This window comes from Rothia sp. 11254D007BW (assembly GCF_053548195.1).
The window spans coordinates 400,280-457,950 of record NZ_JBPWPK010000001.1 but is presented as its reverse complement, the minus strand read 5'-3'; the positions used below and the strand labels follow the sequence as shown (position 1 = coordinate 457,950).

Sequence of the window (57,671 nt, the reverse complement as noted above, 5' to 3'; positions counted from 1 at the left end):
ACAGAAAAAGGGAAGAGCCCGGCGTGGAGCTCTTCCCTCTTTAATGTGGGTTGTAAAAATTGCCCTTAGGAAGTCTTAGTTGAAGGTGCAACGGTAGACGAGGTAGTGCTAGCTGCGCCGTTGACTGAGTAAGTCGCGATGTAGCCGGTGTAGAGACCAGTAATCTCGCTGGGAATCATAGCGTTACCTCCATCTGTGAATTGGCCAGCGATATTAGTCGAGATTGCAGTTCCATCAATCGGAGTTGAGTCTTTACCGGCAATTGAAATATCGCTCAAATCGGTGACGGTGCGGGTAGAGCTGTAAATCAGGTAGTTATCTGATGAGAGCGTAGTACCGTCAGCTAAAGTTACGGTAGATCCGCTATAGGAGCTGAAGGGGCTCCACTCTCGTGCAGATACCTGGTAGTTATGCTCCAGGCTGTCGATTCTATAAAGAGTATTTTTAGGAATCAGAACGACATAGGTCAGTGAAGCGATGCTGACGCTTGCAGTGCTTCCATCAGTGGTATAGAGGTCGAAACCACCCTGGCTGTCTCGGTTAGTAGTACCGGTAAAGGAGGCAGGGTCTGTACTGTTTGCAGGCTGGAACTCAAATACTTCGCCAAAGCCGGTAGCGTTCACCGTTGCAGTGGACGCAGCGTAGGCAGGGATAGCAGTAGTCGCAAGGACGGCGGGCACAGCCCAGGCAGTACCCTGTAGCAGGGTACGACGTGAGGTCGACATGTGGATTCCTCCAATGAATGTGTGCGGTGCGATGAATGAGATTAATAGTTTACCTAGAATTCGCGCACCGAGAGGGAAAAACAGGGGTGAGGTGCGCCCCCACATGCGCCTACAGTTCCCCTTCCAAAGATTTCTTGCATAAGAATAGGGGTCGGGCAGCAAAAAGCCCCACACCGAAGTGTGGGGCTTATCGGTGGGTCCTACCGGGATCGAACCGATGACATCCACGGTGTAAACGTGGCGCTCTACCAGCTGAGCTAAAGACCCTTACTGTCTCTTCCGCGTTATCTCTCGCGGCGACATGTAATACTCTACGCAGGTCAGAACAGCTGCGCAAATCGAAATACTCCCCCGAAGCGTAAAAAGACCCGATTTTCTGACCGTTTTTAACAGACAAATGTCAGAAAATCCCATCTTGACATGGGGTTATATTTTTTTAAAAAAATTATTAACTTTTTTCTACACAACCCCTTCTAGCGCCAAAATCTGCCAAAAAGGGCCCCTGTCTCACGAGACAGAAGGCCCTCATACCTATTTCCCTTGCTTCATCACCAGGCGGGAAGCAGCCCAGTCATGCGCCAGAGACTCAGATGTAGTCACATGCAAACCCGCTAATGGAGCAGCTTCTTGAATCTCCACCGGTGGGATATGCCCCTCACGACCGTTCTTTGGAGTCAGAAGCCACACGACTCCCCCCTCATCCAGGGTTGCCAGCACATCCATAAGCCCGTCAACCAGATCGCCATCTTCAGCACGCCACCACAGCAAGATACCGTCGACCACTTCTTGGTCGTCTTCATCGAGCAGTTCTGTACCCAGAAAATCCTCCAGGGCATCGCGCAGGTCGAAGTCGACGTCCTCATCGTAGCCAAACTCCTGCATCAGGCTGCCAGCAGGCAGTCCTAGCTTCTGACCAACAGTCTCTTTAGTAGCACCGGTGGCGCTCACGTATGTCCTCCAAGAATCAAAAGAAAGTAACGGGCTTGCCATTCCGCAGACCCCTGCGCACCCGCGTCCACTCCTTTGATGAGTGAGCACAGGCATGCTCATAGTTCCTACTGAACACGCTTCAAGGCCCCAAATCAACAGAACACGACCAAAACAGGTCACCTAATTTCACCCACAGAAAAAGAAGGGGCAAGTGACGGCTAATTCACACCCCTAAATCCCTGAAACCACGACCTTAAAACCGGCAAATTGTGACAACATAGAAGAGAAGTTGTCTTAGCGCCTGCCCACCGGCCGCGCAAGGCATACACCCAAGGCTCACCAGGCACATACGCTGCCACAGGTGAACACATACCCCTACAACAAAGAGAGGTTGACTAGTGGGACCCTCAGAAACGAACGATCACGTTTTGAGTGCACTGACCAACAGCTTCACCGACATTGATCCCGAAGAGACCAGCGAGTGGATTGAGTCTTTCGACGACCTGGTTGAAGCTCACGGCACCGAACGTGCACAGTTCATCGTGCGCTCACTCATGCAGCGCGCTGGCCAGAAGTCGATCACCGTACCCATGGTGACTACCACTGACTACGTCAACACCATTCCTGTCGATCAGGAACCCGAATACCCTGGCGACGAACAGATTGAACGCCGCTACCGCGCTATGCTGCGCTGGAACGCTGCCATGATGGTTCAGCGCGCCCAGAAGGCTACCATTGGCGTAGGCGGCCACATCTCATCCTACGCGGGTGTAGCTACCCTCTACGAAGTAGGTTTCAACCACTTCTTCCGCGGCCGCAACCACCCCGGTGGCGGCGACCAGATTTTCTTCCAGGGCCACTCATCCCCCGGTAACTACGCACGCGCCTTCCTCGAAGGCCGCATCACCGAAGAGCAGCTCGACGGCTTCCGCCAGGAAAAGACCAAGCAGGGCACCCACCTGCCCTCCTACCCCCACCCCCGTAACCTGCCTGATTTCTGGCAGTTCCCCACGGTTTCAATGGGCCTTGGCCCCTTGAACGCCATCCACCAGGCACAGTTCAACAAGTACCTGCACAACCGCGGCATCAAGGACACCTCAGACCAGCACGTCTGGGCCTTCCTAGGTGACGGCGAAATGGATGAGCCCGAGTCACGTGGCGCCCTGCAGCTGGCTGCCAACGACAAGCTCGACAACCTGACCTTCGTGGTCAACTGCAACCTGCAGCGTCTGGACGGCCCCGTTCGCGGTAACGGCAAGATCGTCCAGGAACTTGAAGCCTTCTTCCGCGGCGCTGGCTGGAACGTCATCAAGGTCCTCTGGGGCCGCGAATGGGACTCCCTGCTCGAGAAGGACAAGTCCGGCGAGCTCGTCCGCATCATGAACGAAACCCGCGACGGCGACTACCAGACCTACAAGGCTGAGTCCGGCGGCTTCATCCGCGAGCACTTTTTTGGCCAGACCCCTGAGACCAAGGAACTCGTTGCGGACATGACCGACGACGAAATCTGGGCTATGAAGCGCGGCGCTCACGACTACCAGAAGGTTTACTCAGCCTTCAAGGCAGCTGTTGAGCACAAGGGTCAGCCCACCGTCGTTCTTGCTCAGTCTGTTAAGGGTTACGGCCTGGGTGCCTCCTTCGAGGCCCGCAACGCCACCCACCAGATGAAGAAGCTGTCGATGGAAGACCTGAAGCAGTTCCGCGACCACCTGCGTATCCCCATCTCCGATGAAGAGCTGGAGAAGGACCTCTACAACCCGCCCTACTACCACCCCGGTAAGGACTCCGAAGAGTACAAGTACCTCATGGCCCGCCGTGAGGAACTGGGCGGTTTCGTTCCCTCCCGCAAGAACGTTCAGCCCAAGATTACCCTGCCCTCAGACAAGGCCTACAAGGGTGCATTCAAGGGCACCGGTAAGCAGATGGCTGCTACCACCATGACCTTCGTGCGTCTGCTCAAGGATCTCATGCGTGAGAAGGACTTCGGCCACCGTATCGTGCCCATCATCCCCGATGAGGCCCGAACCTTCGGCATGGACTCCTACTTCCCCACCGCCAAGATTTACAACCCCAACGGCCAGAACTACCTCGCTGTTGACCGTGAACTCATGCTGGCCTACAAGGAATCCCCCGAGGGCAAGATTATTCACGTGGGCATCAATGAGGCTGGCGGCACCGCTGCTTTCACCGCCGTAGGTTCCTCCTACGACACCCACGGCGAACCCATGATCCCCGTCTACATCTTCTACTCGATGTTCGGTTTCCAGCGCACCGGCGATGCCTTCTGGGCAGCAGCTGACCAGATGACTCGAGGCTTCATCATGGGCGCAACTGCTGGCCGCACCACCCTTACCGGTGAAGGCCTGCAGCACGCAGACGGCCACTCACCGGTCCTGGCCGGCACCAACCCCGCAGTGATCCACTACGACCCTGCCTACGGTTACGAAATCGGCCACATCGTCAAGCGCGGTATCGAGCACATGTACGGTGACAAGGACGAAGACCACAACGTCATGTACTACATCACCGTCTACAACGAGCCCATTCAGCACCCCGCTGAACCCGAGAACCTCGATGTTGACGGCCTGCTCGGCGGTATCTACCGCCTACACGAGGCAAAGAATGACGGCCCCCGCGCCCAGCTTCTGGCCTCAGGCGTTGCAGTTCCCTGGGCTGAAAAGGCACAGCAGATTCTGGCCGAGGACTGGGGCGTCTCAGCAGACGTCTGGTCAGTTACCTCATGGACCAATCTGCGCCGCGACGGCCTTGCCGCCGAGCGCGAGCTGCTGACCAACCCGTCCGCCACCCCCCGCACCCCCTTCGTTGCCCAGCAGCTTGAGGGTGCAACCGGCCCCATCGTCGCTGTGTCTGACTACCAGACCGACCTGATGGACGGCATCCGCCAGTTCGTTCCCAACGAATTCGCGACCCTGGGTGCAGACGGCTTCGGCTTCTCAGACACCCGCGCCGGTGCCCGCCGCTTCTTCAAGATCGACGCCGAGTCCATCGTCGTCCGTACCCTGCAGATGCTGGCTAAGCGAGGCGAGGTCCCCGCTGATGCACCTGCTAAGGCCTTCGAGAAGTACGACCTGAACAACATCAATGCAGGCACCTCAGGTACCGCCGGTGGCGACGCCTAAGCCCCTGTGCTGATCACTTTCTAGCTCACAGCGAGTCATAGATTCGCACTGAGTGTAAGGACGGCCCCCACGATTATCGTGGGGGCCGCTTTTGTTCTGGGCAGTCTTTGGGCTAGTCAGTCTTACCCTCTAGTTTTCTTGGGCCGAAGCCCTTAGCTGTGAGTTTTCTTGGCTTTTGAGATTGAACAGCTGTGCCGTCCCAGCTGGCCTGCTAACAGGAGTAGGATAGTTATTTGAACAAAGCGCTAGAAACTTTCAAGTTCTAGGTCTCACACTCTATTTTCAAGGCGGTTACGCGTGATAGCACTGGTGTGCCCCGGCCAGGGGTCGCAGAAGCCCGGATTCCTCTCAAGCTGGTTAGACCTCGATGGGGTACGCCCCCACCTCGAGCGTCTCTCTGAGGCTGTAGAGCTCGACCTGGTTCATTACGGCACCGAGGCCGATGAGGAAACCATCAAGGACACCGCTATTGCCCAGCCCCTGATTGTGGCAGCTGGTCTTGTCACCGGTCGCCTAGCCCAGAAGACTCTAGAGGGCCAGAAGCTTGTTTTTGCCGGTCACTCTGTAGGTGAAATTACCGCTTCAGCCCTAGCCGGTGTGCTCACCGAAGAGGACGCCATGCGTTTTATCAAGGTACGGGCCGACGGCATGGCCCAGGCAGCTGCCGCTACCCCCACCGGTATGGCTGCCGTACTCGGCGGAGTTGAGGACGACGTCCGCGCCGCTATCGCCGAAGCCAACCTCACCGCCGCTAACTCGAACGGCGGCGGGCAGATTGTAGCCGCTGGTTCCCTCGACGCTCTTGCAGCTTTCGCCGAGAACCCGCCCGCCAAGACCCGCGTGATTCCGCTGAAGGTAGCCGGCGCCTTCCATACCGACTATATGGCGGCAGCCCAGGGGCCCCTGGCAGACTTTGCGGCAGATCTCTCCCCCGCAGAACCGACTGCTGAGCTGCTCTCAAACTTCGATGGCCAGCCCGTTGCCTCAGGGGCAGCGGCCCTTGAATCGCTGGTTGCCCAGGTGACCCGCCCCGTCCGCTGGGACCTGTGTATGGCAACTCTCGCGGAGCGGGAAGTTACCCGCCTGGTTGAGGTTGCTCCCGCCGGTACCCTCGTGGGCCTGGCCAAGCGCGGTATGCGCGGCACACCGGCGTCCGCCATCAACACCCCCGATGACATTGCCGCCCTAGCCCAGGCTCTTCAGGCCTAAAGTTTCCCCGAAAGGACTTCACGATGCCTACTCTCAAGCAGGTTGAGCCCAACCGCTACTCCCGTATTCTGGGCTACGGTGCTGCCCGCCCCGACCTGATCGTCACCAACGACGATATTGCCGGCCCGATCGACTCCTCAGATGAATGGATCGTTCAGCGCACCGGCATCAAGACCCGCCACCGTGCCTCAGAAAAGATTTCTGTAACAGATCTTGCTGTGGGAGCTGCCCAGGACGCCCTGGCCGCCTCAGGTGTGCAGGGCGAAGAGCTGGATGCCGTCATCGTCGCCACCATCTCCCACCCCTACGCAACCCCCGCCCTCGCGACCCTGGTAGCTGAAGCTGTAGGTTCCAAGGCTCCCGCTTACGATATTTCGGCAGCCTGTGCAGGCTTCTGCTACGGCATTGCCCAGGCGGACGCCCTGGTGCGCTCCGGCACCGCCCAGAAGGTTCTGGTCATCGGCGTTGAGAAGCTCTCAGACTTCATCGACAACACCGAACGCACCATTTCCTTCTTGCTCGGTGACGGTGCTGGTGCGGCGGTCGTTGGTGCTTCCGATGAGCCCGGCATCGGCCCCACCATCTGGGGTTCGGACGGCGAGCGCTGGGGCGCTGTGGGCATGACCCATTCCATGCTTGAAATCCGCAACCGTGATTTTATGGCTAACCCGGTGCAGGAGGGCGAGAAGCTTTGGCCGACCCTGCGTCAGGACGGTCAGACGGTCTTCCGTTGGGCTGTCTGGGAGATGGCTAAGGTTGCTCAGAAGGCTCTCGATGCTGCCGGTATTACTGCAGATGATTTGGGAGCGCTGGTGACTCACCAGGCGAACATGCGCATTATCGACCAGATGGTGAAAACCCTGAAGCTGCCCGAAAGCGTTGTGGTGGCCCGCGATATTGAGTGTGCGGGTAACACCTCTGCTGCCTCCGTTCCGCTAGCTGCCCACCAGCTGCTCCAGGACAACCCCGGCCTCTCTGGCAAGTTTGCCCTGCAGATTGGTTTCGGTGCGGGTCTGGCCTACGCGGCCCAGGTTGTTGTGCTCCCCTAACCTGCCCTGTGCAGGGTCGTCGGGGCGGGTGTCCGCACCGTATTTTGACAAAATGTTAGATTTATTTCAAAAATTAGGTGGCGTCACAGCTTAGCTTTGTGCGGGCTAGGGGCTACACTCAATTTTGGAAGCTAAAGTGGGCTCTGCCCGCTTATCCCTCAACCGCTGCGCGCCCCTGCGCGGTGAGTTACATCAGTGGCCCCACGCCACTCATACTAAGACGAAGGAGCCATCATGGCAGATCAGAACGAAATCCTCGCAGGTCTTGCAGAAATCGTGAACGAAGAGACCGGTGTAGAGGTTGAGGACGTCCAGCTCGAGAAGTCCTTCACCGAGGACCTGGACATCGACTCCATCTCAATGATGACCATCGTTGTGAACGCTGAGGAAAAGTTCGGCGTTACCATTCCCGACGAAGAGGTCAAGAACCTGAAGACCGTCGGCGACGCTGTTAACTTCATCGCTAACGCCTAAGTCGCGTTGACCAGGTTGGGCACGGTCTGATCGTGCCCAACCTGCTTTTTATTCTTTACCCCAACCCAAGACTGTATTCGAAGGAATCAAGCATGACTCGTAAAGTTGTGGTCACCGGCCTCGGCGCCACCACCCCCATCGGTGGGGATGTTCCGACGACCTGGGAAAATGCGCTTGCAGGTGTCTCAGGCATCACCACTATTGAAGAGCCCTGGGTTGAGGAATTCGACCTGCCGGTTTCGATTGCTGGCCGTGTGGCTGTAGACGCTGTTGATTCGGGCCGCCTGACTAAGGTTGAGGCTAAGCGCCTGGACCCCTCGGGCCAGCTGGCTTTGGTTGCTGCGCGCGAGGCCTGGGAGGACGCCGGTTTTAGCGGCCCTGACGCTGAGGCTGCTGAAGAGTGCGATCCGCTGCGGACCGCGGTTGCTTTTGGTACCGGTATCGGTGGTGTGTGGACTCTGCTTGATGCCTGGGATACTCTGCGCGAGAAGGGCCCGCGCCGTATGCTGCCTATGACGGTTCCCATGCTGATGCCCAACTCAAATGCTGCTGCCGTCTCGATGAACCTGAAGGCCCGTGGCGCTGCCCAGACCGTGGTGTCCGCCTGCGCTTCGTCGACCGAAGCTCTCGAGCTCGGCCTGATGCTGATTCGCTCGGGTAAGGCCGATGTGGTGATTGCCGGTGGTTCTGAGGCTGCAATCCACCCCATGACGATTGGCGCCTTTGCAAAGATGCAGGCCCTGTCGACCCGCAACGATGACCCTGCTGGAGCTTCCCGCCCCTACGATACCGGCCGCGATGGTTTTGTCATGGGTGAGGGCGGTGCTGCACTGATTCTCGAATCTGAGGAGCACGCGCTGGCCCGCGGAGCCCGTATCTACGCGGAGCTGGCTGGCACCGGCGTCTCAGCGGACGCCCACCACATCACCGCTCCCGACCCGGCTGCTCTGGGTGCTACCCGCGCCCTGCAGGAAGCTCTGACCGATGGCGGTATTTCTCCCGAGCAGGTAGTGCACGTCAATGCGCACGCAACCTCTACTCCCGTGGGTGATATCCCCGAGTCCCTGGCTTTGCGTGAGGTCTTCGGGGAGCACACCGGCAAGGTAGCTGTATCTGCAACCAAGTCAATGACCGGTCACCTGCTCGGCGGTGCCGGTGCTCTTGAAGCTGTGCTGACTGTTCTTGCGGTTTACCACCGTAAGGCTCCCTGCACCATTAACCTGGAGAACAAGGACCCCGAGATTGACCTCGACGTTGTCACCGAGGCTCGGGATCTTCCTGCCGGTGAGATTGTTGCTGTCTCGAACTCCTTCGGCTTTGGTGGCCACAACGCTGTAGCGGCTTTCCGTAGCGTCAGCAACTAGCACCGTGCTGGTCTAGCGTGTGAGAAGGGGCCCTTCTGCGCGAACCCTGGTTCGGGCAGAAGGGCCCTTTTCTGTGCTCTGGGGCGGGTGCTCTTGCCTTAGGCCCGGAGCCTGACGGTGGCGCTGGTCGATGAGGCGTTAGGACGCAGGGGCTCAAGTTCGTCGTCCCAGGGCTGGCCAACGGCCGCAGAGAACTGCCGGTAGAGTTCATCGAAATTACCGGCTGCCTTTTCGAAGGCGTAGCGGATGCGGTCTTCGGTTACGGTGAAGTTGCCCTGTAGGTCTACCGGTAGGGTACAGATGCCGAGTTCGGGGGTGTGCATGATGCGTAAGGCGTCGGAGGTTGCGGTGCGGCGCTCGGTGACTTCAAAGTAGCTGCCCTTGAAGTGACGGAGGGTGGAGGCGATGAGGGCGGCTCCCCCGCTGTTGCCCTGCCAGCTGATATCTGCACGGTGGTAGCCCGGTTTCTGGGGTTGGGCTTGCCAGGTGGGGGTCAGCCGGTGGGCAGTGAGATTTTCAAGAGCCCAGGTCACGTGGCTTGTGAGGGCTGAGGGGACAGCCAGCAGAAAGATAAAACCACCGGTAGAGTTGCCGGTAGTCTCTGGTGGAAGGGGGACGGGCTGGCCGGGCTTTTCTGCTGGTGAAAACATGGTCTTCCCATCCTATACCTTCTGCCTTACCTTTAGGCCCTGGGGTGAGCCCTGCTATAGGCCTGGGCAAGGCGGTCTACCGAGACGTGGGTGTAGACCTGGGTGGTTGCTAAAGAACTGTGCCCAAGAAACTCTTGGACGGCTCTGATGTCTGCTCCCCCATCGACCATGTGGGTTGCAGCTGTATGGCGGAAGACGTGGGCGCCTGTGGCTTCGGTATCGCCCAAAGTACCCAGCAGGGTGGTAAGGTCTTGGCGAATCTGCCGGGGGTTGGCGCGTTTACCCTGGGGGCCGATGAAGAGGGCGTGTTGAGCCGGGGCGCTTTTAGCTTCTTCTATCTCGGGAAGCCACTGCGGGCGTCCTGCCACAACCCACCGGTTGAGAGCCTGCATAGCCTGGGCTCCGAAGGGCACAACCCGCTCTTTATTGCCCTTACCCAGCACGCGTAGGGTTCGCTGGTGGCGGTCAATGCTTGCTAGGTCGAGACCTGTGAGCTCTGAGATGCGCAACCCGCTGGCGTAGAGTAGCTCCACTACCGCCTGAAGACGCAGGAGTCGGGCGTCCCGCGGGGCCTGCTCCAGAGCTGCTGTGAGGGTTGTGGTGAGGGCCTGCATCTGGGTTTCGCTGAGTACCGAGGGCAGGTGGTTGCTCTTCTTGGGGGTAGTGAGTTTGAGTGCCGGGTTGGCTTGGATGAGTTCTTCTTCCTCCGCCCAGGTGAAGAAGGTCCGCAAGGACGAAGTCCGCCGGGCCATAGAGCTCCGGGCAGCTTGTTTGCGGTGATGGTAGGCTAGCCAGTCTCGAATGACTTCAAGGGTGATGTGGGAGAGGTGGGTGGTGCCGTGCCTGCGAGCGTGGGCAAAGAAATCGGTGAGATCAGAGACGTAGGCCCGAATTGTTTGGGGTGAGCGGTGGAGCTCGTAGGTGAGGTAGCGTTCAAAAGCTTCAAGGGCTCGTACGAACTCTCGGTCTTCGTCGACCGTGGAGGCCCCGATTTTGAGGGTGGTGGGTAGCTGGTCTGCAGAGTGCACCGTACTGCTCCTTCCTACCGGTGACTGAGGTGAGGTCTTCATTCTATCCCCCGGAGCTTTCCGCCGGTGGTTTGGTTTTTCGCCAGCCCATGCCTTCCTGCTCTGCGAGGTTGAGTCGGTTGAGTTGAGATAGGGCAATCATGACGGTTCGGGCAGGTAGCGCAAGGTCAGCACTGAGCTGTTCGACGGTAGCCGGAGTGCGGAGGGGCAGTACGTCCCACACCCGTCTTTGAGTTTCGGTAAGCGAATCCAGGAGCTGCTGGTGGGCAGAAGGAGCTGCAAATAGGCTGGTTTGTTCTGCAGCTATCTCCGAAGTTCTGTCGTCAAGAATCTGCCGGGCATCGGTCACAAGTTGGGCTAGACCGTCTCGAATCAGACGGTGGCAGCCTTCTGAGGTCGGTGAAAAGATAGGGCCGGGTACAGCGTAGACGGGGCGACCCAGTTCCAGAGCATGATGGGCTGTGTTGAGCGCGCCACTGCGCCAGCGGGCTTCGATAACTATGCTGGCCCCGGTGAGAGCGGCGATAAGCCGATTACGTTGAAGGAACCTGTAACGGGTGGGGTTCTGCCCCAGGGGAACCTCGCTCAGCAGCAGGCCCCGTTTAATGATCTCGTGCAGCAGGCGTTCATTGGGCTTGGGGTAAAGACGGTCAAGACCTCCCGCCATCAAAGCTACCGTGGGCAGGGAAGACGTCGCCGTAGCGAGGGCAGCTCGATGGGCGGTGGCATCTACACCAAAGGCTCCGCCTGAGACCACCGTATAGCCCCGGTTTGCTAGTTCACCGGCCAGGTGGCTGGTTGCTGAGTTACCGTAGGAGCTGACATCGCGGGACCCCACTACCGCATAACTCTTTTCGGTGGTGAGCTGAGCCAGCAGCTGGCGCTCTCCCCTGCCCCAGAGGCCGACCGGAGTTTTTTCTGCGAGGTCATTCAAGGCCTGTGGCCAGTCTGGGTCTTCGGGTATACACAGCCAGCTGCCGCTGGCCCGGGCTAAAGCCGTATCCTGTTGGACGCTGATACCTGCCCGTCTGTTCTTCCACCGCTGCGTCCGTTCGCCGATGGCACTAGCTAGGGCAGGTGCCGCAGAGACATCGTGCGCTCCTGCTTCCTCAAGGTGGCGGGCTAAAAGATGCGGGGTGAGCTCCTGACGGCCGGTGAGGTAGTCTGCGGCACGCACCGGTCCCACAAGCCGAAGCAGGGTGTAGGTGGCGACGTCCTCGGGGTCGGTAATGCGCAGGATCTCGGTGCGGGCTCTACGAATATCGTGGTGGGGGTCGTGATGTGTCATGTTTGGTAGCTTTCAGTGGCATGGTTGCGGAAGTAGAGGGCAAGATCAAGGTGGTCTCGGCTGGGGCTGGTGGCTCCATCTAAGTCGGCTAAGGTCCAGGCGGTTCGTAGCACTCGGTCATAGCCGCGAGCTGTGAGGGTGCCGTGGTCCAGGGCTGTGGAGAGGGACGAGGTCAGTTGAGCTGAAAGCTTGAGAGGGCCTCGCAGAATCTTGCCGTTCGTCTCAGCGTTGGTGGTCACGCCCAGCGGGGTCAGTCTTTCCGCCTGGGCTTGGCGGGCTTGGCTAACCCGGTAACGGATTTCCTCTGAGCTTTCGTTGGTGCCGCTTGTAGCGAGGTCGGCGGCCGTTACTTTAGGAACACTGATATGAAGATCAATACGGTCGAGCAGGGGCCCCGATAGCCGGCTGAAGTAAGACCTTCGCTCACGGCTAGTACAGGTGCAGTCTAGGCCGCGCCCCACGTTGTAGCCGCAGGGGCAGGGGTTGGCAGCTAAAACGAGTTGGAACCTAGCCGGGTACCGGGCTGAAGCAGCTGATCGGCTAATAATGACTTCGCCGCTTTCGAGGGGCTGGCGCAGAGAATCTAAGACGCTGCGCTTAAATTCCGGGGCTTCATCGAGAAAAAGGACGCCCCGGTGCGCCTTTGAGATGCACCCCGGCTTGGGCAGCCCGGCACCGCCTCCCATAATCGCCGGCGCGCTGGCAGTATGGTGGGGCGCTTCGAAAGGCGGTCTGGTCATCAGTTCGGTGAGCGGCTCACCCGAACGGCAGAGCGAGTGCACCGCGGTGACATCCAGAGCTTCTTGTGGCGTGAGCGGAGGAAGAATACCGGGGAGGCGTTCAGCAAGCATGGTCTTGCCAGAACCGGGCGGGCCGGTCAGCAACAGGTGATGGCCCCCTGCAGCCGCTATTTCAAGGGCTAGGCGTCCCTCGGCCTGCCCGGCAACATCTGCCATATCAGCGCTTTGCTGCGGGCTGCTGGGCTCCGCAACGGTCCTTTGGCTCCCCACCAGAACTGGTCTTTTGAGTTTTTCTGGTTCGGGGCAGCCCAGAAGTTCAAACACTTCAGCGAGACAGCTGACCCCGGTCACTTCAACCCCCTCTATGAGGGCTGCTTCTTGGGCGTTACCCTCGGGTACAACTACCCGCTCATGCCCGGCATCGCGGGCAGCTTTAACGGCAGGTAATACTCCGGGAACCTGTCGCACGCTCCCATCGAGACCGACTTCGCCCAGGAAGACCGTGCGGCCTGATGAACCTAGCTGCCCTGCCGCCTGCTGGGCTGCAACCAACATGGCCATATCAAATGCCGAGCCTCGCTTGGGAAGGGTAGGCGGGGTGAGGTTAATGGTGAGTTTCTGGGGTGGCAGGGGCAGCCCGGAATTCTTCGCGGCAGACCGTACCCGGTCTTTGGCCTCGTTCAAAGAACTATCGGGCAGACCGAGCAGCACGAAGCCGGGTAGGGCAGATGAAATATCGGCTTCTACTTCGACGAGGTAGCCGGTGACGCCCACCAGGGCAACCGAATAGGTTCGTGCGAAGGCCACGGCTACACCACCGCCTGCCGATGCTCAAAGGTGAAATCCATTGGGCTCCCGCACAGGGCAATAGCGTCTACTCTCATGGTGGAATAGGGAGCCCGGTTTTCTGCTAACCAGGCGTAGGCCAGGTGTCGTAGCATCTGGCATTTCCGGGCAGTAATGGATTCAAGCGGGTGCCCGTAGCCCGCACCAGAACGGGTTTTAACCTCGATAAAGACCAGGGTCTGGTCGCTATCGCGCATAATCAAATCAAGTTCGCCGCTCCACCGCGGCCGCTCTTCAGTTCGTGCAGGCCGCCAGTTACGAGCTAAGAGGGTATAGCCCTGTTGCTCTAAGACTGCCAGGGCGATATCTTCACCCCAGCGCCCCACTTCTTTGGGCCGTAAGGACGCATGGGGTGAGGATGGCTGTAGTGCGGGGTTCATGGGGGGCCTCCTTCAAGTATCAGGGTTAGCCCCATCATGACCTGCAGGGTCTGGTTCTACCTACCTCTGCGCTGGCTGTGGATATCGCCCTTTCCCTATACCACCAGGTCAGCGCCAGATAGCTCCCCTCTTCACGCTCATAAACGGTACAGCCGTGACGCAACCATGACGCCCCGCGCGTCCTTATCCCCAGCCAGCTGCACCGGGCGTCCGCGCCTTACCTACCAAACCTGAATACACAAGGCCCGCCTCTTCCCCAGGAGGGATGAGGCGGGCTCAAGACCTAGCCCTTATGCCGAGCCAGGGTCAAAATCGCTCATGGTGGGAACCACTAGATCCTCTGCGGCGGCGCGTTCTTCAACGTTGACATCACGCACCGAATACACCTTCACGTTCTTTACGAAACGGGACTGCCGGAAGATATCCCAGACCCACACATCCTGCATCTCCACCTCAAAGTAGAGAGAACCGTCAGCTGTTCGCGGGGTCACCTGCACCTGGTTGGCCAGGTAAAAACGGCGATCGGTCTCAACGATATAGGTAAAGAGCTCAGCTACATTCTTGTACTCTTCATACAGGGCTAGCTGGGCACCTGACTCGTAGCTCTCAAGATCCTCTTGGCTCATACTTCTTCCTTCTCTCGTTCCACCATAGCCTGCTGGATTTGTGCCTCGGTAGCCGGCAACGACCAGCTCAGCCGATGCAAGGGGGTGGGCCCCATCGTTTCTATCGCGGTGCGGTGGGCGCCCGACCCGTAGCCCTTATTTTTCGCCCAGCCGTAGCCGGGGTAGCGGGTGTCTAGCTCGTCCATGAGGGTATCGCGCTCCACCTTAGCCACAACCGAAGCTGCCGCGATAGAGGCACAACGATAGTCACCCTTAATCTCCATCTGCACCGGCCCAAACCAGCCACCTGACTCCCCCGCCAGACCTGCCCAGGCTTCAGCCACCAGCCCACGGTAGAGGGAGGTTGCCGGATCAAGGTCGGCAAAAAGGTCAGCCTCGGGAGCAGAAAGCCAGTTATGCTTGCCGTCCAAGAGGACGGCGTCAGGGTAGACCCCTGCCCGGGCCACCTGGGCAAGAGCCCGCTGCCCCGCTAAACGCAGGGACGTAGTAATACCCAGAGCATCGATTTCAGCAGGGCTGGCATGCCCCACTGCGGTCACGGCCCACTGCTTCACCTGCGGAGCCATCGCCACCCGCTTTTTCTCGGTCAGGGCCTTTGAATCGATGAGCCCCTCGATACTGAGCTGGGCGCTCGCATCGATCACGGCAACCCCAACGGTCACTGGCCCGGCCAGCGGGCCGCGCCCCACCTCGTCCATACCCGCCACCAGGGTCTTGCCCGCTGCAAAGAGCTCGGTTTCGACGCTCAGGTCAGCGGACGCGGTTTCTTTAGTTGGCACGGTCTTACTCGGTATCGGGTACGTCGGCAAAGACATCGCTAGCCCCACCGACGAACGTGAAGTTAGACAGGGGCCAAGCAACCACGAAGACTTCGCCCACGACGTCGGCGTCGTTGATGAACTCGGTGCCGGTCTGAATATGGTAGCGGGAGTCAGCGGAGTTAGAGCGGTTATCGCCCATGACGAAGTAGGAGTTCTGGGGAACGATCACGTCGAAGGGAAGCTCGGTGGGGCTTACACCTGGCTTGAGGTAGGTCTCGTCAATTTCTACGCCGTTGACGGTGATGCGACCATCGGCGGTACCCACGATGTGGTCACCGCCCACGCCAATCACACGCTTGACCAGGTAGTTTGATGAGCTATCAGGCATAACCCCCACAAAGGCTAGGGCATCGCGTACGGGGTTAGAGCTGGTAGGGACAGGCATCCAGCCCTGGGTGTCCTTGAAGACCACGATGTCGCCGCGCTCGGCTTCGGTGAAGAGTCCACCTGCTACGTTCACAAAAACACGGTCGTTGATCTGCAGGGTATCTTCCATGGAGCTAGAAGGAATGTAAAATCCGCGAACAATAAAGGTTTTCAGCAGGAAGGCGATGAGCACCGCGTAGAGGATAATCAGGGTGTACTCTTTGACCGCGCTATTTTCGCGGCGGCGCTTACCGCCGCGGGGCTTGTCGGTCGAGGCTGTGGTGGCGTCCTGTGCCGCTGCCTCGATGCTGTCTGAGTTCTTCTGCTGCTCCATGAGCCCGCACCCTTCTGCTGTGAACGTGTTTAGAGATAGTTTAGTGGTTTTAGCTGGGAGCTTGACCAAAGCGGTGAGCCGGCCAGGCGATGAAGACCGGGGTGCCGATGATTTTCTCGGTGCGAATCATACCGCCACCGGGCGCCCCTAGCAGAGCCCGTGAGTCAGCGGACGCCGAGCGGTGGTCGCCCATCACCCACATGCGTCCTTCGGGTACCTGCACGCTAAAGCTCACCTCGCTGGCGCTGTCGCCGGGGTAAAGATAGGGCTCTTCGGAGCGCTGCCCATTGATGAGAAGATAGCCCTCGGCATCGCAGCACTCGACGGTATCGCCAGCTACCCCGATGACGCGCTTGATGTAGACCGTATCTGAGCCCACCAGCCCGAGCCACTGCCCCGCGGTTGTGAGCGGATCACGCACCCAGGGGCTGCCGGGCACATAGGGGGCAAAGGAGCCGGTACCGTCAAAAACGACCACATCGCCACGCTGGGGCTCGGTAGCTAGTTTTGAGACTAGAATACGGTCGCCCGGTTCGTAGGTGGGTTCCATGGAGCTTGAGGGTATGTAGAACACATCAATGAAAAAGGAACGAACCACCAGGAGCACGGTGAAGGCGAGGGCTGCGGCGACAGCAACAAGGCGCCAGCCCTGTAGAAAGGGTTGGCGCCTTGCCTCAGAAGAGTCGGCGTTTACGCCAGTCTCCATAAATCTGGTGAAACCTAAATGGCTTAGGCTTCGCGCTTCTCGCGGATACGAGCAGCCTTACCGTGACGGTCGCGCATGTAGTAGAGCTTTGCACGGCGGACGTCACCGCGGGTGACAACCTCGATCTTTTCGATGACGGGAGAGTGTACGGGGAAGGTACGCTCTACACCAACACCGAAGGAAACCTTGCGGACGGTGAAGGTTTCGCGGACGCCAGCGCCCTGACGGCCAACAACGAAGCCCTTGAAGACCTGGACACGGCTGCGGTTACCTTCAACAATGTTGACGTGTACGTTCAGGGTGTCGCCGGGGCCGAACTCGGGGATGTCGGTGCGAAGTGACTTGTTATCAATGAAGTCAAGAGTCTGCATTGAGTTTCTCCGTGAATATCTCTGCCGCAGGTCAAACATATTCGGTGTATGTCGCAGGCAGTGTCTAGGGTCACCGAGTGGTGCCAGACTGATGCTGTCTGCGATGAATTCTTTACTCACCGCGCTCTGAACGGTCAGAGCCGGTGGTTCACGCTGTTATAGGTCGCTCTTCCCCCTGCGGCAGGGGCGTGCCCAGCATGAACACAAAGAAAAATTATCTCACAGAAAACCCGCCTGCACCAGGGGTGCCGGGGCGGGCGTCCGCGTGTTGCTTGTGAGCTTACCTACTTTACCGACCTTCGCTCGAAAGCCCGGCCTCACGCTCAGCTTTTTGGGCAGCTTTCTGCTCGGTGTGAAGCTCCTGCAGGAGCTTGCGGTCTTTCTTGTCCCAGTTCTCTGCGGGGTAGGCCTTGACCATGTCGGGGCGGCGGGCGAAGGTGCGCTTGATTTGCTCGTCACGGCGCCAGCGGGCAATGGCACCATGGTTGCCAGAGAGCAGGACGGGCGGCACCTGCTGGTTTCGCCAGGAAGCGGGCTTGGTGTAGACCGGGTACTCCAGCAGCCCGCCGGTGTGGGACTCTTCAGCCAGGGATTCGGGGTTGCCCATAGCACCGGGAATCAGGCGGGTAATGGCCTCAATCATCACCATCACGGCCACTTCACCCCCGTAGAGCACGTAGTCACCGATGGAAACAGGCAGCACCCTAAATTCCTGCTCAGCCCAGTCCAGTACACGCTCGTCAATACCTTCGTAGCGGGCCGGGGCGAACACGATGTGCTCTTCTTCTGCCAGGTCGTAGGCCAGCTGCTGGTTGAAGACGGTGCCGGCCGGTGAGGGCACGATCAGCAGGGGTTTGCTCCCGTCCGCCCGTGCGGACGCCGGTGAGGCGGCAAGCGTCTGATCCAGGGCAAGGCCCCAGGGCTCGGGTTTCATAACCATGCCAGCTCCCCCGCCGTAGGGGGTATCGTCGACGGTCTTGTGCCGGTCGAAGGCGAAGTCACGCAGGTTGGTCAGGTGCAGGTCGACCTTGCCCGATTCACGGGCTTTGCCCATGAGGGAGAGCTCTAGCGGGGCCAGGTATTCGGGGAAGATGGTGATGACGTCAAAGCGCATGAGCGTTAGCTGTGCTCACTCTCGGTCTCGGGTTCTGCTTCTTCATCGTCGCTGTTGAGTTCGAGCAGGCCGGCTGGAGGGTTGATGATGATGTAGCCCTCTTCGGTGTCGATAGCGGGGATAAGTTCTTCAACGAAGGGAATCATAACCTCTTCACCGTCTGCGGTGTTTTCGAGAATCAGCAGATCCTGGGTAGGCATGGTCTGCAGGCCGGCGACGATGGCGATGGGCTCTTCGGGTAGGTAGCCGTCCTTGATGTCGGCGGCCAGGTAGACGGGCAGGTCGAGCAGTTCGTGCTCGTAGTAGCCTTCATCGTCACCGTCGGTTTCTGCTTCGCTCGCAGAGTCAAAGGTGAGGCGGGTGTCGCGGAGTTCTTCGGCCTGGTTGCGGTTGGTGACTTCTTCGAAGGCTACGACCAGGATTTTTTTGTTCCAGCGGGATTTTTTGACGGTGAGGGTGCCGGCGGGGGCGATTGAACCTGCGGGGCTTGCGGGGTTGAAGTTTTCGATGTCGAGTACGGCCCCGGGAGCGAAGCGTTCTTCGGGGGCGTCGGTGAAGAGCTGGACGGTGACTTCGCCGCGGATGCCGTGGGGTTTGCCGATGCGGGCGACCTGTACCTGCACGCGTATCTCCTTGGGGGTAAAGGTGTTGTGGGGTTTGGGTCTAACTTTACCGGGTTTTGCGGACGCCGGTGGGTAGATAAAAGCCCCGTACCAGCGAGATGCTAGCCCGGGGCTTGTGTAGTTAGTTTGAAGGGGTGTTGTGTGCTGTTGCTTCTATACCGAAGGTAGCTGCAGCGTGAAGTTGGGCCGCTTTGCCGGTAAGGGGTTCTTCTTCACGCGGGGTGTTGAGCCCGAGCTCAGCAGCGTGGGAGAGTAGCTCCCAGTATTCTTCGTTATGAAGGAGCATGTTTTCAGCGGAGGTGCTGGTCATTATTGGCCCTCTCTCCTGTCCTCATAGCATGGAAAATTACCATGATGGTGTCGTTCTGAATTGGTTTGACGAGAACTTCGATAAGGTCTCGTGTGTAGGGGTCGGGGTGCCCAATATAGCGGTAGATTGGTTCCTTGCTAATGTCGTATTCGCGATACATCCATTGCGCATGGATGATTGCGTTCCATATCTCAGCTTCGGTATAGCCGTGTTTGAAGGCTGAGCGTGTGTAGTGCTTTCGAGGCACTTTAGTAGGGTCGAAAGTCATGGGAAGCTTCCTGTAGCTTATTCCCCTTTACCCGTTTTCTTTCTCACTCATTATTTTAGAACGCAGGTTACTTGGAGGCAATGGGGGTTCTGAGGCCCAGGCCAGCAGGAGGTATGGCAAGGGCACCAAGGACGCGGACGCCGGTGGGTAGGTACAAGAAAGCCCCTACAGCTGATAAGCGGTAGGGGCTTCTTGAGAAGTATTCAGTTAGCGTCGTCGGTCGGTGTCGATGACGTCTACACGCACGTGGTCGCCGTCGTTGATGGCGTTGACCACGGTGCGGATGCTCTTGGCGGTGCGGCCGGAGCGGCCAATCACACGGCCAAGGTCATCAGGGTTCACGCGAACCTCCAGGGTTTCGCCCCGGCGGCCGGTTTTGGCGCGGACCTGGACGTCGTCTGGGTTGTCGACGATACCCCGAACGAGGTGTTCGAGAGCGTCAGCCAACATGATTACTCAGCTGCTTCCTCAGAAGCTGCTTCTTCAGCAGCCTCTTCTGCGGGAGCTTCTTCAGCCTTGTCCTCGCCCTTGGGGGTGATTGCCTCGGGAAGGATGACCGAACCCTTTTCGGGAACAACGAACTCGGGCTTGGCGTCAACGGGCTTAACGGTTGACTCAGCCTTTTCGCCCTTGGCAGCAGCCAGGTCGCCGGTCAGCTTCAGCAGAGCAGCTACCTGCTCGGTGGGCTGGGCGCCAACGGACAGCCAGTACTGGGCACGCTCTGAGTTGATCTCGATGCGTGAGGGGTTCTCGGTCGGGTGGTAAATGCCGATTTCCTCGATAGCCTTACCGTCACGCTTGGTGCGTGAGTCAGCTACTACAACACGGTAGCGGGGATCGCGGATTTTACCGAAACGCTTCAGACGAATTTTAACAGCCACTGTAGTGGTTTCTCCTGTTTTCTATAACTGTTCGAGGTCAGGTCTCAGCTCGTGGGGCGGGCTTCGTCAAGACCTCTGCGGACACAATTTCTCCCGGATGAGAGGGGCCGGGAAAAATCGAGTACCCGTCAAGTATGCCAGCTCCGCCCCGCTTAATCTAGGGTTACGCTCTATGGAGTGAGCGTGTTGTGAGCAAGCTGACCGTGTTTATTTCTTCAGCGCCTGCTTCCAGCTCACTGAGGTTCCGCCGCGCATAATGTTGGCGCGGTAGATGCGGGCGCCGAGCCGGGTGAGAAGGGCTGCTACTGCCAGGGTGAGGACGAGGGCGAGTAGGGGCTCCCAGAGGGCTACATCTTCGGTGAGTAGGCGGCGGGGCATGGCGATGGAGGATAGGACAGGCACAAAGGAGACGACCTTGAGCCAGGTTCCTGAGACGTAGATACCGGCAAAGAGGGCGGCGATGAGCACCATGGTGATGGGGTTGGAGAGATTGGCGATGTCTTCGGTACGGGCTGCCATGGCGCCGACGGCGGCCCAGATGGTGGCGATAGCTGCGAAGCCAACGACGTAGAACAGGGCGAACCAGCCGACTGAGGGTAGGATCCAGCCGAATTCTGAGGCGCTTCCGGTGATTTGCATGCCGATGAGGCCAGCAATTGCGTAGATGGCTACCTGCAGGATGGCGAGCACGATGTTGCCCACGATTTTTCCGGCGAGGAGTTGGCCGAGCGGTATGGCGGTGGCGATGATTTCGACGATGCGGTTTTGTTTTTCTTCGACCACGGAGTTGGCGATGGCTGCGCCGAAGAGCACGGTGGTCATGTAGAAAATCATGGCGAAGACCATGGCGATAAGGAAGGCCAGCCCTGCGTTGCTGTTGCCGGAGAGGACGCTGGTGCTCACCTGGGTGCCTGCGGCCAGGGCTTCGAGATCAACGCCTGCGGCAGCTGCGTTTTCGGCTGTAACGGTGGAGGTGATGGCGGCGCTCAGTTCAGTGACCAGGCTGTTGTCGGGAGAAGAGTCAAAGACGAGTTCCCAGCCCTGGTCGGTGGGGGCGAGGTAGGCGTCCGCGTCCCCGTCGGCAACGAGGGTGCGGGCGGCGTCCGCGCTGTCGACCTGGGTGGCGGTGTAGCTGGTGTTCTCGTCGTTGCTGGCTTCAGCCGCAGCGACCAGGGAGGTGGCTCGGTCGTCGCTGGTGGCTACGGTGTAGTCGGTTGACCCCGAGCTCATAAAGTAAGGGATGAGGATTGCGGCCAGGATGATGACGAGGGAGAAGATGGTTCCGCCGATGAAGGATTTGTCGCGCAGCTTGACCATGATTTCGCGGGTTGCGACGATTTGCCAGGCGTTTTTGGGGGCGGTGCTGGGACGGGTGGGTGCGGTGTTCATTGGCCGGTGACCTTTCGGTAGATATCGCCGAGGGTGGGGAGCTGGCGGGAGAACTCGTGCATGTCGTGGTGAAGTCCTGCGCTCAGGATTTGGTGGCGGACGCTGGCCAGGTCGGTCCCGTCGGCGATTTCGAGGACGGCGTCGGTGCCGGAGACGTCAAGGACGTTGACCCCGGCCAGATCGCGGAGCCAGGCGGCGTCCGCCCCACCCCGGTAGAGGTAGCGGGGGGCGCCTGATTCGCGCAGTTCGGTGGCGCTACCGCTGGCGCGGACGGTTCCGCCGTGCAGAATAACGACGCGGTCGCAGAGACGGTCAACCAGGTCGAGCTGGTGGGATGAGAAAAGGATGGGGACGCCATCACGCATGAGCTCGCGCATCATGGAGACCATGGTGTCTACGGCTTTAGGGTCAAGGCCAGAGAAGGGTTCGTCGAGGATCAGGGCGGTGGGCTGGTGCAGGATAGAGGCTACAATCTGCACCCGCTGCTGGTTGCCGAGGGAGAGGGATTCGAGCTTGTCGTTCAGGCGCTCCCCCAGCCCCAGTTCGGTGAGGTGGTCGGTGGCGATGGTGCGGGCGGTGCTGGCGCTCATACCGCGTAGCTGACCCAGGTAGACGAGCTGGGCCAAGATAGCCTGTTTGGGGTAGAGGCCGCGTTCTTCGGGCATGTAGCCAAAACCCGCGCGGTCTGCGGCGGTGATGGGACGGCCACGGTAGAGTACCTGCCCTTCGGTGGGTTCGAGCAGGCCCATGATCATGCGCATGGTGGTGGTTTTACCCGCACCGTTAGCGCCGAGGAAGCCGGTCATGGAGCCGGGTTCAACGGTAAAACTCACCTTTTCTACAGCGGTGGTGGCACCGGGGCCGCTGCCGTAGACCTTGGTGAGGTCACGCACTTCTATGGTTCGGTCAGTCATGGGGCACTTCCTTTGGGTAGCTTCTACCTCAAGTCTAGGAAGGCTGTGAGCATAACAACTCCCCCGCCGGGTGGAGCCGGGCGGGGGAGATTGTGGGCGGACGCTGAGAAGCTGGGTTGAGAATCTAGGCTAACCCTACCCGGTGGGCGAAGATGACGGCACCGACGCGGTCGCGGCTGTGGGTCTTAGCCAGGATGTTAGAAACGTGCGTCTTGACGGTTGCCGCCCCGAGGAAGAGTTTTTCTGCGATTTCTGCGTTGGTGAGGCCCTGGGCGAGAAGCTCTAGGGTTTCTTTCTCTCTGGGGGTGAGCGCGCCCAGGGCGAAGGCGTCCTCAGGGCTCAGCTCCTGGGCGGAGCGCACTCCCCCGCTCTTGCCCGCCCCTAAGCTACCTGCCTGCGCGGCGGCGTCCTGCCCCTTGGTCTGCTCCACAAAACGGGCAATGAGCGGCAGGGTCATCTCGGGCGACAGCAGGGCCAGACCGCCGGCAACCTTACGGATAGCTTCAACCAGCTCGTCGGCGTCCGAGGTTTTGAGCAAAAAGCCGCTGGCCCCGGCGGCCAGGGCGGCAAAGAGGTAGTCTTCGCGGTCAAAGGTGGTGAGAATGAGGACGGCGGTGCCCGGCAGCTGCTGGGAGAGTTCGGCGGTGGCGGTGATTCCGTCCATCACGGGCATTTGCACGTCCATGAGCACCACATCGGGGCGGGTGGCTACGGCAAGGTCAAGGGCTTCGGCTCCGTTGCGGGCCTGGCCGACTACCTCGATGTCGTCCTCCATCGAGAGAATGAGGGCGAAACCGGAACGTACCATGTCTTGGTCGTCAGCTAACAGTACTTTGAGGGTCATGAGGTGCTCCTAGAGGCGTGGGGGTCGTGGGGTTCGTCAATGTCTATGGGGAAGCGTACCTGTACCTTCCAGCCGTCCGCACCGCTGCGGCGTCCGATCCAGCAGGTACCGCCCAGGGCTGTGGCGCGTTCCCGGATGCCCTGCAGACCGTAGCCCTGGCGGCTGGGATCGGGTATGTATTCTTGGCCTTCACCTCGCTCTGGGCCGGTGGCAGGGCCGTCATCGGTGACCTCTAATTCAGCCCAGTGGGCTCCAAAGCTGCCGCCGGTACGCAGGGCCAGCACCGCATTCTGGGCAGCTGAATGTTTGCGCACGTTGGTCAGGGCTTCTTGGGCCATGCGGTAGATGGACAGCTGGGTTCCCTGGTGAAGGTGGGTCAGTCGGGCAAGGTCCTGCTCCCCTACCTGCAGCCGGGTCTGGACGCCGACCGAGCTCATGTGCTCTACCAGGTCAAAAATTTCAGCAACCTGGGGTTCTTTCGCCGAACCGCCGCCGTGCTCAGCCTCCCCGGCTGCCCGCATGACTCGAATCAGGTTCTTCATTTCAGAGACCGACGAGCGGGCCAGCTTTTCAATGTTGGCCAGGGGCTCTGCTGCCAGTTCAGGTTTCTTGCTCAGGGCCCGGCGGGCGGCTGCGGCCTGAATACCCATGGATGAGACGTGGTGGCCCACCGAGTCGTGGAGTTCCCTGGCGATGCGCAGGCGGTCGCGGGTCACTGCGTCCTGGGCCATCTGCTCAGCCTGCCGCTCTAGCTGCTGGGCTTGGGCCGCAAGGACGGTCCGCTGGTAGGCCTGGTTCCAGGCCGTGCGCCCCATCAGGGCTGCGCACCCGTAGTAGAAAAGATTCGTTACGGAAGCCATCACGTAGCCGGCGGTCGCCTGACTAAAAGGCCCGCCGGAGTACTCTTCAACGCCCGCCATACTGTAGGCCGAGTCGGTCACGACCCAGGCAAGCACAATCCAGATGAGGGCGGCGGTGCAGACCAGGGCGTAGACAATCCAGGTCATCGTGCGGTTCTTGCCCCAGGCGATACCGGCATAGAGCACCGCAAAGTAGCAGAGCTGGTAGCTCAGGGTAGCGGGCGCTATTTCAGACACATAGCTCAGGGCAAAGAAGAGGGCGGTGGCCAGGAGCATCATGCTCAGCGGGTAGACGCGGCGGAAAATCAGCGGCAGCGTCATCGCCGCAGCGGCCCAGTAGGAGTAGTGAACCTGCTGGGCGTCGTCCCCCAGAAACCCCGCGGAATGGTAGGCGGCGTTCAGTAGCAGGGTTGCGGCAAGCACCACAAGCCAGACCAGCACGTCCCGGCGCAAGGACGCTGCCGGCGGGGTGGGGCGCTCCCAGTCAGGGTCTATCTGTGAGAAGGAAAAACGAGCGACTGTGTTCACCTGCCCACTGTATCAAGACCGGGGTGCTGGCGGCTCCCCCGCAAGGTGGAGGGAGCCTGGCTCTTAGTCGCGAGCGCCGAAGAATCGACCCAGCTGCTGCCGGGCAAGCTGCCCTGCCTGGCGGCCGAGCTTCTGGGCGTTGCGGACGACCTTGGGGGTCTGCGGCTCGGAGGTTTCTTCTGCCTGCTTCTGGGCCTGGGCCCGGAGCTCTTCAGTCAGTGAGAGGGACCGCACCCGATGGTGTTCGACCGTGGGCAGTTTCTCGGCTTCCTGCAGGCGGTAGTAGACCCGCGCGATGACCAGTTCGGCTGCGCCGGTAGCCCCGAGGGTGGCTGCTGCGATGAGGGCCGCGCGGGGTGAACGCCCCTGCGCCACGCGTCGGGCTGCCCACAGGGCCAGGGCGCCGGAGGCACCGAGCTGGGCGGTGGCGTCCGCTGTGATAAGCCAGGGGCGTTCCCTAATTTCCCGGCTCACGGTGCTGAGTGTATCGGTGCCGTTGGGGTAGGCGGTGACGCTCTCCTTGAAGCGCTCCAGCCCGTTCATATCGGGGGCGAATTTTCGGTAGCCCACGAACTCGTCCAGGCCTACGGCCCCGGTGAGCACCTTCAGTAATTCTTCGGGAAGTTCGAGGGCATGAATGGTAGATTCCAGCCCGTCGGAACTTTCGCAGTCCAGCACGTAGTTGGTCAGGCGGTTAGCGGTTTGCTCATCGAGCCCGTAGAGCCAGATGAGCTGTTCGAGCTGGTCACGGGCGGCTAGCTCCCTGAACGGTGCGGGGAGTAGGCCCGGCAGACTCCAGACCAGGTTGCCCACTTCGCTGGAGACCCGTTCAAGGGCAGAGCCGATTTTTGTGAGGGGTGACCAGCTGAAAGTCAACACGGTGCCCACCAGACCCGAGTCGGGAGTGCCCATGACCTGGTTAACCCAGTCGGTGACGCTACCGGTTTCGGGGCCGGTGGAATCGGCCGGGAGCACGAAGGTCAGGTTCTGACCAAAGAGGGTCTGCTCAGCCACAATCGAGGGCACATTCATAGCTTCAAGCAGGTTGGCCAGGGTGCGGGGGTCTGCGGTGAGCAGCGACCAGCCCTTATCGGCAGGTGCCGCCTCAACTTCACCGGCCATGAGCTCAGGCTGCATGTAGGTAGCAAGGTCAGCCATCGACAGTTCCACCAGCGCAGCACTCACCCCGTGCGGGTCAAGGCTCAGGGAATCGGTACCCTGGGAGAAGGACGCCAGGTGGTAGTCCTCCCCCGGCTTTTGGGGCAGAAGGTCAGCGGCACCCGGGAAGAGGGCGTCCATCTGGGTCAGGAACTTATTCAGGGGCACACCGGGCAGCAGCACCCCGGTGCTGTCGGTCTGCACGGTGCGCAAGGACGCCTGCCCCGGCACCCGCTCGCACAGCACGAAGAGCTGGGCACGGCGTCCGTCCGTCTCAAGGGCCGTCACCGTCGCCACCGACTCTAAATAGCCCGCTAGCTGAGGGGTAATCTCCCAGTTCAGCTCTTCCATCGCGGCCAGAGCCTCTGGGGTGGGGTCGCCGGTCAGCGCCTGAAGCTCCTCTGCGGTAACCTCAGTAGGAATATCTTCAGGCTCTGCCAGGAGCTCTTCGCTCCCCTGCTCTGCCTGCATAATCTGCTGAATCAGGTCATCAAACTTATCGGGGTCGGCAGCAAGCTCCTCGACGCTCTTGATATCGTCCTCGGTGTACTCGTAGCTCTGGTCAGTGCCCTGAGCCTGCTCCCGAATCATGCCGATGATGCTCTCTAGCTGGTCTCTGACCTGCTGCTCAACATCAGAGGGTAAGGACGTCTGGTCACCGGCGCCCGCAAGCTGAGGATCTTCCGCTTCGCCGCCGTTAGCAGCTGAAATCAGTCCACGCCAGTCCACCCCTGGCTGCACACGGTCAATGCGTAGACGCACCCACAGTACATCAGAACCCACAACCTGCCCCCGGGAGGTATTCTGCTGGGCAGGTTCACGCTGTGAATCAGTCATATGCTTAAAATCCTAATCAAGGCTACATCAAAAGGGCAGAGCTCTACCCGGGCTACAGGGGAAGAAAAAATCTAGCTGGCAGGTCTTTCGCTAGAGAACTCATACACGGCGCCGGTCTGCACAGCGCGGAAAGCCTGTCGCAGCCGGTGGGCGTGACGGGGCCCAAAATAATCATCTAAATCTTCAGGAGCAACCCACTCATAGCCGGTAAGCTCTTCCTCCTGCAGGGTAATCATCGCGGTCGCAGGTAGCACGCCAGCATCATAAATGTAGTAGGTAGAGTCGCCCCAGATACCCATCTGAAGCCCGTGAAAAATTACCAGCAGGCGGCCCGGTTCTAGGTCAAGACCAACTTCTTCAGCTACCTCACGGAAGCAACCGGTCTGCGGGGCTTCGCCAGCCTCTACGGTACCGCCGGGAATAGTCCAGCCATCCTTATAGTTAGGCTTGACCACCAGCATCTTCCCCTCATCATTTCGAATCAGGGCACCGGCTGCCAGACGACGGGTAGGTAGGGTTGCGATAAAGGCCTTCAGCTCTTCTTCAGGTAGATAAGAATCAACCACGGCACTGCTCCTTCTCGGCTGGCGGTTACTACACCCAATGTACCGCGCCAAACCACAGCGTGAAAGGTAGAGGGGCCCTTGCACTCTCTCAGCAGAACTTCCCCGCCCGCCTCGCGTCCTTAATGACTAAAGGGGCGGGGGAAGCTGACCGCTTACCCCCGCCCCAAGAGCAGGTTTACTTGAGGAACTTCTCAAAGCCCTTGGGCAGGTTCAGGTCCTCGGGCTTGACGTCCTGGGCCTGCTGGCCGAAAGCTGACCCCAGAGCAGCCTGCTGCTTAGCTGCCGCTGCCTGCTCCTGCTGGGCGCGCTTAGCCGGGTTGCCGGAACGAGCCTTCTGCTTGCCCTTACCCTTGCCCTTGTTCTTGCGAGCGGCACCGCCGGCAGCAGCCATACCGGGCATCTGCATGCCACCGGGCATACCTGCCATGTTGCCGCTAGCAAGCTTCTTCATCATCTTCTGGGCCTGGGCAAAACGCTCCATGAGCATGTTGACCTCAGAGACGGTGACACCTGCACCCTTGGCGATACGGGCACGGCGGGAGCCGTTGATAATCTTGGGGGCAACTCGCTCGTGAGGAGTCATGGAGCGAACGATTGCTTCGACGCGGTCGATTTCCTTCTCATCGAAGTTCTCTAGCTGCTGACGGATCTGGGCGGCACCCGGCATCATCATGAGCAGCTTCTTCATGGAGCCCATCTTGCGGATCTGCTGCATCTGGGCCAGGAAGTCCTCGAAGGTGAAGTCCTCCTGGTCAACGAACTTCTTGGCCATGCGGTCAGCTTCGGCCTTATCCCATGTCTGCTCGGCCTGCTCGATCAGGGTGAGCACGTCACCCATGTCGAGAATACGGCTGGCCATGCGGTCAGGGTGGAACTGCTCAAAATCGGTGACGTTTTCACCGGTTGAGGCAAACATGATGGGCTTGCCGGTTACCGAGGCAACTGACAGGGCGGCACCACCGCGGGCGTCACCGTCCAGCTTGGAGAGCACGACACCGGTGAAGTCTACGCCCTCGTTGAAGGCGTTAGCGGTGTTGACGGCGTCCTGACCGATCATGGCGTCGATAACGAAGAGGACTTCGTTGGGCTCAATGGCGTCGCGGATGTTGCGGGCCTGCTGCATGAGCTCAGCGTCTACACCCAGGCGGCCTGCGGTATCGACGATGACCACATCGTGCAGCTTGGCGCGGGCCTCTGCGACACCGTCGCGGGCTACCTGCACGGGGTCGCCGGTGGGTACGTCGAATTCGCTTGTGACACCGGGGTGCGGGGCGTAGACGGGCACGCCGGCGCGCTCACCCACCACCTTGAGCTGGTTGACGGCGTTGGGGCGCTGAAGGTCAGAGGCCACCAGCATAGGGGTGTGGCCCTGCTTCTTGAGCCAGTGGGAAAGCTTACCGGCCAGGGTGGTCTTACCGGCACCCTGCAGACCGGCCAGCATGATGATGGTGGGGCCGGTCTTGGCCATGTTGATACGGCGGGTCTGGCCGCCCAGAATGTTGACCAGCTCTTCGTTGACGATCTTGACGATCTGCTGGGAGGGGTTGAGGGCTTCGGAGACCTCGGCGCCCAGGGCGCGTTCCTTGATGTGGGAGGTAAATTCGCGGACGACGGGGACGGCGACGTCGGCATCCAGCAGGGCACGGCGAATCTCGCGAACTGTAGCGTCAATATCTGCTTCAGTCAGCTTGCCTTTGCCGCGCAGGTTTTTGAAGGTTGCTGTCAACCGGTCTGAGAGTGAATTAAACACGGGCTGTGCACTACTTTCGTGGCTGGATGGGCGTCACGGGCTTAACCGGCCCGCTAACAAATTTAAGAATCAGCTATTAAGGATAACGTATAGAGGCAAGGGGTCACCGGGTTTGCGCGGTTGAGAGTCAGAATCCCTGTTTCGACACTTTCGCCGGTTTTCAACGGCTAAACCGTCGAAAACCGGCGAAAAAGTTGAATTCAAGGGGTGGGATTACTCCTTGACCCAGCCTGCGTTGATGTAGGCGGACGGGTTGGCGTAGGGACGTGCAAAGAGGAAGGCACCATAGTTGGCCAGGTTGGTCTTGCAGAACCAGATTTCGGGGCCGTTGATGATGGGGATCATGGTGGCAACCTCAGCCATGTGCTTCTTCTCGATTTCGTTGGATAGGGCGTTGCGCTCTTCCATGGACTCGATGGTGCGCAGGCGTTCGCACATGGCGTCAATTTCGTCGGTACCGATGCCGTTGTAGGTGGCTGAGTGGTAGAAGTACTCTGCTGAACCTGAGGCGTCTTCACCCAGGATGCCGTAACCGGAGAAGGTCACGTCGTATTCCTTGTTACCGATGACAGTGGAGAAGTTCGCGTCAGGCTGGTTGTCGATGGTGCATTCGATACCGGCAGCCTTCATCTGCTGAACGATGGTCTGAGCAGTTGCTGAGGAGACAGGGTCGTCGCCAAAGGTGGTGATGGCAAACTTGGCATTACCTGAAGAGTTGGCCAGGTAGTCACCGTTTTGGCTGTAGCCCGCATCTGCCAGGATCTTCTTAGCTGCCTCTGCACCGGTTTCGGTTGGGTAGTTGTCCTGGTAGTCGGTGGCGAAGGGCATGAGCATCATGGAGCCGGGTACTTCTTCGGTCCAGTTCAGGCCGTTGAAGCGGACGGCTGCAATGGCCTGACGGTCGATAGCGGCAAAGATTGCGCGGCGCAGGGCGGTGTCGGTGAGTCGCTCAGGGTTGATGACCAGGCCACCGGCGTAGAGGTTCTGACCGCGGCGGGGTTCCGCGCCGCTGGTGCCGTCAATGTCGTTGTAGGCGGTCAGGCTGTTTGCGGTTACAGCATCGATTTCACCGTTGCGGAAGGCTGCGCGGGCGGCGGCCGCTTCCATCTGGCGGAAGGTGATCCGTTCGAGCAGGGGCTTTTCACCCCACCAGTTCTCATTGGGGACGACGGTGAGCACCTTCTGGGCGGAATCCCAGTTATCGACCTTGTAGGGGCCAGAGAGGTAGTCATTGTTGATGGTATCGAGCAGGCCGTCGTTGAAGATTGCGGGGTCTTCCATGGCGGGGTGGACCAGGCCGGTGCCGAAGAGGCCCTCGATAGGGTAATAGGGTTCGGTCATGGTGATCTTGACCGAGTAAGCGTCTCCGTCTTCTTCGATAGAGGCGATGTGGGCATAAACGCCGGGATCAACGATGTTGTAGCCCTCTTCGGTGAGGGTCTTGTGGGTAACCTGCAGGGCCTTGACGTCTACGGGGGTACCGTCGTTGAACTTAGCCTCAGGGTTGAGCTTGATGGAGATGGTCTGCACGCCGTCAACTTCACTGGCTTCGTAGGCGGTGCAGTAGTCGGTGTTGATGCTGTATTCACCCAGGGCATTGGTCTTCCACAGGCCGCTGACGGTGGCGGTGTTGACGGCTGCCATGACGTTAAGATTGCTAGTGGTGTAGCCGGTTTGGGTGGCTACGTTAAAGTTGGGGCCCAGGGTGGATACAGCGAGGTTAAGGACGCCGCCGGTCTGCAGGTCTGCGCGATCATGTTCGTTGATAGCCACGAGCTTTGAGATGTCGTCTCCGCTGGTGAGGGCTGAGCCGGTTTCGGCGCTTGAGGTATTGCTGTTGCCGCCACAGGCTGCGAGCAGTCCGGTCATACCGGCGACGCCCGAGACAATGAAAAAGGACCTGCGGTTAAGGTTAATACGTGCAGTCATGATGCCATCCTTAGATAAGCAGAACTTAATGTTCGCCACACCTTTTGTGTGATTGAGACTACCCTAGCAGGTAATTCACGCCACTGTAACCCTTTCTCAACCCGCATTTCACATAATGGCCCCGTAAGTGCTGAGTATTTTTATCAGAAATAGATTAGCTTCTCTAAATTTTTCTGATGTTTTCAACATCTTCAGAGCTCCTCCCCCGGCCACCAACCTACAGGCCTGACAGCATGCGGAGATAACGCCCCAGATTAAACAAACAACTTGCCCCACCACCTGCATTAGGTGATGGGGCAAGTCAGGGTTTACCCTAGGAGATTTCTAGACTCGAGGAGCTTAGTCCTTCATCCAGCCAAGGCGAGCCCAGAGATGGGGGTTGGCAGAGTGGCCACCAAACATAGCGGCACCGTAGTTAGCCAGCTTGGTCTTGCAGTAGTGGATATCGGGACCGTTGAAGACAGTACCGAGGGTTGCAAACTCGGCCATGAACTTCTTTTCGATCTCGTTGCACTTTGCGTTACGCTCAGCGTCGTCCTCAATCTTTTCCATCTCGGCGATCATGGCATCGATTTCCTCAGAGCCTGCGGCACCATCGAGGTTAGATGAGTGGTAGAACTGACGGGTTACTGAGGTTGCATCGGAGCCAACAGTGAAGCCTGAGAAGGTCATGTCGTATTCCTTGTTACCAACCACCGAGGCGAAGTTAGCGTCGGGCTGCTGGTCGATGGAGCACTCAATGCCGATGGTCTTCATCTGTTCAACCATGGTCTGAGCCAGGGCAGCTGAGCCAGGGTCGTCACCGAAGTTGGTCACGCGGAAGCTAGCGTTAGCGCCGTCCTTAGCGTAGTAGTCGCCGTTCTTGGTGTAACCGGCATCTTCCAGAATCTTCTGGGCAACCTCAACGCCACGATCGGCGGGGAAGTTGTCCTGGTAGTACTCAGAGATGGGCAACAGAAGCATGGAGCCCGGGGTCTCTTCGGTCCAATTCAGGCCCTGGAAACGGATATCTGAGAGGGCCTTGCGGTCGGTGCCTGCAAAGATTGCGCGGCGCAGGGCGGCGTCCTGGATACGGGCGGGGTTGAGGTTCAAACCGCCGGAGAAGAGGCGCAGAGCGCGACGGGGCTCAGCATCGGGGGTTCCCTCAACGTCCTTGTAGGCCGCCAGGGTACGAGCACCCACTGCATCGATTTCGCCGTTGCGGAAGGCTGCGCGGGCTGCGGCAGCTTCCATCTGGCGGAAGGTGATGCGGTCCAGGATGGGCTTAGTACCCCACCAGTTTTCGTTGGGAACAACGGAAAGGCGCTTTTCTGCTGAGTTCCATTCTTCCAGCTTGAAGGGGCCTACGCCGTAGTCGGGGTTGGGGTTGTCGGTCCAGCCCTCGTTGAAGACTGCCGGGTCTGCCATGGCAGGGTGTAGCAGGGTACCAAAGAGGTTATCTGCTGGGTAGTAGGGCTGCTTCATCGTCACAACAGCAGAGAAGGCGTCGCCATCTTCTTCAATGGACTCGATGAACTCGTACATGCCCGAGGTAACAATGTTGTAGTCGCCCTCGGTGGACTTGAAGACGTTCCATGAGGTGCGCAGGGACTCAATATCAATGGGGGTGCCATCGTTGAACTTAGCCTTGGAGTTCAGCTTGACGCGGATGGTCTGCACGCCATCAACGGTTTCAGACTCGTAGGACTCACAGAAGTCGGGATTGATGCTGGGGGTACCGTCGAAGTCTGACTGCCAGATACCGCTGGTCATCGAAGTGTGGAAGGTGGAGAGAACGAAGCTGTTATTTGCTGAGTTACCGTTCTGGGAGGAGATGTTGAAATCAGGGCCCAGGGAGCTAACGGGCAGGTTGACGACGCCACCGGTCTGCAGGTTAGCGACGTCCTGCTCGTTGATTTCGACCTTAATTTCATCACCGGCTGCTGCCATGCTGGCGGTTGCGGCGCTGGTGGTGTTGCCGCCAGAACCACCGCAAGCGGTCAGCAGACCAGTGGTTCCCAGGATGCCGGTACCCCAAAGCAGGGTGCGGCGGTTCAGAACTACATTCTTGTTCATTCTCTCTTCTCCTTTGTAAAGAGGATGGGTAAAAGTGGGCTTGAAGTGATTTCGATTACATACTATACATGTAATTTAGCTCATAGCAACTTCGTGTTCAGGATAATGACAGGCGTACTGGTGGTCCTCGCTCGCCCGGCTTAGAACAGGCACATTCTCGGTGCAGTTCTTCTGCTTATCTTCAGGAAGAAGCTTGAAGATGGGGCAACGAGTTGCAAAAGCACAGCCCTCCGGTGCATTCACTGGGGTGGGCAGGTCGCCTTCGAGCACAATGCGTTGGCGGTTGGCCTCTACCTCGGGGTCGGGCACAGGGATGGCAGAGAGCAGAGCCCGGGTGTAGGGGTGCACAGGGTTATCAAAGACCTCGTCCACATTTCCAATCTCAACCACCCGGCCCAGGTACATAACGGCCACACGGTCAGAGGCATGGCGCACCACAGCCAAATCGTGTGCGACCATCAGGTAGCTCAGCCCCAGTTCGACACGCAGCTTCTCCAGCAGGTTAATGACGCCTGCCTGAACAGAAACGTCAAGAGCAGAGACCGGCTCGTCGAGAGCCACCAGCTTGGGGTTGACAGCGAGCGCACGGGCGATGCCGATACGCTGGCGCTGGCCGCCAGAGAACTGGTTGGGGAAGCGGTTGACGTGGTCCGGTTGCAGGCCGACGGTCTTCATCAGTTCAAGCACGCGCTTCTTGATGTCCTTGACGGCCCAGCCCTGGTTTTGCAGGGGCTCAGCCAGGATTTCGTAGACGGTGAAGCGGGGGTCAAGTGCACCCGTTGGGTCCTGGAAGACCATCTGCTGATTCTTGCGCAGGGCGTTGAGTTCGGAGCCGCGCAGGCCCTGCTTGTTGGAGACACCGGCGATGACGATTTCGCCGTCAATGTCCTTGGAGAACTCCATGATTTCAAGCAGGGTGGTGGTTTTGCCACAGCCAGACTCGCCCACGATGGAGAAGCACTCGCCTTCGCGGATATCGAAGCTGACGCCATTGACGGCCTTGACTGTGCCCACACGGCGCTTGATGAGGGCACCCTTGGTGAGGGGGAAGAACTTCTTGACGTTCTTTACCTCAAGCACGCTGGCGCGCTCCTCGCGGGGCACGCTATCGAGGGCAGAGACGGGGATGGGGGGAACGGGGAACATCTGCTCAGGACGTTCGTTGACGAACTTCTCTGCGTACAGGCAGGCTGAGCGGTGGTTCTCGCCGGTACCGGCAATCAGCTTGAGCTCCGGCTCCTGGGTGAGGCAGGCGTCCGTAGCCACCGGGCAGCGGGCTGCGAAGGAGCAGCCCACCACGGGCTTGAGCAGGTTGGGCGGGGTTCCCTCAATCGGCACCAGGGAGGTCTTTTCCTTGCGGTCCACGCGGGGTACAGCACCCAGTAGACCGATGGTGTAGGGCATGGAGGGCTTCTTGTAGAGGTCGGTGGCAGCGGCATGCTCTACAGCCTTGCCCGCGTACATGACCATGATTTCATCGGCCATACCGGCCACGATTCCCAGGTCGTGGGTAATCATGATGGTAGCCGCTCCGGTCTCTTCCTGGGCCTTCTGCATCACCTCAAGCACCTGAGCCTGGATGGTGACATCCAGCGCGGTGGTGGGTTCGTCGGCAATCAGTACGCGCGGCTCGTTCGCGATGGCCATAGCGATCATGACGCGCTGACGCATACCGCCCGAGAACTCGTGGGGGAAGGACTTAAGACGGCTCTCGGGTGAGGGGATGCCGACCAGACGCAAGAGCTCCACGGAGCGAGCCTGAATAGCCTTATCGCTCATACCCTTGTTGTGGGCCTTGAGTACCTCAGCCAGCTGGTGGCCGATGGTGAATACCGGGGTGAGTGATGACAGCGGATCCTGGAAGACCATGGAAATCTCTTTGCCACGGTAGTCGCACATCTGCTTATCGGTCAGACCCAGCAGTTCGGTGCCGTTGTACTTGATGGAACCGGTGATGTCTGCGGTGGTGGGGTGCAGGCCCATAATCGCCATAGAGGCAACCGACTTACCCGAGCCGGATTCACCCACGATGCCCAGCGTCTTGCCCGCGTACAGGTCGAAGTCAATGCCGCGCACCGCGTGCACAATACCGTTTTCGGTATTGAACTTTACGTTGAGGTCTCGGACGCTCAGTACTGGTGTAGTGCTCATTTACTTCTTCTTTTTCTTAACTTTGCCAACGGACAGGGAGGTGGGATCGAAGGCGTCGCGCAAGCCGTCGTTCATCAGGGCCAGGGGGCCAACCAGCAGGAAGAAGAACAGCAGCGGAATCCAGAACATCCAGGGCAGGGTGTTGATCTGGCTTGAAGCCTGGGCGATGAGTGACCCCAATGAGAAGTTGGGGTATTTCACGCCAATACCGATGAAGGTGTAAGACACCTCAGCCAGAATTGCAGCGGTGATACCGCGGGTGAATTCAAGCACCATCAGGGAGCCGATGTTGGGAACCAGGTGACGCCAGACAATCTTGAGGGGGTGCACACCCATGTAGCGGGCGGCTTTGACGTAGTCACGGGAGATGAGCGACATGGCCATAGCTCGAATCACACGGGCGGTGTACATCCAGCTGAAGATTAGGAGCACGATGGTCAGGATGAGCCAGCCGGGCAGGTTATCGCGGATGGCCTGGCCGCCAGCACCGTTGATGACAATCGCTACAACCAGCAGGCTGGGCGCCATAATCAGGGTCTCAAGGACGAACAGCATGGTCTTGTCGATCTTGCCGCCGAAGTAGGCCATGACGCAGCCGTAAATAGCTGCAAAGATGACGGAGACACCGCCCACGATCAGACCGATGAAGACCGAGGTACGGACAGCTTCAACCATCTGGGCGTAGAGGTCGGTACCTGCGCTGGTAGTGCCGAACCAGTGCTCGGCGCTGGGGCCGGTGGAGATATAGAAGGGGTCGATGGTGGTGGTGTCCCACTTGGAGAGGAAGCCGCCAAAGAGACCGAAAGCTATCACCAGCAGCAGGACGACCAGGCCAAAGACCGCGGTCTTGTTACGCATAAAGCGGCGGAAGATAATCTTCTTCTTGCTGATGATGTCGAAGTCAGCGTTAGTCTGATCGACCCTCGTGATAATACCGGTGAGGTTGTTGTGGTCGATGGAAGGTGAATTGCTCATGAGATCCTCACTCGGGGATCGACGATGGTGGTGGCGATATCAGCGATGATGGCGCCAACTGCGAAGATGAAGGAGCCGTAGGCCAGGGTTGCTACTGCCGCGTTGACGTCCTGGGCGCCGATTGCCTGGATTGACCAGAGACCAATACCGGGCCAGGCGAAGATGGCCTCGGCGAAGAAGCCGCCGGTGAAGATGGAGGGAACGGTAAAGGCGATGGACTGGGCTACCGGGATGAAGGAGACTCGCAGGGCGTGGCGGCGGATGGCCTGGTTGCGGGTGAGGCCCTTAGCGCGAGCGGTGCGCACAAAGTCGGCGTTGACGCTGTCGAGCAGGTACTGGCGCTGGGAAATCTGGTAGCCGCCCCAGCTCATAATCGTGATACAGAAGGTGGGCACGATGTAGTGGGCTGCCAAGTCTACCCAGTATTCGAAGCTACCCGGGGTGAGGCCTGGCGAGGAAATACCGGTCACGAAGAAGATACGCTCCCCCGCTGCACTGTTGATAGCTACAGCTCCCAGCTGGACCAGGAAGTAGGCAATGGGGGCGGGCAGGATGTAGACCAGGTAGGAGTAGCCGGTAATCACACGGTCAGAGAACTTGTACTGACGAGCTGCTGAGTAAACGCCCAGGGCTACACCGATGATGAGGGAGAGAATCACAGCCACCAGGTAGAGGCGGGTTGATACCCACACGCGCTGACCGAATTCAGCGTTGATGTAGGCGCCGTTGGGGCTGCGGCCCCAGTCCCAGTGCAGAACAACGTTGGTCAGCCACTGGACGTAGCGGTCCCAGGCACTCATGGTGGGGTCGAGGTTCAGGGCAGCGAAGTTGCGCTGAACCTGCTCCGGTGAGGGGCGGGGAATGCGTTCCTGTTCAAGCAGGGCGGGGTTCAGCGAGGTAACGGCGAGGAAGTAGCCACCGGTCGTCGTTAAGAAGATCATGACGGCGTAGGTAGCTGCTCGCCTCAGCAGATACTTAATCATGAGGCGAACTCTTTCTGGGTAACGAACATTGTGTGTGAGCCTTTACAGATACTGCCAGGCTTGTGATGCCCAACATATACTGACGTGTTGAGTTGAGTATATTTAGTCGCACCCGTCACATCAAGTTGGGCAACACACCGCTCGTCCGCAGCAAAGAGTCGGCGAAACGTAGCCGAAATAATCCACGCATTAAAAAGCCCGAGAATACACGGGCGCAGCCTTCGCCGCTCCCCCGCTTAAGCCTGATTCTGCAGTTTCTACCGCTCTAAAACTTTAAAAACATTAAACATTTACCCCGGTTTTTCTCACATATCAGTTCACCCTTGTTGAACGACCGTCCTGCCCCCATCACCCGGACACAGCAAAGCCCGAGGGCCCCTGGCGGTACAGGGGCCCTCGGGCTTCTAACCGATTAGATTAGGTTTTACCTAGCCCAGGTCGATATCGAGGAGAATCGGGGTATGGTCCTGGCGCGGGCCTGAATCAATCATTTCTGAGGCTCGTACCTTCTCAGCGACCCGGTCTGATACCAGCCAGTAGTCAATGCGCCAGCCGGTGTTGTTGATCTTTGAGGTACGGGAACGCTGGGCCCACCAGGTGTAGGCTCCGGTGACGTCCCCGTGCAGGTGGCGGAAGGTGTCGGTAAAGCCCCGGGAGAGAATCTGGGTGAAGCCCTCGCGCTCTTCGTCGGTGAATCCGGGTGAACGGCGGTTAGCCTTGGGGTTGGCCAGGTCAATTTCGGTGTGGGCAACGTTGAAGTCGCCGGTTGCAAGCACAGGTTTAGTGGCGTCCAGGCCGGCAAGGTAGTCGGCATAGAGGCGGTCCCAGACCTGGCGTTCAGGCAGGCGGCGCAGGCCGTCCGAAGCGTTGGGGGTGTAGACCTGGGTGACGTAGAAGTCCTCAAATTCCAGGGTAATCATGCGCCCTTCGGCATCCATGGTGGTGGGGGCAGAGAGGCGGGGGTAGGTGACGGTGGGTTCTAGCTCCTGTTTGTAGAGGAACATGGTGCCCGCGTACCCCTTGCGGGCGGGTTCGTCGGAAGATACCCAGGCAATCTTGTAGTCGGGGAAGTAGGCGTGCAGGGCTTCGAGATGCTTCTTGGTGGGCCCCTTGGCCGAGAGCTTGGTTTCTTGCAGGGCAAGGACGTCGGGTTTCAGCAGGGCGATGGAGGCAAAGACATCGCGGGAGAGCAGGGCACGGGCCGACTCACTGGTGAGTGCAGCATTGAGTGAATCAACATTCCAGGAGACAAGTTTCATGCCCCCTAGTCTACCCGGCGCTCCCCCGCAGCCATCCTGCCCTCGTCCGCCCCCCTGCCAGCTCTCCTACCCAGACTGCAAAAAGTAAGGGCAGACCCACGAACCCGTGGGTCTGCCCTAGATGTGCATGTCGCTTGTGTTTAGATGGCGGAGATACCGCGTTCTCCGGTGCGGACTCGAACTACCTCGTCCACGCTGCTCACCCAGATTTTGCCGTCCCCGGCGCTACCGGTATTGGCGGTGGCGATAATGAGGTCGATGATGTCCTCGGCCCGGTCAGCGTCCGCCAGGATTTCCAGGCGAACCTTAGGAATCAGACGAATGTCGTATTCCTTGCCGCGGTAGACCTCTACGTGCCCATGCTGGCGTCCGTAGCCCTGGGCTTCTGAGACTGTCATCCCGTCGACCCCAAAGTTTTCGAGGGCCTGGCGGATGTCGTCGAATTTTTCGGGCTGAATCAAAGCGGTAATGAGTTTCATGGCGTGAATTCCCTCTAGTTTTTAGCGAAGGCACCGGAGGTGCCGCTCGACATGGCGTAGGCGGTTTCAGCGTGCTGGGCCAGGTCGATCCCCTGGACCTCCTGCTTCTCGCTGACCCGGAAACCCATGGTGCGGTGAATCGGGATCACAATCAGCAGGGTCACAACCGCGCAGTAAGCCATAGAAATCAGGGTTGCAACGGTCTGGGTGACCAGCAGGCCTAGACCTCCACCGTAGAAGAGGCCCGCTGTACCGGTCGACGGGGTTGCGATAAAGCCCAGAGCCAAAGTGCCGATGAGACCGGAAACCAGGTGTACACCCACTACGTCAAGAGAATCGTCGTAGCCCAAGCGGTACTTGAGGCCCACTGCCCAGCCTGAGGCGATACCCGAGATAAAGCCCAGAGCTAGGGCACCAACCGGATCGACGTTAGCGCAGGCCGGGGTGATAGCGACCAGACCCGAGACCAGGCCGGACGCCGCACCCAGGGAGGTCACGTGGCCGTCACGGACGCGCTCCAGTAGGGCCCAGCCGAGCATGGCAGCTGCCGGGGCAGCAAGGGTGTTGACCCATATCAGACCTGCCTGGGAACCGTCCGCAGCAGCCCCCACGTTGAAGCCGAACCAGCCAAACCAGAGGATAGCCGCACCGAGCATGACCAGGGGCAGGGAGTGGGGGCGCTGGTTGGGGTCTTCACCAAAGCCCTTGCGAGCGCCCAGTACCAGGGCCAGGATGAGACCGGCGACACCGGCGTTGATGTGAATGACCAGGCCGCCTGCAAAGTCGATGGCTTCGCCGAACATGGACCCGATGAAGCCCTCTTCACCGAAGAGGCCGCCGCCCCACACCATGAAGGCCAGGGGGCAGTAGACCAGGGTGAGCCAGAGGGGCACGAAGATGCACCAGGCACCGAAGCGGGCGCGGTCTGCGATAGACCCTGAGATGATAGCCACCGCGATGATGGCGAAGGTGGAGCTGAAGGCTACCGAGAGGAGGTTGGTGCCGCCGTCCGCAAGGGTCGCTGATAGGCCAAAATCGTTGAAGGGTGAGCCGACGATGTCGTGAATGAGGGCATCTCCCCCGCTCATGCTGTAGCCCCACAGCACCCAGCACACGCCGACAAGTCCCATTGAGATGACCGACATCATCATCATGTTGAGTGCTGACTTGGCTCGCGTCATACCGCTGTAGAAGAGAGCGAGACCCGGTGTCATGAACAGAACAAGTGCCGCGGCGACCACGGTCCAAACATCACTGGCGGTGAGTTCCATGCCTGTTACCCCTTTCAAAACCCGTATAGAAAACCTGTGTGCCGGTAGACCGGCTCTTGGTGTGTTGACAGGTTCTATTGTTCTCTGCGCGTGTTTCGGCTGCTTGCGTCTGGAGTTTCGCCCCGGTTACAGGTGACCTCCCCGTGTTGCGGCTATGAAAACAGGGGTTACGGGGGTGTTTCGGGCAGTAACGGGCAGGTTACCGGCGCTCTAGGTGGGCATGAAAAAACCGGGGGAACTGTTTGAAACAGTTCCCCCGGTTCCTCGATAAACTCGGGCTGCGCCTTAGTCGAGCAGGGCGTCTACGAAGGCACCGGGCTCGAAGGGTGCCAGGTCGTCGGGGCCTTCGCCCAGGCCGATGAGCTTGACGGGCACACCCAGCTCTTCCTGGATAGCGACCACAATGCCGCCCTTGGCTGAGCCGTCGAGCTTGGTCAGCACGATACCGGTAATCTGAACGACCTCGGAGAAGACCTTGGCCTGGATCATGCCGTTCTGGCCGGTGGTGGCGTCAATGACCAGGAGCACCTCGGTGACCGGGGCTTCTTTCTCGACCACGCGCTTGATTTTGCCCAGCTGGTCCATCAGGCCGGCCTTGTTTTGCAGGCGTCCGGCGGTGTCAATCATGACGGTATCGACGCCGCGGGCCTTGCCCTCGCGGATAGCTTCGAAGGCAACGGAAGCCGGGTCGGCGCCGTCCTTATCGGAGCGGACGGTATCGACCCCTACGCGGTCACCCCAGGTCTGGAGCTGGTCAGCAGCCGCCGCGCGGAAGGTGTCGGCGGCACCCAGCAGGAGGTTCTTATCTTCAGCAACCATTACGCGGGCCAGCTTGCCCACGGTGGTGGTCTTGCCTACACCATTTACACCAACGACCAGCACGACGCCGGGGTTGCCGTCGGCACCGTCCAGGGCCAGGGAGCGGTCGGTATCTTCACCCACGATTGAAAGAAGCTCCTCACGCAGCATCTGCTTGACGTGGGCGGGATTCTCAGTGCCCTCCACGCGCACACGCTGCTGCAGGGCCTCCACCAGGCGGGCGGAGGGCTCGGCACCCAGGTCTGCCAGGAGCAGGGTTTCCTCAACCTCATCCCAGACGTCCTGGTCGATCTTGTCGCGGGACAGCAGGGCCAGCAGGCCCTTGCCCAACAGGTTGTTAGAGCGGGAGAGTCGGGCGCGCAGACGCACCAGACGGCCTTGAGCGGACGCCGGACGCTCGATCGTGGTAACCGGGCCGTCAGCGCTATCTGAGGGTAGGTCATCAGAATCGCGAGTGCCCTCGTAGCCGCCCTGAGGAGCCTTAGGGCCGCGCAGCAGAACTGCGAGCACGCCACCTAAAATCAGCACACCCAGAAGTATGTACACAATGAGAGTTAGAGAATCATTCACCCTTCTAGCTTGCCATATTCTCCACGCTCCATACAGCCCCGATGATGGGAGTAGAATGCACTTCTGCACAGCGCCACCCCACAACAGCAGCCATTGTGAGCTAAGATACTTTTCGGAACGATAGATACAGCACAGAGGCACCACAACACACGCACATGAGTAACCACATACCCACCCCCTCCATGGATACCGGGGCTATCCCCATCATCCCCGAATTAGTACGGCAGGAAAGCCGCACTCAAAAGCCGAGCGCAACCAAAGCCGTCAAGGTACCCACCCAGATCAAGGTGCTCATTGCAGCCTCCTTTCTGATAGCCCTCGGCTACGGACTCGTAGCCCCGGTCCTCCCAGGATTTGCCCGCAGCTTCGATGTGGGAGCCATGGCAGCAACCTTCGTCGTCTCTGCCTTTGCGCTCTCCCGCCTGGCTTTCGCGCCGGCGTCCGGTCGCCTCATCTCCCGCTTCGGCGAGCGCCGCATCTACTCAGCGGGCCTCATTATTGTGGGGCTGGGCTCCATTGGCGCCGGACTTTCAGTTAACTACCCCATGCTCATTGCCTCCCGCATTGTAGGCGGAACCGGTTCGGTCATGTTTACCGTAGCGGCCATGGGTATCTTGGTGCGCAACTCACCCCCGACAATTCGGGGTAAGGTCTCGGGCTACTTTGCTACGTCCTTCCTGCTGGGCAATATTTTGGGGCCCGTTCTGGGGGCAGCGGCCTCGTCCCTGGGCATGCGGGCACCCTTCTTTGTCTATGCGGCAATGCTCCTGTGCGCGGCCCTTGTGGTGCTCACCCAGCTCAAGGACGAGCCGCAAGAGGTTAACCTCAACACCCAGGGTATCGCTGTACCCAAGCCCGAACTCAAGCTGGCCGACGCCCTGAAGTTCACCAACTTCAAAGCAGCCCTCGTGACCAACCTGGCGGTAGGGTGGAGCGTCTTCGGCCTGCAGTCAACTGTGGTTCCCCTCGCCGCTGTAGCCCTCCTGGCTAACCTGCATGCCGGTGAAGCCGGCTACGATGCCGCAGTTGCTGGAGCCAAGCTGGCAGGTTTCACCCTGGCCACCTACGCAGCCGGTAACGCCCTAATCCAGATTTACTCGGGCAAGATGGGCGATAAGATTGGCCGCCGCCCCATGGTCTTTTCCGGGCTGATTCTGGCAGGTATCGTCACCATCGTCTTTGGCCTGATTACCAACCCGGTTGTCTTTGTGGGGGCAGCCGTGCTTCTGGGCATTGCCTCGGCCCTGCTCGGCCCCTCCCTGCAGGCTGCTGTATCAGATATTGTGGGCAACAAGCGCTCAGGCGGTCAGCCCCTGGCCTACTACCAGATGGTCTCAGACATCGGCCTGATCGTCGGCCCGCTCGTAGCTGGCTTTATTATCGACGCCTGGGGCTTCTTCCCCGCCTTTATCGTGGCCGGCGCTCTGCTTCTTCTTGCGGCTATTGGCTGGTTCCCCGGCTACCGCCCCAAGTTCCCGGCAGACATAGCTGACGAAGGCTACACCGGCAAGTAGCTACCCTAGTCTGCCAGGCGGTGCGAGAGCACGCTTGAAACCCCCTGCCGCATGGTGATGCCGTAGAGGGTATCGGCCTGGGCCATGGTGCGCTGGTGGTGGGTAATCATCAGCAGCTGGGACTTCTCCCGCAGCTGCCCCAGCACCTCCAGCAGACGGCCCAGGTTACGGTCATCAAGCGCTGCTTCTACCTCATCCAGCACATAGAAGGGGGCAGGGCGGGCCATAAAAACCGCCAGGAGCAGGGCCAGAGAGGCCAGGGTGCGCTCGCCGCCAGAGAGCAGGGAAAGGCGGGTGACCTTCTTACCGGCCGGTGTCACTCTGATATCAAGCCCGCTGTGCTCAAGGTCGTTGGGGTCGGCCAGTACCAGCTCGGCCTGGCCGCCGGGAAAGAGCAGGGCGAAAATCCGGCTGAACTCCACCTGCACATCGGCCAGTGCCCGACTGAAAGAGGTTTCAATCTGGCCGGTCACGTCCTTCATCACGGCCCGCAGGTCTGCCCGCGAGGTCTTGATGTCTTTAATCTGCTGGCGCAGGTAGCTATGGCGCTGTTCGAGGGCCTCATATTCTTCAAGGGCCAGGGGGTTGATAACTCCCAGGCGGGCCAGCTCTGCCTCGGCCGCCGCAAGGTCGGTCTCGATCTCCTCCCGGGGCAGGTCACTGGCCTTGTGGCTCTCGAGCAGGGCCTCAAGGCTGAGCCCCAATTCGCTATCTATCCGCTGGGTCAGGGCTTCCCAGCGTGCTTCAACACGGGCGCCCTGGGCCGACGATTCAGCCTGCAGGGTTAGGGCAGCAGCCAGGGAGGTCTGGGCACCGGCCAGTTCTTCGCGGGTAGCGGTGAGCACCTGCTGGGCCTGCTCAGCACGGGCCAGGGCCTTACTGTGTTCCTCGTACTCCTGGCTCTCCACCTGCGTGAGGGCCAGCGCCAGAGCCTTGGCACAGGCAGCTACCCTGCGGGCACGATACCCGGCGTCAGCGGCCTCTTGTTGGCGCAGCTGACGAACCTCCTCAGCCTTTTCGAGGGCGGCCAGGGCTTCTTGGGCCTGAGTGAGGCGGGCCTGGGCAGCTTCCTCTTTTTCGCGGGCATAGGTTGCTGAAGCCTCGGCGAGGGTTTTAGCCTCCTGGGCTTCAACCAGGGTTTTTTCTGCGGTGCGGACGGCCTCGCGCAGGGTAGCGCTGTCGGCTTGGGGTTCCGTGCTGCGTGCCTGGGCCAAGGCCTCTTGGGCGGCCTCCACGTGCCTTTGGGTCTCTTTCTGGGCTTCTTCGGCGCGGGTAGCGGCTTCTTGCAGACGGTCAAGGGCCGCCTGTGAGCTTTCTGCCCTGCCGGTGAGGGTGGCAAGGTCTGCCCGGGCGGCAGCTAGCTGAGCCGTGAGTGAGCCGGTGGTACGGGCCTGGGCTTTTTCAGCCTCCTGAGCAGCCTTTAGCGCTTCTTCGGCCTGCTGGTGGGCCCTCTCTGCCTGCTCCTGTTGCTGGGCAAGCTCCCGGTGGGTCTGTTGAGCTCGGGTGAGTTCAGCATAGCGTTCAGTCAGGGGCCGCTCGTAGGAGGGGTAGAGGGTTGAGCCTGCGGTTAGCACGGTTCCGTCGGGAGTCACAGCGCGGACGCCCGGGTGGGCAGCTACCAGGGTGCGGGCGGCTTCCTCGTCGGGAGTCAGGTAGGTATCAGCGGTGAGCACGGCGAGGGCACGACTGAGGGCCTGCGGTGCGGTCAGGACGTCCACTAGCGGGCGAGCTTGATAAACCTCAGCTTGAGATGTAGATAGTTCACGCAGGTCAATCTGCTCAATGTCACCCGTGACGGAATAAAGCTGGGTTACTCCAGCAGGCAGGGGCTCACCGCTTGTCAGGGCTAGGGCCCTCAGATAGGGGCCCAGGACAGCAGCCACAGCAGCCTGCCAGGCTTCTTCAATCTCAAGTAGAGAAATAAGTTCCTGAGCTCCCTGCTCCAGGGCCTGTTGGCGGAGATCTTCACTATCGCCGCTTTCGGCATCGTCATGCTGCCAGGCTGCCTCAAGGGCCTCGCAGCGAGCCTGAGCAGCATGAAGCTTTACCTGAACTTGATGCAACTCTTTGCGGCTAGACTCCACCGTTTCGCTCGCCTGCTGGCGCGCCCGACGCAGGTTTTCTTCTTCGGCTTCGGCACGCTCTAGCTGCTCCCGGTAGCCGTTCACGGCTGCCTGAGCCCGCTCGGTATCAGCACCGGCAGAAGCCCCCTGCTCTTTAGCCTCGGCATACTCAGCTACTCGTCGGGCGGCCTCTTCACCGGCTCGCTCAAAAGCCACGCGGGCGGTAGCCAGCTGGGAGGTGAGCTGCGACAGGTTCTCCTTATAGTCCCGCACCTGCTGGTCGGCCGTAGCCAGGGCCTGCCGAGCTGTGCCCTGCTCCGCCTGAGCCTTCTCTAAGGCAGAGTGGGCAGCGGTAAGTTCTTCTTCAGCCGCTTTCCCCGCCTCCCGGGCCCGTTCAAGGTTTTCTTCCTCCCGGGCACAGGCCTGTTGGGCCGAATCTAGGCGGGTGGCGGCGTCCTGATCTTCTTCCTCGTGGTGGGAGGCGGACAAACGTTCAGCAGCCACAAGCTGAACCGTCTCCACCAGGTGGGCAACCTCTTTCAGGGAGGTACGACGCTGGGTAACTTCATCCAGCGCCTGCTGGGCTACCTGCCGGGCCTCGGCCAACTCCCCCAGCTGCCCCTCGATGGTGCGACTGCGCTCCTGCGCCCGTAGGCGGGCAGCCTCAGCCTGTTGGCCAGCGGCCTGCTCGGCCTCCCGCTCCTGCATCATGGCGCGTGCATCGTGAGCCAGAAGATCAGCGGTCAAGCTGCGAACACGGCCCGCCACCTCGCTAGCTGCCCGGGCCGCGTCAGCCTGCTCCCGGCGTCCTTCCAGCTGCTCAGCCAGCTCACCGGCTAGATCCTCCAGCCGGTCAAGATTGGTCTTCAAATCATCAAGCTTGCTCGCGGTCTTCGCCTGGCGCTTACGGTGCTTGAGCAAGCCGGCAGCCTGCTCAATCAGCTCGCGGCGGTCATCAGCTGTACCGTGCAAAATCTTATCGACCTGCCCCTGCCCCACCAGGGTGTAGAGTTCCCGGCCCACACCGGCGTCCGCCAGTAGATCCTGTACATCAGCCAGGCGGGCAGGCTCCCCGTTGATCTCATACTCAGAACCGCCTGCAGAAAACATGGTGCGCGAAAGCCGGATCTCAGCATGAGGAAGCGGCAGGGCGCCGTCCTCGTTATCAATCACCAGTTCAACCTTGGCGCGCCCCAGCGCACCGCGGGAACCACCGCCAGCAAAAATGACGTCCTTCATGGCACCACCACGCAGCTGCTTAGCCCCCTGGGCACCCATCACCCAGGCAAGGGCATCCACCACGTTCGACTTACCCGACCCGTTCGGCCCCACCAGCACATTCAAGCCCGGCTCAAACTCAAACACGGTGGCCGATGCAAAAGACTTAAAGCCGCGCACGGTCAAAGATTTTAGGTACATAGTGGTAGGCCCCATCGGTTGGGTAAAAACGGGTTTGGGTCGGCTTACCACTTTACCGCAGGCCCGCGCCCCTGTTCGGTGTGAGATGAACCCGCACCATCAATCACCGTACCTGCCCCGCCGGGGCATATTATTGAAAAAGTGCCCTGTTTCTTCAAATAAGGGTTTACCAGAGTCCCATCTAAGGCTAGAAGAGTAGATTGACCGCTAATTCAGATATTCGCCACAAGAACGCCTCCCTGTTATCGGTAACCAGGGTGCTACCGCCGGAGGTCGTCACCAGCTCCTACTTTGACGAGCAACTAGCGGCCACCTACAAGCGGCTGAGGATGCCCAAGGGCCTACTCGAGCGTCTCGCCGGTATTAGCGAGCGCCGTTCCTGGGGCTCGGCCATGCATTTTGAGGACGGCGCGGTGCAGGCTGCTGAGCAGGCTATCGCCCAGGCCGGTATCAGCAAGGAACAAATCGGGCTAATTATTAACACCTCGGTCACCCGCGATAATTTTGAACCTGCTGTAGCCGTGGGTATTCACGACCGCCTGGGCCTGCCCCGCCACGCTCTGAACTTCGATATCACCAACGCCTGCCTGGGCTTCGTCAACGGCATTACGGTTGCTGCTACCATGATTGACGCCGGGGCTATCGACTATGCCCTCATCGTCGACGGCGAAGACCCCTCCCCCTGGCACGCCACAGCCCTGCGCCAGCTCAACCGCCCCGATTCAACCCGAGACGATGTGCTGGCCCAGTTCGCTACCCTGACCCTGGGCTCGGGAGCTGCGGCCGCCGTCATTGGCCGCTCCGACCTGCACCCGGCGGGCCACAAGATTATCGGTTCGGTCTCCCGCGCGGGAACCGAGCACCGCAACCTCTGCATTGGCGGTGAAGCCGACCAGGGGATGAATACGGACGCCGCGGGCCTGCTCAAACACGGCCTGCAGCTAGTTGCTGAGGCCTGGGAAGAAGCCCACCAGAACGGCTGGGACTGGGGCAACATGCGCTCCTACGTAACCCACCAAATTTCTAACGCCCACACCAACGCCATTATTGAAGCCGTGGGTATCGACCGCGAGCGCATCCCCATGACTTTCCCGGTCTGGGGCAACGTGGCGGCAGCCGCCCTTCCCATGACCCTGGCTGAGGAAAGCGCCCACTTCGTAGCCGGTGACCGTATTCTCTGCATGGGTGTGGGTTCCGGCCTGAACACCGCGCTCATGGAAATCACCTGGTAGGAGCCACTATGACGTTTTCTCAGCTCACTCCTGTTCCTGCCCTCTGGCCCGGCGTTGACCCTGCCTGGTCCCAGCAGGTGCAGGTGCCCGCGTCCGCCCCGGTAGAAGAAGCCGGGGCTAGCCGCCGCTGGCACTACCTCGATAATGGCCCGGCGCTCGAGGCCGCCGGGCGCACCCCGGTCGGTACCGTACTGGCGGTGCACGGTAACCCCACCTGGTCCTATCTCTGGCGGTCGGTTATCGCTGCCGCCACTGATGCCGAGCAGCCCTGGCGCGTGGTAGCGGTAGACCAGCTCGATATGGGCTATTCGGAGCGCACCGGCCTGACCCGTTCGCTTTCAGACCGCATTGCTGACCTCGGTGATTTTACGGCCGCGCTTGGGCTTGACACTACCGACCTGCCCCTTGTCACGCTGGCCCATGACTGGGGCGGGCTGATCTCGCTGGGGTGGGCCCTGCGCCACCGTGAGATTGTCTCGGGTGTCATGCTGACCAACACCGCTGTTTTTCATGACGCCGGTGAGAAAATCCCGGTCGCCCTGCAGGCAGCCCTCAACCCGGCACTGCATTCCTGGGCGACCGAAAAATCAACCGCCTTTATCGACGTGACTCTGGGTCTGGCCCAGGGCGGGCTTGATGCTGCGGTCAAGAAGGCCTACAAGCTGCCCTACACCACCGCCGAGCACCGGGTGGGCGTGCGGAATTTCGTGGCCGACATACCGGCAACCGAGGCGGCTGCCAGCTACCGCCCCATGGTCTCTGTTGCCGAAGGTATTACAGACCTTAACCTGCCTGCCCTGATGCTCTGGGGTACTAAAGACCCGGTCTTCCAGCGCCGTTACATGGCCGACCTGGCTACCCGCCTGCCGCAGGCCGACATCCACCGTTTTGAAACCGCCAGCCACCTGGTTGCCGAAGATGAAGACATCGCCACCCCCATTCTGGCCTGGCTGACCGAGCACTTCGTCACCGGCACGACCCAGCGGGACCTCCACCTCACCGCGCGCGCTGCCCGGGTACCGGCGTCCGCTCATTACCGCCCCATGGGAGCTGAGCTGGCAGACCGGGCGGACGACACCACCCTAGCCATCGTTGATATGAGCAGAAAGGGGGACGGCACCGAGGTAGCCGCCCAGCTGTCGTGGTCTGAGCTGGCTGCCGAGGTTGATCGGGTTGCCGCCGGCCTACACCGGCTGGGGGTTCAGCCCGGGGACCGTGTTAACCTGCTGGTTCCGCCCGGCATCAAGCTCACCACCTTGATTTACGCCTGCCTCAAGATTGGCGCTGTGATTGTTGTTGCCGATACCGGCCTGGGGGCAGCTGGGTTGACGCGCGCTCTCAAGGGGGCCCGCCCGTCCTGGCTGATCGGTATCCCAGCAGCCCTGGCCCTGGCCCGTACCCTGGGCTGGCCCGGGCAGCGCATTGCAGCCGTTTCCTTGCCCGCTTCCGCCGCCCGCGCCCTGGGTGTGGTGGCCTCGGTCGATGACTTTGTCACCCCCGACATTTTTGCGGTAGCGGACCCGGACCCCGACGCGGACGCCGCTATCCTCTACACCTCTGGATCTACCGGCCCAGCTAAGGGCGTGGTCTACACCCACCGCCAGTTGGCCGCCATGAGAGACACGATCGCTGCCACCTACGATCTGGCAGCCGGGAGCGGTCTGGTCGCCGGCTTTGCCCCCTTCGCGCTGCTGGGCCCGGCCCTGGGTGCCACATCCGTCACCCCGGCCATGGACGTCACCAAGCCTAAGACCCTGACCGCTTCGGCCCTGGCGTCCGCTGCCCAGGCTATCGGGGCAACCACGGTCTTTGCCTCACCGGCAGCGCTCATGAACGTGCTCGAAACGGTCGAGGGGCTCACCAGCCAGCAGCAGGCAGCCCTGGGGCAGGTGACTACCCTGCTCTCAGCCGGTGCCCCTATTACCTCTCCCCTGCTAGCCCGCCTGCAGGCCCTACTCCCGGCAGCCTCCCTGCATACCCCCTACGGCATGACCGAGGCTCTTCCCACCACCGACGTTTCCTTTGCCGAAATTCAGCAGGCTGAGCAGGACGCTTCAGACGGCCTTCCGGGAGCTGGCGGTGGTGTGTGCGTGGGTAGACCCGTTCACGGTGCTGCCCTGCAGATTGCTCCCCTGCTCGAGGACGGCACGGTCTCGGAGCAGGTGACCAGCGAACCCGGTATTACCGGTGAGATTCTGGTGTCTGCCCCGCATGTTAAGGACCGCTACGACACCCTCTGGGTCACCGAACGCGCTTCAAGCTCCACCCCCGGCTGGCACCGCACCGGCGATGTGGGGCATTTCGATGCCAGCGGACGCCTGTGGGTCGAGGGCCGTCTCGCCCACGTGCTAGTGACCGCCCAGGGCGTGCTCACCCCGGTGGCCCTGGAGCAGGCTGCCGAACTCGATGCCGAGGTGCGCCGGGCAGCAGCTGTGGCGACCGGCCCGGCCGGGGCGGCGTCCGTCCTGATCGTGGCCGAAGTTGGCCCCACTTTCCGGGGTAAGAAGACCCGCAACGGTCTGGCACCAGCCGACCTAGCTCAGCGGGTGCGGGAGCGAGTACTGGCGGAAACCGGGGTAGAGGTATCGGCTGTGCTGGTGGTTGCGGAGCACCCCACCGATGTGCGGCACAACTCGAAGATTGACCGCCCGGTGCTTGCTACCTGGGCCCAGCAGCTTCTAGAAGGGAAGCGGGCCCGTCTGGGCAAGGGGGTTATCGCGTGGTAGTCTCACTGCGTCCGCTCGCCCCCGAGTTCTGTCAGCCAGCCCGTGCTGAGCGGGTGCTGGTCACCGGCGCCTCGGGGCTTCTTGGCCGCGAGGTCGTCTTTGCTCTGCTCCGTGCCGGCTACTCTGTGCGGGCCTTTCAGCGCGGGGACTCCGGTATCGCCCAGATGCTCCCTGCCCACCTGGCTGACCGCTTCGACCAGGTGCAGGGTTCTCTCACAGACCAGCTGGCGGTCGGCCGGGCTGTCACCGGTGTTCAGGGTGTTATCCACCTGGCAGCCAAGGTGTCTGTGGTCGGAGACTGGGAGGATTACCGGCAGGTCAACGTCGAGGGCACCCGCACCCTGCTCGATGCCGCCCGCGCAGTGGGTATCGGTAAGTTCCTGCACACGTCCTCACCCTCGGTAGCCCATACGGGGGCCTCGATCGTGGGCGAGGGCAACCCACCCGCTAGCCCCAGCCATGCCCGGGGCAACTATGCCCGTTCTAAGGCCGAGTCTGAGCTGCTGGCCCTGAGCTACGATGCGGACGACTTCTGGGTGGGTGTGCTGCGCCCCCACATCGTTTGGGGCCCCGGCGATACCCAGCTGGTGGAACGAGTGCTAGAACGCGCCGCTGCAGGCCGCCTACCCCTGCTCAATCAGGGCACAGCTATGATCGACACCCTCTACATCGACAACGGGGCGGACGCCTTCGTGCGCGGCTACCAGCGTCTTGAGACTATCCGCGGGGTGCCCCTGGTGGTAACGAACGGCCAGCCCCGCCCGGTCGGTGAGATCATCTCCGGTATGTGTAGCGCCTGCGGCGTCAAGCCTCCGGCTTACTCGCTACCGGCGTCCGTGGCCTACGGGCTGGGTTTAGCCATGGAAAAGGTCTGGGCCCGTTGTGCCCCCGGGCAGATTCCCCCGCTGACCTCTTTCTTAGCCGAGCAGCTCTCCACCGCCCACTGGTTCGACCAGCGCACCACCCGGGAGCTTCTGGGCTGGTCCCCGGCTGTTTCCCTGGAGGAAGGGTATGAGCGGCTGGGTGAGTTCTACGGGCGAAGATTCGCAGCAACTACTCACTAGCTCATCTAACATAGGCAGGCAGATAACTAGCTCATCTAACACAGGCAGGCAGAGCGCCGTCGGCCAGCTGGACCGGGGCTGGCGGTGAATTGGGCGAGCGCCCCGCGCGAGCCCAAGAGGGTCGCTGGCCTAGGCGTTCTGCCTGCCGTTTGATGTGGTTACATTCCTCTGGGTTTCCGTTGGCAATGGGGGCACCGGTAGGAGCTCCTGCCTCCGAAGGGCTCCCGCACCATCAGCGAGGTGCGCCCCGCTTCTAGGCAGCGGGGGCAGGGCTGGCCTGCCTGCCCGTAGGCCTTGAGGGAGCGGTCAAAGTAGCCCGATTCCCCGTTGACGTTAACGTAGAGGGCATCGAAGCTGGTGCCACCCTGGGCTAGGGCGTCCCGCATAACGGCACGAGCGGCGTCCACCAGGTCACGGGCGGTTGAGGCTGGGATACTCTTGGCCGGTTTAGCGTAGTGCAGGCGGGCTCTCCAGAGGGCCTCGTCGGCGTAGATGTTGCCCACCCCGGAGATAGCGCTTTGATCGAGCAGGAGCTTTTTGATGCCGGTGGAGGTGCCCAGCATGGTGCGTCTGAACTGCCCAAAGTCGAAGTAGGGGTCAAGCGGGTCACGGGCAATGTGAGCAACAGCCTGCGGGATCAGGGGAAGGCCCAGAGCGGACGCGGACGCCCCCGGCACCGGCTGCCCGGCGGCGTTGTGCACGGGTAGCAGGGGGCTGGTAAACATGCCGCCGAAGATACGCTGATCCACAAAGCGCAGGGTGAGCGGGGCTTCGCGCCCGCTCTCATCGGTTGCACCGGCTAGGTCAATGAGCACCTTGAGGTGCTTTTCTGCTGGTAGCTCGGGGTCTTTGAGGAGCACCTGGCCACTCATTCCCAGGTGGATGACCAAGGCAAAGTCTTCATTGCCCTCAAAAAGCAGCCAGAGGTACTTACCTCGTCTTGCCACATCGATAATCCGTTGGCCTGTGAGTAGTCTCTCGAAGTCCACCGGTCCGGCCTCGTGGCGCCGCACCGAGCGTCCGTCCACCACCTGCACGCGCTCCAGCACGGCCCCAAGGATGTGCCCAGCTAGGCCCCGGCGAACCACCTCAACCTCGGGTAACTCTGGCATATTCACTCCGCCTTTCAAAAAAATGAAAAAATATGCACCGCGTGGTGCCCACATATTGAACATATCAGGTGCAGAATAGACCCTGTGCATTCTCGCCTGCAACCAGCCTACTGATAGTGAGCTGGTGGCAGGGGCAGAACCAACCCTTCTGTATCAAGGAGAGACTTTTGTCGACACCCCCATCCCCCAGAGGGCAGCACGCCGATGTGCCGTCCTTCGCCCACGAGCAAGAAGGCTTCCAGCAGGGGCTCAAGCCCCGCCAGATTCAGATGATCGCCATGGGCGGGTCTATCGGAACCGGCCTCTTTCTCGGAGCGGGCGGACGCCTGCACGATGCCGGCCCCTCCCTCATCTTCCTCTACGCGATTGCCGGTTTTTTCGGCTACCTGATTCTGCGGCAGCTAGGTGAACTGGTCAGCTACCGCCCCTCGTCCGGCTCTTTCGTCAGCTACACCCGCGAATTTTACGGCGAAAAATGGGCCTTCTTCGTGGGCTGGATGTACTGGTTCTCCTGGGCCGCCACCGCCATTGTGGACGCCACCGCTATCGCCATCTACTTCAACTGGTTTGGCCAGTACATACCTGCTATCGAGCAGATTGACCAGTGGGTCGTGGCGCTCATCGTCATTGTCGTGGTGGTATCGATGAACCTGATTTCGGTCAAAATCTTCGGTGAACTGGAGTTCTGGTTTGCCCTGATTAAGGTCGGCTCCCTGGTGCTCTTCATGATCATCGGTATCTTCTTCGTTATCTTCGGTACCCCCACAGGCTCGCCCGTGGGCTTTACCCACATCGCCGAGTCCGGCTTCCTGCCCAACGGCCTGATGGCGGCGCTGGTTGTCTCTCAGGGTGTTATCTTCGCCTACTCCGGTATTGAGCTAGTTGGTACCGCCTCGGGTGAAATTAAGGACCCCCGCAAGGCTATCCCCAAGGCCATCAACACCGTGGTCTGGCGTATTGCCCTCTTCTATGTAGGCTCCGTACTGCTGCTCTCCCTGCTGCTACCCTACGACGCCTACTCGGCCGATGAATCTCCCTTCGTGACCTTCTTCGGTTCCATCGGTGTGGACTACGCCGCCCCCATCATGCAGCTGGTGGTCATTACCGCAGCGGCCTCATCGCTGAATGCGGGCCTCTACTCCACAGGCCGTATTACCCACTCTATGGCCATGAACGGCTCAGCTCCCCGTTTCACCGGGGCTATGAGCAAGTCGGGTGTGCCCATCGGCGGCATTCTGCTCACCGGTGCAGTGGCCCTGCTCGGTGTGGCGATTAACTACTGGAAGCCCTCCGAGGCCTTCGAAATCGTCCTCAACATCTCAGCCGTCTGTATCGTGATTGGCTGGATGGCCATCACCCTACCCCACCAGCGCTTTGTGGCCATGGCCCGCCGGGGTGAGCGCGTCCGCCCCGAGTATCAGGCTCCCCTAGCGCCCGTCACCAACTGGCTCACCATGGCCTTCCTGGTGGGTGTACTGGTGCTCATCGCCTTCGACTACCCCATCGGCACCTACGCCCTGGCGGCCATGCTTCTGGTGGTGCCCGTGCTGGTGGTTGGCTGGCTGGCCGTCCGCAAGCGAGTACGGGCTCTGGCAGCCGAGCGTTTAGAGCAGGTTCCCACCCAGACCACCTCTATCAACATTGTGGGTAGGGATGACGAAATCAGCCTGCCCTAGCCGCAGCAAGGCATCAGCCTGGTAGCACGACAAGAGGGGGGGCTCCACCGATATCTTTCGGTGGAGCCGCCCCTCTTTGTGTAGGTAAAGTCTTGCTTGGCCTAGCCGTAGACCCTGTAGTAAGCCTGTTCGGCAGCCATACGCTCGGCTTCCTTCTTGCTGGTGCCCTTGCCCTGCCCCATGACCTTCCCGGCCAGGAGGACCTTGGCGGTGTAGCGGCGGGCGTGGTCGGGGCCGGTGCCCTCAACCTCGTAGACGGGCTCGCCGGTGCCCTGGGCTGCGGCGTATTCCTGAATTTCGGTCTTCCAGTCACGGCCCACGTTCAGGGTTTTGTTATCGTCTAGCAGGTGCGCAGTATGGTCTAGCACCAACTGGTGGGCAGCTTTAGGCCCGTGCTTCATATACACGGCACCGAAGACAGCCTCCATAGTGTCAGCCAGAATGGAATCCTTATCGGCACCACCGCTTTTCTTCTCCCCCTTACCCAGGCGGACGCAGGGCCCCAGCTTGAGGCTGCGGGCCAGGTTAGCCAGGGTACGGGTGGAAACAATCACGTGGTGGCGCTTGACCAGCTCGCCCTCGGGCAGGTCAGGGAATTTGATGTAGAGCTCTGAAGCGACGGCTAAAGACAGCACGGAGTCACCCAAAAATTCCAGGCGCTCGTTGTGGGGTATACCGCCGTTTTCAAAGGAGTAGGAGCGGTGAGTCATTGCAAGCTGAAACGTCTCGGTATCGAGATCGATACCGAGACGTTTCAGAAACTCTTGTGATGCAGAGTTAGTCATAAGGCGCGAATTAGGCGTCAGCTACCTTGCGGCCCTTGTACTCGTAGAAGAGTTCGTTGCCAGCTGAGTCAGTCACGAGCTTTGCCTGGTGGGGCAGGGAGTAGGTGACGCGACCGTTTTCTACGGTCTTGACCAGCTGAGGAACGGAAGCCTTCCACTGGGAACGGCGGGCGCGGGTGTTAGCACGGGACATTTTCCGCTTGGGAACAGCCACAGCTATCTCTTTTCTCTTGTTGCTTTATAAGTTTTATTTGTCGTTCGCATCGAGCAACGCTGATAGCGCGTTCCACCGGGGGTCGATGACCTCATGATGGTGCTCAGGGTCGTCCTCAAGGCGTGCACCACATTCGGAGCACAGGCCCTGACAGGAGTCACTGCAAACAGGTTGGAACGGCAGTTGAAGAATCACTGCGTCCCGCAGCGCCGGTTCGAGATCAATTTCATCGTTCTCTACGGCGTACTGCTCATCTACTTCATCTTCGGGGCCGCCTTCGGGGGCCTTCTCGAAAACAAAAAGCTCTTGAACATCGGCTGTAACATCAAAGTCAACCGGGTCTAGGCAAAGGCTGCATTCACCGGAAACGGTGACAGTTGCAGTACCAGTTACCAAGATACCATCTGAAACGGATTCCAGGCGAACATTGAGGTCAATGTCGCTGCCTTCTTCCGCCTCAATCAGAGCGTTGCCAAAATCGCTTGGCGCTGGCAGAACTTCATCAAGGGTCTCCATAGCGCCCGGGCGATGAGCTAGATCTCGAACCGAGATCGTAAGGGGCGATGAATCTTTTCGTGAAATGACGAACTCCCTATCGAATGTTTTAAACCAAGTACCTATTTTAGGGGTTTAAGACCGGCCGAATCAAGCGCTCTAGGTTTAACCTCTTGTTTGGCTGACCACATTATTGCTCGGGGTAGAGGGCTCGCTGCACCGCGCGCGGGACGAAAGCCCGCACGTCCCCGCCGAAGCCTGCGACCTCTTTAACGATGGTCGATGAGATGTGGTTGTACTTGGGGTCTCCGGCGATAAAGCTGGTTTCAACCCCGGCGATGTGCCGGTTCATCGAGGCCATGGGAGCCTCGTATTCATAGTCGGCGGTGTTGCGCAGCCCCTTCACGATGAGCACGGACCCCTGGTCGCGCACGAAGTTAGCCAGCAGTTCCCCCTCGGGTAGCACTTTGGCGCTCACCCCGTCGAAGAGGGCGAAGGTTTCCTCAACCATGGCGACGCGCTCTTCGAGGGTGAAGCGGTACTTTTTCTTGGAGTTGTGGGAGACCGCGACGATGACGTTACCGTAGATTTTTGCGGCGCGGGTGATGATTTCGACGTGACCGTTGTGGATGGGGTCAAAGGATCCGGGACAGACAACCAATTGCATGTCTCTAGGCTACAGCAGGTTGGTTAGGTATGACACACTAAGTCATGCTCTCTTGGGCAACAGGGGGAGGCCGGTAATCTTGGGTTCAGACAAAGATACGGACGCCCGCCCTGCACGTACGGCGGTGGGCTAGACGAGAGCGGGGTCGGCACCAGATGGCCACTGAGAAGAAGCAACGGGCCTTTGAACGGGTTGGGCTAGCGGCCGGGCTGATGGGGGCGGACGGCCACTGGCGCTCTACCATCTTCGAAGAGATGTCGGCCCTTGCTCACCGCTACGGTGCCCTGAACCTGGGGCAGGGTTTTCCAGATACGGACGGCCCCGCCGAGATGCTCCGGGCAGCAGCTGACGCCCTGGCTAGCGGGGTCAACCAGTACGCTACCATCGCGGGTAACCCCGCCCTGAGGCAGGCCATTGCCGAGCACCAGCAGCGTTTCTACGGGCTTACCCTCGACCCCGATACCCAGGTGACGGTAACCGCCGGCGCCTCTGAAGCCCTGGCAGCTACCATTGCGGCCCTGGTAGAACCGGGTGACGAGGTTGTTCTCTTCGAACCCTACTACGACCTCTACCCTGCCGCTGCCGCCCTAGCCGGGGCGCGCGTCCGCACCGTTCCGCTTGTGCCACCCACGTTTGAACCCGATCTGGACGCCCTCGAAGCAGCTTTTTCTGACCGCACAGCCCTGGTGGTAGTCAACGACCCGCACAACCCCACAGGTATGGTCTTTTCAACCGAAGCAAAGACTAAGATCGTGGAGCTGGCGACCAGGTACGATGCTGTGATTCTGGCTGACCAGGTCTACGAGCACCTGGTCTTTACCGGCCCCTACCAGCCCATTCAGACCCTGCCGGGAGCAGCAGAGCGCACGGTGGCGGTTTCAGCGATTTCTAAGACCCACTCGGCCACCGGCTGGCGGGTGGGGTGGATGACCGGCCCAGAAAACCTTATACTCCCCATCCGCCTGGTGAAGGGCTATTTCACGCACTCTGCGGCCGCTCCCCTGCAAGCAGCTGCGGCTGTTGGCGTGGGCCTGGGCGATGACTTCTATACCGGGGTACAGGCCCGCTACGCCCAGCAGCGGCGCATTTTGGTGGAAAACCTAGCGGGATCACCGTGGGAGGTA

Annotated in this window: 50 protein-coding genes and 1 tRNA gene (1 of these 51 cut by a window edge); 11 read left to right on the top strand and 40 right to left on the bottom strand. The window is 60.2% G+C overall.

Translation table 11 applies throughout. The features are described from left to right. Positions 1–65 precede the first annotated feature (65 nt). From ACEE43_RS02050 to ACEE43_RS02040, 3 genes are all read right to left on the bottom strand, one after another. The gene (locus ACEE43_RS02050; RefSeq protein WP_449107021.1) at positions 66–725 is read right to left on the bottom strand and encodes a hypothetical protein; all 660 of its coding nucleotides are present in this window, start codon (positions 723–725) and stop codon (positions 66–68) included. Positions 726–919: 194 nt separating this feature from the next. Continuing rightward, positions 920–992, bottom strand: a tRNA-Val gene (locus ACEE43_RS02045). A gap of 264 nt (positions 993–1,256) precedes the next feature. Continuing rightward, positions 1,257–1,673, bottom strand: coding sequence for a DUF3052 domain-containing protein (locus tag ACEE43_RS02040; RefSeq protein WP_237194096.1), 417 nt, complete (start codon positions 1,671–1,673; stop codon positions 1,257–1,259). 380 nt (positions 1,674–2,053) lie between these two features. On the opposite strand from ACEE43_RS02040, the gene aceE reads away from it, so the two are divergent. The 5 genes from aceE (at position 2,054) to fabF (ending at position 8,891) form a co-directional block, all read left to right on the top strand. Beyond that, on the top strand, positions 2,054–4,795 hold the full coding sequence (gene aceE, locus ACEE43_RS02035) for a pyruvate dehydrogenase (acetyl-transferring), homodimeric type (RefSeq protein WP_237194098.1): 2,742 nt from the start codon (positions 2,054–2,056) through the stop codon (positions 4,793–4,795). 297 nt (positions 4,796–5,092) lie between these two features. Continuing rightward, positions 5,093–6,004 (top strand): ACP S-malonyltransferase, encoded by a 912-nt coding sequence (locus ACEE43_RS02030; protein ID WP_449107020.1) that lies wholly within the window; start codon positions 5,093–5,095, stop codon positions 6,002–6,004. Between the two features lie 23 nt (positions 6,005–6,027). Then, positions 6,028–7,053: a beta-ketoacyl-ACP synthase III gene (locus ACEE43_RS02025; RefSeq protein ID WP_449107019.1), complete on the top strand. Its 1,026-nt coding sequence runs from the start codon at positions 6,028–6,030 to the stop codon at positions 7,051–7,053. Between the two features lie 234 nt (positions 7,054–7,287). Beyond that, positions 7,288–7,527 (top strand): acyl carrier protein, encoded by a 240-nt coding sequence (locus ACEE43_RS02020; protein WP_185174557.1) that lies wholly within the window; start codon positions 7,288–7,290, stop codon positions 7,525–7,527. 92 nt (positions 7,528–7,619) lie between these two features. Then, on the top strand, positions 7,620–8,891 hold the full coding sequence (gene fabF, locus ACEE43_RS02015; RefSeq protein ID WP_449107018.1) for a beta-ketoacyl-ACP synthase II: 1,272 nt from the start codon (positions 7,620–7,622) through the stop codon (positions 8,889–8,891). 98 nt (positions 8,892–8,989) lie between these two features. On the opposite strand, the gene ACEE43_RS02010 is transcribed toward fabF, so the two are convergent. From ACEE43_RS02010 to ftsY, 31 genes are all read right to left on the bottom strand, one after another. After that, complete coding sequence (locus ACEE43_RS02010; RefSeq protein WP_449107017.1) at positions 8,990–9,541, bottom strand: DUF3145 family protein; 552 nt, start codon at positions 9,539–9,541, stop codon at positions 8,990–8,992. Positions 9,542–9,573: 32 nt separating this feature from the next. Then, positions 9,574–10,611 (bottom strand): tyrosine recombinase XerC, encoded by a 1,038-nt coding sequence (locus ACEE43_RS02005; protein WP_449107016.1) that lies wholly within the window; start codon positions 10,609–10,611, stop codon positions 9,574–9,576. Between the two features lies 1 nt (position 10,612). Next, positions 10,613–11,857, bottom strand: coding sequence for a DNA-processing protein DprA (gene dprA, locus ACEE43_RS02000; RefSeq protein WP_449107015.1), 1,245 nt, complete (start codon positions 11,855–11,857; stop codon positions 10,613–10,615). Continuing rightward, positions 11,854–13,404: a YifB family Mg chelatase-like AAA ATPase gene (locus ACEE43_RS01995; RefSeq protein WP_237198612.1), complete on the bottom strand. Its 1,551-nt coding sequence runs from the start codon at positions 13,402–13,404 to the stop codon at positions 11,854–11,856. Before ACEE43_RS01995 ends, dprA begins: the two co-directional genes overlap by 4 nt. Positions 13,405–13,406: 2 nt before the next feature. Then, a complete protein-coding gene (locus ACEE43_RS01990) occupies positions 13,407–13,823 on the bottom strand; it encodes a YraN family protein (protein WP_237194114.1) in 417 nt (138 codons plus the stop codon). Between the two features lie 290 nt (positions 13,824–14,113). Beyond that, positions 14,114–14,449 carry a DUF2469 family protein gene (locus tag ACEE43_RS01985; protein WP_185174550.1) on the bottom strand — a complete coding sequence of 112 codons (336 nt, stop codon included), beginning with the start codon at positions 14,447–14,449 and terminating at the stop codon, positions 14,114–14,116. Continuing rightward, entirely contained in the window at positions 14,446–15,228 is a 783-nt protein-coding gene (locus ACEE43_RS01980) for a ribonuclease HII (protein WP_449107014.1), read from the bottom strand. Before ACEE43_RS01980 ends, ACEE43_RS01985 begins: the two co-directional genes overlap by 4 nt. Positions 15,229–15,232: 4 nt before the next feature. Continuing rightward, complete coding sequence (lepB, locus tag ACEE43_RS01975; protein ID WP_449107013.1) at positions 15,233–15,970, bottom strand: signal peptidase I; 738 nt, start codon at positions 15,968–15,970, stop codon at positions 15,233–15,235. 49 nt (positions 15,971–16,019) lie between these two features. Continuing rightward, a complete protein-coding gene (gene lepB / locus ACEE43_RS01970; RefSeq protein ID WP_237186100.1) occupies positions 16,020–16,676 on the bottom strand; it encodes a signal peptidase I in 657 nt (218 codons plus the stop codon). Between the two features lie 23 nt (positions 16,677–16,699). Further along, complete coding sequence (gene rplS / locus ACEE43_RS01965) at positions 16,700–17,047, bottom strand: 50S ribosomal protein L19 (protein ID WP_135011098.1); 348 nt, start codon at positions 17,045–17,047, stop codon at positions 16,700–16,702. 289 nt (positions 17,048–17,336) lie between these two features. Then, positions 17,337–18,161 (bottom strand): tRNA (guanosine(37)-N1)-methyltransferase TrmD, encoded by an 825-nt coding sequence (trmD, locus tag ACEE43_RS01960; protein WP_449107012.1) that lies wholly within the window; start codon positions 18,159–18,161, stop codon positions 17,337–17,339. 5 nt (positions 18,162–18,166) lie between these two features. Further along, a complete protein-coding gene (rimM, locus tag ACEE43_RS01955; RefSeq protein WP_449107011.1) occupies positions 18,167–18,784 on the bottom strand; it encodes a ribosome maturation factor RimM in 618 nt (205 codons plus the stop codon). A gap of 121 nt (positions 18,785–18,905) precedes the next feature. Continuing rightward, complete coding sequence (locus tag ACEE43_RS01950; RefSeq protein ID WP_237194130.1) at positions 18,906–19,094, bottom strand: hypothetical protein; 189 nt, start codon at positions 19,092–19,094, stop codon at positions 18,906–18,908. A 475-nt stretch (positions 19,095–19,569) separates the two neighbouring features. After that, a complete protein-coding gene (locus tag ACEE43_RS01945) occupies positions 19,570–19,812 on the bottom strand; it encodes an RNA-binding protein (protein WP_135011094.1) in 243 nt (80 codons plus the stop codon). Between the two features lie 2 nt (positions 19,813–19,814). Further along, entirely contained in the window at positions 19,815–20,243 is a 429-nt protein-coding gene (gene rpsP, locus ACEE43_RS01940; RefSeq protein WP_185174544.1) for a 30S ribosomal protein S16, read from the bottom strand. A 207-nt stretch (positions 20,244–20,450) separates the two neighbouring features. After that, on the bottom strand, positions 20,451–21,632 hold the full coding sequence (locus ACEE43_RS01935) for an ABC transporter permease (protein ID WP_449107010.1): 1,182 nt from the start codon (positions 21,630–21,632) through the stop codon (positions 20,451–20,453). Beyond that, positions 21,629–22,546 (bottom strand): ABC transporter ATP-binding protein, encoded by a 918-nt coding sequence (locus tag ACEE43_RS01930; protein ID WP_449107009.1) that lies wholly within the window; start codon positions 22,544–22,546, stop codon positions 21,629–21,631. The genes ACEE43_RS01935 and ACEE43_RS01930 overlap by 4 nt, the downstream gene beginning before the upstream one ends. 124 nt (positions 22,547–22,670) lie before the next feature. Continuing rightward, the gene (locus ACEE43_RS01925) at positions 22,671–23,390 is read right to left on the bottom strand and encodes a response regulator (protein ID WP_449107008.1); all 720 of its coding nucleotides are present in this window, start codon (positions 23,388–23,390) and stop codon (positions 22,671–22,673) included. Continuing rightward, the gene (locus ACEE43_RS01920; RefSeq protein WP_449107007.1) at positions 23,387–24,778 is read right to left on the bottom strand and encodes a sensor histidine kinase; all 1,392 of its coding nucleotides are present in this window, start codon (positions 24,776–24,778) and stop codon (positions 23,387–23,389) included. The genes ACEE43_RS01925 and ACEE43_RS01920 overlap by 4 nt, the downstream gene beginning before the upstream one ends. Positions 24,779–24,841: 63 nt before the next feature. Next, complete coding sequence (locus ACEE43_RS01915) at positions 24,842–26,773, bottom strand: hypothetical protein (protein ID WP_449107006.1); 1,932 nt, start codon at positions 26,771–26,773, stop codon at positions 24,842–24,844. Between the two features lie 71 nt (positions 26,774–26,844). After that, the gene (locus ACEE43_RS01910; protein ID WP_449107005.1) at positions 26,845–27,339 is read right to left on the bottom strand and encodes an NUDIX domain-containing protein; all 495 of its coding nucleotides are present in this window, start codon (positions 27,337–27,339) and stop codon (positions 26,845–26,847) included. Positions 27,340–27,514: 175 nt separating this feature from the next. After that, a complete protein-coding gene (gene ffh, locus ACEE43_RS01905) occupies positions 27,515–29,089 on the bottom strand; it encodes a signal recognition particle protein (protein WP_237186088.1) in 1,575 nt (524 codons plus the stop codon). A 213-nt stretch (positions 29,090–29,302) separates the two neighbouring features. Then, a complete protein-coding gene (locus tag ACEE43_RS01900; protein WP_449107004.1) occupies positions 29,303–31,018 on the bottom strand; it encodes an ABC transporter family substrate-binding protein in 1,716 nt (571 codons plus the stop codon). Positions 31,019–31,357: 339 nt separating this feature from the next. Beyond that, on the bottom strand, positions 31,358–33,073 hold the full coding sequence (locus ACEE43_RS01895; protein WP_237223295.1) for an ABC transporter family substrate-binding protein: 1,716 nt from the start codon (positions 33,071–33,073) through the stop codon (positions 31,358–31,360). A gap of 75 nt (positions 33,074–33,148) precedes the next feature. After that, on the bottom strand, positions 33,149–35,224 hold the full coding sequence (locus ACEE43_RS01890; protein WP_449107003.1) for a dipeptide ABC transporter ATP-binding protein: 2,076 nt from the start codon (positions 35,222–35,224) through the stop codon (positions 33,149–33,151). Next, positions 35,225–36,199, bottom strand: coding sequence for an ABC transporter permease (locus tag ACEE43_RS01885; RefSeq protein ID WP_237186084.1), 975 nt, complete (start codon positions 36,197–36,199; stop codon positions 35,225–35,227). Continuing rightward, positions 36,196–37,182, bottom strand: a complete 987-nt coding sequence (locus tag ACEE43_RS01880; protein WP_237186083.1) for an ABC transporter permease — start codon at positions 37,180–37,182, stop codon at positions 36,196–36,198. The genes ACEE43_RS01885 and ACEE43_RS01880 overlap by 4 nt, the downstream gene beginning before the upstream one ends. A gap of 428 nt (positions 37,183–37,610) precedes the next feature. Next, entirely contained in the window at positions 37,611–38,441 is an 831-nt protein-coding gene (locus tag ACEE43_RS01875; protein WP_237223291.1) for an exodeoxyribonuclease III, read from the bottom strand. A 140-nt stretch (positions 38,442–38,581) separates the two neighbouring features. Continuing rightward, entirely contained in the window at positions 38,582–38,920 is a 339-nt protein-coding gene (locus ACEE43_RS01870; RefSeq protein WP_449107002.1) for a P-II family nitrogen regulator, read from the bottom strand. A 14-nt stretch (positions 38,921–38,934) separates the two neighbouring features. Next, positions 38,935–40,191, bottom strand: a complete 1,257-nt coding sequence (locus ACEE43_RS01865) for an ammonium transporter (RefSeq protein ID WP_449107001.1) — start codon at positions 40,189–40,191, stop codon at positions 38,935–38,937. Positions 40,192–40,476: 285 nt separating this feature from the next. Further along, on the bottom strand, positions 40,477–41,580 hold the full coding sequence (ftsY, locus tag ACEE43_RS01860) for a signal recognition particle-docking protein FtsY (RefSeq protein WP_237194180.1): 1,104 nt from the start codon (positions 41,578–41,580) through the stop codon (positions 40,477–40,479). 155 nt (positions 41,581–41,735) lie between these two features. On the opposite strand from ftsY, the gene ACEE43_RS01855 reads away from it, so the two are divergent. Beyond that, the gene (locus tag ACEE43_RS01855; protein ID WP_449107000.1) at positions 41,736–43,094 is read left to right on the top strand and encodes an MFS transporter; all 1,359 of its coding nucleotides are present in this window, start codon (positions 41,736–41,738) and stop codon (positions 43,092–43,094) included. A gap of 5 nt (positions 43,095–43,099) precedes the next feature. Here ACEE43_RS01855 and smc read toward each other — a convergent pair whose 3' ends face one another. Next, positions 43,100–46,576: a chromosome segregation protein SMC gene (smc, locus tag ACEE43_RS01850; RefSeq protein ID WP_449106999.1), complete on the bottom strand. Its 3,477-nt coding sequence runs from the start codon at positions 46,574–46,576 to the stop codon at positions 43,100–43,102. 200 nt (positions 46,577–46,776) lie between these two features. Between smc and ACEE43_RS01845 the strand changes: the two genes are divergently transcribed. The 3 genes from ACEE43_RS01845 to ACEE43_RS01835 are packed head-to-tail and all read left to right on the top strand — an operon-like array spanning position 46,777 to position 51,598. Further along, the gene (locus ACEE43_RS01845) at positions 46,777–47,808 is read left to right on the top strand and encodes a 3-oxoacyl-ACP synthase III (protein ID WP_449106998.1); all 1,032 of its coding nucleotides are present in this window, start codon (positions 46,777–46,779) and stop codon (positions 47,806–47,808) included. Positions 47,809–47,816: 8 nt separating this feature from the next. Then, a complete protein-coding gene (locus ACEE43_RS01840; protein ID WP_449106997.1) occupies positions 47,817–50,534 on the top strand; it encodes an alpha/beta fold hydrolase in 2,718 nt (905 codons plus the stop codon). After that, positions 50,528–51,598 (top strand): NAD-dependent epimerase/dehydratase family protein, encoded by a 1,071-nt coding sequence (locus ACEE43_RS01835; RefSeq protein ID WP_449106996.1) that lies wholly within the window; start codon positions 50,528–50,530, stop codon positions 51,596–51,598. The genes ACEE43_RS01840 and ACEE43_RS01835 overlap by 7 nt, the downstream gene beginning before the upstream one ends. Before the next feature lie 158 nt (positions 51,599–51,756). Here the strand turns inward: ACEE43_RS01835 and mutM are convergent, their stop codons facing one another. Continuing rightward, positions 51,757–52,710, bottom strand: coding sequence for a bifunctional DNA-formamidopyrimidine glycosylase/DNA-(apurinic or apyrimidinic site) lyase (gene mutM, locus ACEE43_RS01830; protein ID WP_449106995.1), 954 nt, complete (start codon positions 52,708–52,710; stop codon positions 51,757–51,759). A gap of 167 nt (positions 52,711–52,877) precedes the next feature. Between mutM and ACEE43_RS01825 the strand changes: the two genes are divergently transcribed. Further along, positions 52,878–54,386 (top strand): amino acid permease, encoded by a 1,509-nt coding sequence (locus ACEE43_RS01825; RefSeq protein ID WP_449106994.1) that lies wholly within the window; start codon positions 52,878–52,880, stop codon positions 54,384–54,386. A 101-nt stretch (positions 54,387–54,487) separates the two neighbouring features. Here the strand turns inward: ACEE43_RS01825 and rnc are convergent, their stop codons facing one another. The 4 genes from rnc to coaD form a co-directional block, all read right to left on the bottom strand. Then, positions 54,488–55,171, bottom strand: coding sequence for a ribonuclease III (rnc, locus tag ACEE43_RS01820; protein ID WP_449106993.1), 684 nt, complete (start codon positions 55,169–55,171; stop codon positions 54,488–54,490). Between the two features lie 10 nt (positions 55,172–55,181). Continuing rightward, entirely contained in the window at positions 55,182–55,385 is a 204-nt protein-coding gene (gene rpmF / locus ACEE43_RS01815; RefSeq protein ID WP_135011069.1) for a 50S ribosomal protein L32, read from the bottom strand. Between the two features lie 33 nt (positions 55,386–55,418). After that, a complete protein-coding gene (locus ACEE43_RS01810) occupies positions 55,419–55,901 on the bottom strand; it encodes a YceD family protein (protein WP_185174525.1) in 483 nt (160 codons plus the stop codon). Positions 55,902–56,070: 169 nt separating this feature from the next. Continuing rightward, on the bottom strand, positions 56,071–56,547 hold the full coding sequence (gene coaD / locus ACEE43_RS01805) for a pantetheine-phosphate adenylyltransferase (RefSeq protein WP_449106992.1): 477 nt from the start codon (positions 56,545–56,547) through the stop codon (positions 56,071–56,073). A gap of 155 nt (positions 56,548–56,702) precedes the next feature. Here coaD and ACEE43_RS01800 point away from each other — a divergent pair, with 155 nt between their 5' ends. After that, on the top strand, positions 56,703–57,671 hold the 5' portion of the coding sequence (locus ACEE43_RS01800) for an aminotransferase class I/II-fold pyridoxal phosphate-dependent enzyme (RefSeq protein ID WP_449106991.1). It continues 249 nt past the right edge of the window; 969 of the gene's 1,218 nt are visible here — the first part of the coding sequence; the start codon lies at positions 56,703–56,705; its stop codon lies off the right edge, out of view.

Excerpts from the sequence above, each read along its gene's own strand:
- ACEE43_RS01990 (WP_237194114.1), bottom strand. The coding sequence starts at position 13,823 with ATGAACCCCGCACTACAGCCATCCTCACCCCATGCGTCCTTACGGCCC.
- rplS (WP_135011098.1), bottom strand. The coding sequence starts at position 17,047 with ATGCAGACTCTTGACTTCATTGATAACAAGTCACTTCGCACCGACATC.
- dprA (WP_449107015.1), bottom strand. The coding sequence starts at position 11,857 with ATGACACATCACGACCCCCACCACGATATTCGTAGAGCCCGCACCGAG.
- ACEE43_RS01810 (WP_185174525.1), bottom strand. The coding sequence starts at position 55,901 with ATGGAGACCCTTGATGAAGTTCTGCCAGCGCCAAGCGATTTTGGCAAC.
- ACEE43_RS02050 (WP_449107021.1), bottom strand. The coding sequence starts at position 725 with ATGTCGACCTCACGTCGTACCCTGCTACAGGGTACTGCCTGGGCTGTG.
- ACEE43_RS01895 (WP_237223295.1), bottom strand. The coding sequence starts at position 33,073 with ATGAACAAGAATGTAGTTCTGAACCGCCGCACCCTGCTTTGGGGTACC.
- ACEE43_RS01900 (WP_449107004.1), bottom strand. The coding sequence starts at position 31,018 with ATGACTGCACGTATTAACCTTAACCGCAGGTCCTTTTTCATTGTCTCG.
- lepB (WP_449107013.1), bottom strand. The coding sequence starts at position 15,970 with ATGGAGCAGCAGAAGAACTCAGACAGCATCGAGGCAGCGGCACAGGAC.
- ACEE43_RS01945 (WP_135011094.1), bottom strand. The coding sequence starts at position 19,812 with ATGTTGGCTGACGCTCTCGAACACCTCGTTCGGGGTATCGTCGACAAC.
- fabF (WP_449107018.1), top strand. The coding sequence starts at position 7,620 with ATGACTCGTAAAGTTGTGGTCACCGGCCTCGGCGCCACCACCCCCATC.
- ACEE43_RS01915 (WP_449107006.1), bottom strand. The coding sequence starts at position 26,773 with ATGACTGATTCACAGCGTGAACCTGCCCAGCAGAATACCTCCCGGGGG.
- ACEE43_RS01985 (WP_185174550.1), bottom strand. The coding sequence starts at position 14,449 with ATGAGCCAAGAGGATCTTGAGAGCTACGAGTCAGGTGCCCAGCTAGCC.
- ACEE43_RS01935 (WP_449107010.1), bottom strand. The coding sequence starts at position 21,632 with ATGAACACCGCACCCACCCGTCCCAGCACCGCCCCCAAAAACGCCTGG.
- ACEE43_RS01870 (WP_449107002.1), bottom strand. The coding sequence starts at position 38,920 with ATGAAACTCATTACCGCTTTGATTCAGCCCGAAAAATTCGACGACATC.
- ACEE43_RS02020 (WP_185174557.1), top strand. The coding sequence starts at position 7,288 with ATGGCAGATCAGAACGAAATCCTCGCAGGTCTTGCAGAAATCGTGAAC.
- ACEE43_RS01925 (WP_449107008.1), bottom strand. The coding sequence starts at position 23,390 with ATGACCCTCAAAGTACTGTTAGCTGACGACCAAGACATGGTACGTTCC.
- smc (WP_449106999.1), bottom strand. The coding sequence starts at position 46,576 with ATGTACCTAAAATCTTTGACCGTGCGCGGCTTTAAGTCTTTTGCATCG.
- rnc (WP_449106993.1), bottom strand. The coding sequence starts at position 55,171 with ATGACTAACTCTGCATCACAAGAGTTTCTGAAACGTCTCGGTATCGAT.
- ACEE43_RS01885 (WP_237186084.1), bottom strand. The coding sequence starts at position 36,199 with ATGAGCAATTCACCTTCCATCGACCACAACAACCTCACCGGTATTATC.
- mutM (WP_449106995.1), bottom strand. The coding sequence starts at position 52,710 with ATGCCAGAGTTACCCGAGGTTGAGGTGGTTCGCCGGGGCCTAGCTGGG.
- ACEE43_RS02025 (WP_449107019.1), top strand. The coding sequence starts at position 6,028 with ATGCCTACTCTCAAGCAGGTTGAGCCCAACCGCTACTCCCGTATTCTG.
- ACEE43_RS02005 (WP_449107016.1), bottom strand. The coding sequence starts at position 10,611 with ATGAAGACCTCACCTCAGTCACCGGTAGGAAGGAGCAGTACGGTGCAC.
- ACEE43_RS01890 (WP_449107003.1), bottom strand. The coding sequence starts at position 35,224 with ATGAGCACTACACCAGTACTGAGCGTCCGAGACCTCAACGTAAAGTTC.
- ACEE43_RS02010 (WP_449107017.1), bottom strand. The coding sequence starts at position 9,541 with ATGTTTTCACCAGCAGAAAAGCCCGGCCAGCCCGTCCCCCTTCCACCA.
- ACEE43_RS01930 (WP_449107009.1), bottom strand. The coding sequence starts at position 22,546 with ATGACTGACCGAACCATAGAAGTGCGTGACCTCACCAAGGTCTACGGC.
- ACEE43_RS01875 (WP_237223291.1), bottom strand. The coding sequence starts at position 38,441 with ATGAAACTTGTCTCCTGGAATGTTGATTCACTCAATGCTGCACTCACC.
- ACEE43_RS01865 (WP_449107001.1), bottom strand. The coding sequence starts at position 40,191 with ATGGAACTCACCGCCAGTGATGTTTGGACCGTGGTCGCCGCGGCACTT.
- ACEE43_RS01840 (WP_449106997.1), top strand. The coding sequence starts at position 47,817 with ATGACGTTTTCTCAGCTCACTCCTGTTCCTGCCCTCTGGCCCGGCGTT.
- coaD (WP_449106992.1), bottom strand. The coding sequence starts at position 56,547 with ATGCAATTGGTTGTCTGTCCCGGATCCTTTGACCCCATCCACAACGGT.
- lepB (WP_237186100.1), bottom strand. The coding sequence starts at position 16,676 with ATGGAGACTGGCGTAAACGCCGACTCTTCTGAGGCAAGGCGCCAACCC.
- ACEE43_RS01880 (WP_237186083.1), bottom strand. The coding sequence starts at position 37,182 with ATGATTAAGTATCTGCTGAGGCGAGCAGCTACCTACGCCGTCATGATC.
- ACEE43_RS01950 (WP_237194130.1), bottom strand. The coding sequence starts at position 19,094 with ATGACCAGCACCTCCGCTGAAAACATGCTCCTTCATAACGAAGAATAC.
- trmD (WP_449107012.1), bottom strand. The coding sequence starts at position 18,161 with ATGCGCTTTGACGTCATCACCATCTTCCCCGAATACCTGGCCCCGCTA.
- ACEE43_RS01855 (WP_449107000.1), top strand. The coding sequence starts at position 41,736 with ATGAGTAACCACATACCCACCCCCTCCATGGATACCGGGGCTATCCCC.